The sequence below is a fragment of the Burkholderia sp. Ac-20349 genome, from assembly GCF_017104865.1.
Taxonomy (GTDB): Bacteria; Pseudomonadota; Gammaproteobacteria; order Burkholderiales; family Burkholderiaceae; genus Burkholderia; species Burkholderia aenigmatica.
Window position 1 is genome coordinate 1 of the sequence record NZ_JAAGPM010000019.1, and the last position, 56994, is coordinate 56994.

51 protein-coding genes and 2 tRNA genes (1 of these 53 only partly in view) are annotated in these 56994 nt (G+C 66.7%); 20 read left to right on the top strand and 33 right to left on the bottom strand.

Going from position 1 to position 56994, the window contains the following annotated elements:
* Positions 1-174: 174 nt before the first annotated feature.
* The 5 genes from G3N61_RS09650 to G3N61_RS09670 all read right to left on the bottom strand — a co-directional run bounded on the left by G3N61_RS09650 (position 175) and on the right by G3N61_RS09670 (position 6335).
* Positions 175-1185 carry an ABC transporter substrate-binding protein gene (locus tag G3N61_RS09650; RefSeq protein ID WP_205822278.1) on the bottom strand — a complete coding sequence of 337 codons (1011 nt, stop codon included), beginning with the start codon at positions 1183-1185 and terminating at the stop codon, positions 175-177.
* Positions 1182-1949 (bottom strand): ABC transporter ATP-binding protein, encoded by a 768-nt coding sequence (locus tag G3N61_RS09655; RefSeq protein ID WP_089450685.1) that lies wholly within the window; start codon positions 1947-1949, stop codon positions 1182-1184. The genes G3N61_RS09650 and G3N61_RS09655 overlap by 4 nt, the downstream gene beginning before the upstream one ends.
* 29 nt (positions 1950-1978) lie before the next feature.
* Positions 1979-4069, bottom strand: coding sequence for a TonB-dependent receptor (locus G3N61_RS09660; protein ID WP_205822310.1), 2091 nt, complete (start codon positions 4067-4069; stop codon positions 1979-1981).
* Positions 4070-4340: 271 nt separating this feature from the next.
* Complete coding sequence (locus G3N61_RS09665; protein WP_205822279.1) at positions 4341-5249, bottom strand: transporter; 909 nt, start codon at positions 5247-5249, stop codon at positions 4341-4343.
* Positions 5250-5411: 162 nt separating this feature from the next.
* Entirely contained in the window at positions 5412-6335 is a 924-nt protein-coding gene (locus G3N61_RS09670; RefSeq protein ID WP_205822280.1) for a LysR family transcriptional regulator, read from the bottom strand.
* A gap of 118 nt (positions 6336-6453) precedes the next feature.
* On the opposite strand from G3N61_RS09670, the gene G3N61_RS09675 reads away from it, so the two are divergent.
* Genes G3N61_RS09675 through G3N61_RS09695 form a run of 5 tightly spaced genes read left to right on the top strand, consistent with a single transcriptional unit; the run spans position 6454 to position 11517 of the window.
* Complete coding sequence (locus tag G3N61_RS09675) at positions 6454-7335, top strand: intradiol ring-cleavage dioxygenase (RefSeq protein WP_043182362.1); 882 nt, start codon at positions 6454-6456, stop codon at positions 7333-7335.
* A complete protein-coding gene (locus tag G3N61_RS09680; protein WP_205822281.1) occupies positions 7332-7634 on the top strand; it encodes a Dabb family protein in 303 nt (100 codons plus the stop codon). Before G3N61_RS09675 ends, G3N61_RS09680 begins: the two co-directional genes overlap by 4 nt.
* A 7-nt stretch (positions 7635-7641) precedes the next feature.
* A complete protein-coding gene (locus G3N61_RS09685) occupies positions 7642-8709 on the top strand; it encodes a maleylacetate reductase (protein WP_205822282.1) in 1068 nt (355 codons plus the stop codon).
* A gap of 50 nt (positions 8710-8759) precedes the next feature.
* Positions 8760-10427, top strand: coding sequence for a bifunctional 3-(3-hydroxy-phenyl)propionate/3-hydroxycinnamic acid hydroxylase (locus G3N61_RS09690; protein WP_205822283.1), 1668 nt, complete (start codon positions 8760-8762; stop codon positions 10425-10427).
* 13 nt (positions 10428-10440) lie between these two features.
* Positions 10441-11517, top strand: a complete 1077-nt coding sequence (locus G3N61_RS09695; protein ID WP_205822284.1) for an alpha/beta hydrolase — start codon at positions 10441-10443, stop codon at positions 11515-11517.
* Positions 11518-11565: 48 nt separating this feature from the next.
* On the opposite strand, the gene G3N61_RS09700 is transcribed toward G3N61_RS09695, so the two are convergent.
* Positions 11566-12297 carry a transporter substrate-binding domain-containing protein gene (locus G3N61_RS09700; protein WP_205822285.1) on the bottom strand — a complete coding sequence of 244 codons (732 nt, stop codon included), beginning with the start codon at positions 12295-12297 and terminating at the stop codon, positions 11566-11568.
* Positions 12298-12353: 56 nt separating this feature from the next.
* A complete protein-coding gene (locus tag G3N61_RS09705; RefSeq protein ID WP_205822286.1) occupies positions 12354-13514 on the bottom strand; it encodes a pyridoxal phosphate-dependent aminotransferase in 1161 nt (386 codons plus the stop codon).
* Between the two features lie 167 nt (positions 13515-13681).
* On the opposite strand from G3N61_RS09705, the gene G3N61_RS09710 reads away from it, so the two are divergent.
* Positions 13682-15115 carry a PLP-dependent aminotransferase family protein gene (locus tag G3N61_RS09710; RefSeq protein ID WP_205822287.1) on the top strand — a complete coding sequence of 478 codons (1434 nt, stop codon included), beginning with the start codon at positions 13682-13684 and terminating at the stop codon, positions 15113-15115.
* Positions 15116-15147: 32 nt separating this feature from the next.
* Here the strand turns inward: G3N61_RS09710 and G3N61_RS09715 are convergent, their stop codons facing one another.
* Positions 15148-15588, bottom strand: a complete 441-nt coding sequence (locus G3N61_RS09715; protein WP_043182348.1) for a nuclear transport factor 2 family protein — start codon at positions 15586-15588, stop codon at positions 15148-15150.
* 43 nt (positions 15589-15631) lie between these two features.
* Positions 15632-17656, bottom strand: a complete 2025-nt coding sequence (locus tag G3N61_RS09720; RefSeq protein ID WP_205822288.1) for an NADPH-dependent 2,4-dienoyl-CoA reductase — start codon at positions 17654-17656, stop codon at positions 15632-15634.
* A gap of 150 nt (positions 17657-17806) precedes the next feature.
* Between G3N61_RS09720 and G3N61_RS09725 the strand changes: the two genes are divergently transcribed.
* Positions 17807-18343 carry a PadR family transcriptional regulator gene (locus G3N61_RS09725; protein ID WP_205822289.1) on the top strand — a complete coding sequence of 179 codons (537 nt, stop codon included), beginning with the start codon at positions 17807-17809 and terminating at the stop codon, positions 18341-18343.
* Positions 18344-18365: 22 nt separating this feature from the next.
* Positions 18366-19010 carry an SGNH/GDSL hydrolase family protein gene (locus G3N61_RS09730; protein WP_205822290.1) on the top strand — a complete coding sequence of 215 codons (645 nt, stop codon included), beginning with the start codon at positions 18366-18368 and terminating at the stop codon, positions 19008-19010.
* A gap of 63 nt (positions 19011-19073) precedes the next feature.
* Here G3N61_RS09730 and G3N61_RS09735 read toward each other — a convergent pair whose 3' ends face one another.
* The 5 genes from G3N61_RS09735 to G3N61_RS09755 form a co-directional block, all read right to left on the bottom strand.
* Positions 19074-20054, bottom strand: coding sequence for an NADPH:quinone oxidoreductase family protein (locus tag G3N61_RS09735; protein WP_089450266.1), 981 nt, complete (start codon positions 20052-20054; stop codon positions 19074-19076).
* A 148-nt stretch (positions 20055-20202) separates the two neighbouring features.
* Positions 20203-22032, bottom strand: coding sequence for an acyl-CoA dehydrogenase (locus tag G3N61_RS09740; protein WP_089450265.1), 1830 nt, complete (start codon positions 22030-22032; stop codon positions 20203-20205).
* 107 nt (positions 22033-22139) lie between these two features.
* A complete protein-coding gene (locus G3N61_RS09745; protein ID WP_205822291.1) occupies positions 22140-22907 on the bottom strand; it encodes a class II aldolase/adducin family protein in 768 nt (255 codons plus the stop codon).
* 68 nt (positions 22908-22975) lie between these two features.
* Positions 22976-25300, bottom strand: coding sequence for a molybdopterin cofactor-binding domain-containing protein (locus G3N61_RS09750; RefSeq protein WP_205822292.1), 2325 nt, complete (start codon positions 25298-25300; stop codon positions 22976-22978).
* Entirely contained in the window at positions 25297-25758 is a 462-nt protein-coding gene (locus tag G3N61_RS09755) for a (2Fe-2S)-binding protein (RefSeq protein WP_089450262.1), read from the bottom strand. The genes G3N61_RS09750 and G3N61_RS09755 overlap by 4 nt, the downstream gene beginning before the upstream one ends.
* A 458-nt stretch (positions 25759-26216) precedes the next feature.
* Between G3N61_RS09755 and G3N61_RS09760 the strand changes: the two genes are divergently transcribed.
* A complete protein-coding gene (locus G3N61_RS09760) occupies positions 26217-26492 on the top strand; it encodes a hypothetical protein (RefSeq protein WP_143330983.1) in 276 nt (91 codons plus the stop codon).
* Between the two features lie 109 nt (positions 26493-26601).
* Here the strand turns inward: G3N61_RS09760 and wecB are convergent, their stop codons facing one another.
* The gene (gene wecB / locus G3N61_RS09765; protein ID WP_043182337.1) at positions 26602-27819 is read right to left on the bottom strand and encodes a UDP-N-acetylglucosamine 2-epimerase (non-hydrolyzing); all 1218 of its coding nucleotides are present in this window, start codon (positions 27817-27819) and stop codon (positions 26602-26604) included.
* 1331 nt (positions 27820-29150) lie between these two features.
* On the opposite strand from wecB, the gene G3N61_RS09770 reads away from it, so the two are divergent.
* Together G3N61_RS09770 and glmS are read left to right on the top strand one after the other, a co-directional pair.
* Complete coding sequence (locus tag G3N61_RS09770) at positions 29151-30239, top strand: hypothetical protein (protein ID WP_205822293.1); 1089 nt, start codon at positions 29151-29153, stop codon at positions 30237-30239.
* A gap of 49 nt (positions 30240-30288) precedes the next feature.
* Positions 30289-32106, top strand: a complete 1818-nt coding sequence (glmS, locus tag G3N61_RS09775) for a glutamine--fructose-6-phosphate transaminase (isomerizing) (RefSeq protein WP_205822294.1) — start codon at positions 30289-30291, stop codon at positions 32104-32106.
* A 45-nt stretch (positions 32107-32151) separates the two neighbouring features.
* Here glmS and G3N61_RS09780 read toward each other — a convergent pair.
* Both G3N61_RS09780 and G3N61_RS09785 read right to left on the bottom strand, forming a co-directional pair.
* Positions 32152-32228, bottom strand: a tRNA-Arg gene (locus G3N61_RS09780).
* A gap of 168 nt (positions 32229-32396) precedes the next feature.
* The gene (locus tag G3N61_RS09785; protein WP_043182315.1) at positions 32397-33227 is read right to left on the bottom strand and encodes an undecaprenyl-diphosphate phosphatase; all 831 of its coding nucleotides are present in this window, start codon (positions 33225-33227) and stop codon (positions 32397-32399) included.
* Positions 33228-33705: 478 nt separating this feature from the next.
* On the opposite strand from G3N61_RS09785, the gene G3N61_RS09790 reads away from it, so the two are divergent.
* Together G3N61_RS09790 and G3N61_RS09795 are read left to right on the top strand one after the other, a co-directional pair.
* Positions 33706-34617, top strand: a complete 912-nt coding sequence (locus tag G3N61_RS09790) for an aldose epimerase (RefSeq protein WP_089450254.1) — start codon at positions 33706-33708, stop codon at positions 34615-34617.
* Between the two features lie 152 nt (positions 34618-34769).
* Positions 34770-35471, top strand: coding sequence for a peptidoglycan DD-metalloendopeptidase family protein (locus G3N61_RS09795; RefSeq protein WP_043182311.1), 702 nt, complete (start codon positions 34770-34772; stop codon positions 35469-35471).
* 71 nt (positions 35472-35542) lie between these two features.
* Here the strand turns inward: G3N61_RS09795 and G3N61_RS09800 are convergent, their stop codons facing one another.
* Complete coding sequence (locus G3N61_RS09800; protein WP_155291875.1) at positions 35543-35698, bottom strand: hypothetical protein; 156 nt, start codon at positions 35696-35698, stop codon at positions 35543-35545.
* Between the two features lie 139 nt (positions 35699-35837).
* Between G3N61_RS09800 and G3N61_RS09805 the strand changes: the two genes are divergently transcribed.
* The 3 genes from G3N61_RS09805 to G3N61_RS09815 all read left to right on the top strand — a co-directional run bounded on the left by G3N61_RS09805 (position 35838) and on the right by G3N61_RS09815 (position 39242).
* Positions 35838-37457 (top strand): acyl-CoA synthetase, encoded by a 1620-nt coding sequence (locus G3N61_RS09805; protein ID WP_205822295.1) that lies wholly within the window; start codon positions 35838-35840, stop codon positions 37455-37457.
* A 77-nt stretch (positions 37458-37534) separates the two neighbouring features.
* Positions 37535-37858, top strand: a complete 324-nt coding sequence (locus G3N61_RS09810) for a DUF2288 domain-containing protein (protein ID WP_043182308.1) — start codon at positions 37535-37537, stop codon at positions 37856-37858.
* A gap of 10 nt (positions 37859-37868) precedes the next feature.
* On the top strand, positions 37869-39242 hold the full coding sequence (locus G3N61_RS09815) for an MATE family efflux transporter (protein ID WP_205822296.1): 1374 nt from the start codon (positions 37869-37871) through the stop codon (positions 39240-39242).
* 19 nt (positions 39243-39261) lie between these two features.
* On the opposite strand, the gene G3N61_RS09820 is transcribed toward G3N61_RS09815, so the two are convergent.
* Positions 39262-39438: a hypothetical protein gene (locus G3N61_RS09820; protein WP_205822297.1), complete on the bottom strand. Its 177-nt coding sequence runs from the start codon at positions 39436-39438 to the stop codon at positions 39262-39264.
* Between the two features lie 136 nt (positions 39439-39574).
* Here G3N61_RS09820 and G3N61_RS09825 point away from each other — a divergent pair, with 136 nt between their 5' ends.
* On the top strand, positions 39575-39745 hold the full coding sequence (locus G3N61_RS09825; protein ID WP_175023996.1) for a hypothetical protein: 171 nt from the start codon (positions 39575-39577) through the stop codon (positions 39743-39745).
* A gap of 200 nt (positions 39746-39945) precedes the next feature.
* On the opposite strand, the gene G3N61_RS09830 is transcribed toward G3N61_RS09825, so the two are convergent.
* Together G3N61_RS09830 and sixA are read right to left on the bottom strand one after the other, a co-directional pair.
* Positions 39946-40752 carry a GNAT family N-acyltransferase gene (locus G3N61_RS09830; protein ID WP_011351620.1) on the bottom strand — a complete coding sequence of 269 codons (807 nt, stop codon included), beginning with the start codon at positions 40750-40752 and terminating at the stop codon, positions 39946-39948.
* 170 nt (positions 40753-40922) lie between these two features.
* Positions 40923-41384: a phosphohistidine phosphatase SixA gene (gene sixA, locus G3N61_RS09835; RefSeq protein WP_043182305.1), complete on the bottom strand. Its 462-nt coding sequence runs from the start codon at positions 41382-41384 to the stop codon at positions 40923-40925.
* Between the two features lie 160 nt (positions 41385-41544).
* On the opposite strand from sixA, the gene G3N61_RS09840 reads away from it, so the two are divergent.
* Positions 41545-41621 (top strand) — tRNA-Pro (locus G3N61_RS09840).
* Positions 41622-41776: 155 nt separating this feature from the next.
* Here the strand turns inward: G3N61_RS09840 and G3N61_RS09845 are convergent.
* Complete coding sequence (locus tag G3N61_RS09845; RefSeq protein ID WP_205822298.1) at positions 41777-42199, bottom strand: hypothetical protein; 423 nt, start codon at positions 42197-42199, stop codon at positions 41777-41779.
* A 190-nt stretch (positions 42200-42389) separates the two neighbouring features.
* Here G3N61_RS09845 and G3N61_RS09850 point away from each other — a divergent pair, with 190 nt between their 5' ends.
* Complete coding sequence (locus G3N61_RS09850; RefSeq protein ID WP_205822299.1) at positions 42390-42824, top strand: hypothetical protein; 435 nt, start codon at positions 42390-42392, stop codon at positions 42822-42824.
* A gap of 87 nt (positions 42825-42911) precedes the next feature.
* On the opposite strand, the gene ppx is transcribed toward G3N61_RS09850, so the two are convergent.
* Positions 42912-44426, bottom strand: a complete 1515-nt coding sequence (gene ppx, locus G3N61_RS09855; RefSeq protein WP_043182302.1) for an exopolyphosphatase — start codon at positions 44424-44426, stop codon at positions 42912-42914.
* 279 nt (positions 44427-44705) lie between these two features.
* On the opposite strand from ppx, the gene ppk1 reads away from it, so the two are divergent.
* A complete protein-coding gene (gene ppk1, locus G3N61_RS09860; protein WP_205822300.1) occupies positions 44706-46769 on the top strand; it encodes a polyphosphate kinase 1 in 2064 nt (687 codons plus the stop codon).
* 133 nt (positions 46770-46902) lie between these two features.
* Here ppk1 and phoR read toward each other — a convergent pair whose 3' ends face one another.
* From phoR to ftsH, 10 genes are all read right to left on the bottom strand, one after another.
* Positions 46903-48222, bottom strand: a complete 1320-nt coding sequence (gene phoR, locus G3N61_RS09865; protein ID WP_043182298.1) for a phosphate regulon sensor histidine kinase PhoR — start codon at positions 48220-48222, stop codon at positions 46903-46905.
* A gap of 57 nt (positions 48223-48279) precedes the next feature.
* Positions 48280-48981 (bottom strand): phosphate regulon transcriptional regulator PhoB, encoded by a 702-nt coding sequence (gene phoB / locus G3N61_RS09870; protein ID WP_043182296.1) that lies wholly within the window; start codon positions 48979-48981, stop codon positions 48280-48282.
* A gap of 31 nt (positions 48982-49012) precedes the next feature.
* Positions 49013-49717 (bottom strand): phosphate signaling complex protein PhoU, encoded by a 705-nt coding sequence (gene phoU, locus G3N61_RS09875; RefSeq protein ID WP_205822301.1) that lies wholly within the window; start codon positions 49715-49717, stop codon positions 49013-49015.
* An 18-nt stretch (positions 49718-49735) separates the two neighbouring features.
* Positions 49736-50584, bottom strand: a complete 849-nt coding sequence (pstB, locus tag G3N61_RS09880; RefSeq protein ID WP_089450248.1) for a phosphate ABC transporter ATP-binding protein PstB — start codon at positions 50582-50584, stop codon at positions 49736-49738.
* A 15-nt stretch (positions 50585-50599) separates the two neighbouring features.
* Positions 50600-51493 carry a phosphate ABC transporter permease PstA gene (gene pstA, locus G3N61_RS09885; protein WP_043182290.1) on the bottom strand — a complete coding sequence of 298 codons (894 nt, stop codon included), beginning with the start codon at positions 51491-51493 and terminating at the stop codon, positions 50600-50602.
* Positions 51490-52476, bottom strand: coding sequence for a phosphate ABC transporter permease PstC (gene pstC / locus G3N61_RS09890; protein ID WP_205822302.1), 987 nt, complete (start codon positions 52474-52476; stop codon positions 51490-51492). The genes pstA and pstC overlap by 4 nt, the downstream gene beginning before the upstream one ends.
* A gap of 94 nt (positions 52477-52570) precedes the next feature.
* Positions 52571-53605 (bottom strand): phosphate ABC transporter substrate-binding protein PstS, encoded by a 1035-nt coding sequence (pstS, locus tag G3N61_RS09895; protein ID WP_043182286.1) that lies wholly within the window; start codon positions 53603-53605, stop codon positions 52571-52573.
* Positions 53606-54059: 454 nt separating this feature from the next.
* Complete coding sequence (glmM, locus tag G3N61_RS09900; RefSeq protein ID WP_043182285.1) at positions 54060-55415, bottom strand: phosphoglucosamine mutase; 1356 nt, start codon at positions 55413-55415, stop codon at positions 54060-54062.
* A gap of 27 nt (positions 55416-55442) precedes the next feature.
* Positions 55443-56384, bottom strand: a complete 942-nt coding sequence (folP, locus tag G3N61_RS09905) for a dihydropteroate synthase (protein WP_205822303.1) — start codon at positions 56382-56384, stop codon at positions 55443-55445.
* Between the two features lie 36 nt (positions 56385-56420).
* A protein-coding gene (gene ftsH / locus G3N61_RS09910) for an ATP-dependent zinc metalloprotease FtsH (RefSeq protein ID WP_043182282.1) crosses the window boundary here: on the bottom strand, positions 56421-56994 show its 3' end. It continues 1325 nt past the right edge of the window; only the last 574 of its 1899 coding nucleotides appear in the window; the start codon falls outside the window, past its right edge; the stop codon is at positions 56421-56423.

Genomic DNA, 56994 nt, shown 5'->3' on the forward strand with positions numbered 1-56994 from the left:
CCTCGCCGAACGCCGACACGATGTGCGTGGCGACGATCCGCACCGCGGCCGGCATCGCGATCGGCGCCGGCCCGAACGCGGCCGACGCGACGATCGACACGACCAGCAGCAGCGCCAGCACCGGCAGCACCATGCGCATGCGCATGCCGGGCCGCGACGCACGCACGGGCACGCTCATCGCGCCGGCCCTGCGAACGCGGCCGGATACAGCGCGCGCGCCAGCGTCTCGACGGCCGCGACGTTCTCGGGGCCCGGCGTCGCCGCATCGTACGGAATCACGATGAAGCGCCGGTCGCGGATCGCTGCCACCCGCGCGAGCGACGGCTGGCTCAGCAGGAACTGCTGCTTCTGCGCCGCCGTCACGGCCGAATAGTCGACGATCACGATCACCTGCGGATCGCGCGCGACCACGCTTTCCCAGCTCACCTGCGTCCAGCTGCGCGGCAGATCGGCCATCACGTTGCGTGCCCCGGCCGCCGCCAGCAGCGCGGTCGGCATCGCGAGCCCGCCGGTCGTCATCGGCTTGTCGGTGCCGCTGTCGTAGACGAACACGCGCAGCGGCTCCGGATGCCCGATCGCACGCGACACCGCCGCGAGACGCACGCGCATCGCGGCGACGACCTGCGCGGCGCGCGCGTCGACGCCGAAGATCCGGCCGAGATTGTTCAGGTCGCGGAACACGTCGTCGAACGACGCGGCCGACTGCTTCATCACGTGCGAGCACGATTCGGTCAACTCGTACGTGCGGATGCCGAACGGGGCAAGCGTCGCGGGCGTCACCGGGCCGCCGACATGCATCCCGTAGTTCCAGCCCGCGAGATAGAAGTCGGCACGCGCGGCCGCCAGCACCTCGAGCGACGGATACTGGCTCGCCAGTTCGGGCACGCCGCGCAGCGCGTCGCGCACGCGCGCGGTGCCCGTCTTCCAGCCGCCGATGCCGGTGTAGCCGACGAGCCGGTCCTTCAGGCCGAGCACGAGCATCATCTCGGTCAGGTTCACGTCGTTGCTCACCGCGCGCGTCGGCGCGCGCGCGAACGTCACGTCGCGATCGCAACTGCGCACGGTGACGGGATAGGCCCCCGCCTGAGCGGCCGCGCAACCGAGCATGGTCGCGGCAACCAGCCGGCGGGATACGGACGACAACGACAAGGCGGAGGACAAGACAGGAAACGGCATGGCGGTCATTCCGGATGAAGCGGCGTGATGCGCGGCCGGCCCGTAACGGGATGGCGATCGACGAGCGCGGCGACGCCGAACACGTCGCGCAGCAACGCTTCGGTCAGTACGTCGGCCGGCGTGCCCGATGCGACGATCCGGCCATGCGCGAGCACGTGGAGCCGGTCGCAATACGCGGCCGCGAGATTGAGGTCGTGAATCGTGGCGAGCGTCGCGATGCCGAGGCGCCGCACGCGCGCGAGCAGTTCGAGCTGATGGCGCAGGTCGAGGTGGTTGGTCGGCTCGTCGAGCAGCAGCAATTCAGGCTGCTGCGCGAGCGCGCGGGCCAGCAGCGCGCGCTGCTTCTCGCCGCCCGACAGCGACGCGAAGCGTTGCGCACGGCGCTCGACGAGGCCGACGTCGTGCAGTGCGGATTCGACGATCCGGCGATCGTCCGCCGACTCCGCATCGAACGGCCGCAGGTGCGGCGTGCGCCCCATGCCGACCAGTTCGTCGACCGTCAGCCCGAAATCGTCCGGCGTCTCCTGCTGCAGCACCGCGATGCGTTGCGCGACCGCGCGCGGCCGCATGCGCCACACGTCCTGCGCGTCGAGCGCGACACGGCCGGCATCGGGCCGTGCGTAACGGAACACGCAGCGCAGCAGGCTCGTCTTGCCGCTGCCGTTCGGGCCGACCAGCCCGACGAACTCGCCTTCGGCCACGCTCAGCGTCACCGAATCGAGCACGCTGATCGCGCCGCCGGGAGACCAGCTCACGCGTTCGATGTCGAGCATGTGCGCCACGGGAAGCTCGCCGCGTCGCACTAGAAGCGCATCGTCGCGACGAGCTCCGCCGAGCGCGACGGGCCGAGCAGCCATTGCTCGCCGCCGTTCGACGTCGTCACCGCATACGTGCGATTCGCGAGATTGCGCAAGTACAGCGCCAGCTCGGTACGCGACGTCGGCTGCCAGCGCAGCGACGCATCGAACACCGTGTACGACGGCACCTGCACGCGGTTCGCGTCGTCGCCATACGTCGCGCCGACGTAACGCACGCCCGCATTCGCCTGCCAGCGCTCGGCAAACGCCCAGCCGAGCCACAGGTTCGCCGTCTGCTGCGGCACGTTGGCCGGCGCATTGCCGGCGCGCGACACCGTCGTGCCGCCGACCTTCTGGTTGAACGCGTCGTAACGCGCGCGCAGCAGCGCGACGTTCGCATCGACCGTCCAGCCGTGCGGCAGCCGCGCACCGCCCGTCAGCTCGATGCCGCGCGACGACTGCCGGCCGACCTGCTGGCGCAGCGCGGGATTGAGCGGATCGGTGCTGAGCAGGTTGCGCTTCGTGATGTCGTACACCGCGAACGTCCAGTACGCGCGGCCGTCGAGCAACGTCTGCTTGACGCCGGCTTCCCACTGTTCGCCGGTCGCGAGCCGGTAGTTCGCCTGCGACGCGGACAGCGTCACGAGCGAGCCGAGCCCCTCCGCGCCCGTCGTGTACTGCGCATACGCGCTCAGTGTCGGCGCGACTTCGAACACGAAGCCCGTGCGCCAGCCGACGTTCGCGAAGCGCTTGTCGAAGCCCGCGCCGGTCGCCGCCTGCTCGCGGTTGAACGCGATGTGGTCGTAGCGCAGGCCGCTCACCCACGCGAGCCGCGGCAGCACTTCGAGCCGGTTCTCGGCGAACACCGCGACCTGCCGCGCCCGCGAGCTGAACTGCGGCACCGTCGGGTCCGGGCTCGTGAACACGCCGGGATCGAAGCCGTGCGCGGGCACCGTCGATTCGCCGCCGTACGGCGCATTGTTGGTGCCGCTGAACGTGATCTGGCTGAACTCGGTGCCGACGACGAAGCGGTTCGCACGGCCGAACAGCGTGCCGTCGAAGCGTGCGCTCAGCCGATCGCCGACCTGCCGCTGGTGGTGGCCGATGTCGAGATAGTCGCTGCGTGTGACGAGACCCGTCGCGGCATCGAGTGCATACGATTCCGCATTGCGCCAGTGCCGGTTCGACGTCAGGTAGTAGAGCTGATTGTCGATCGTCACGCCAGCCGTCGGCCGGTAGCTGGCCGACAGGCGGGTCCACTGGTCGTAGTAGGAAATCGTCGCGTCGCCGACGTTGTAGTTGAGCTTGCGCAGCGACGGATCGAGCACGCCGTTCGGCGCGGGCACGCCGTAGTAGGTCGCCGGCATCTGGCGGCCGTAGTCGAAGTCGAGCGTCAGCGTGAGCTTCGGGCTGACGTCGAATTTCAGCGCGCCGCCGACGGCCGTCGTATGCGTATCGGCCCGCTCGGCGAGGCCGTTCGCGCGTGCATCGCTCGCATAGAAGCGGTACGACAGCCGCGGGCCGAGCGCGCCCGTCGTGTCGAACGCGGCGCGCTTCGCACCGTCGAGGCCGACACCGACCTGCAGCGTCGTCTCGCGCGTGCGCTGCGGCCGCTTCGGCACCACGTTGACGACACCGCCGATCGCCCCTTCGCCGTACAGCACCGACGCCGGGCCGCGCAGCACTTCGATGCGCTCGACCGACCACGTATCGAACGGGAACGTGATCGTGTCGGCTGCCGGCATCAGCCGCACGCCGTCGAGCAGCGTCATTACCGATTCCTGCCCGCCGAAGCCGCGCACGCTCAATGCGGTACCGCCGGTGCCGGGCGCCATCGCGCTCGCGAACCCTGCAGTGCGCGTCACCGCGTCCAGCACCGTGCGATCGCCGCGCGCGTCGATCGTGTCGGCCGTGACCGTCTCGACGCTCGCGGGCGTGTCGAGGCTCGCGAGTCCGAGCCGCGAGCCCGTTTCGAGCGGTTGCGTCAGCGGGTCGGCCGGTGCCGACTGCGCGCTGACGTTGATCGCCGGCAGCGCATGCCGTTCGTCCGGTGCGGGTGCGGCGGCTTCGGCGGCCAACGCGCCGGAGGTCGCCATCGCGCAACCCAGCAAGGTCGTGCAGCCGCGTGCGCGCCACGCGCGGGTGGGCCGGCGCGGCGCGGCAGCGTGCCGCTCCCCGCGCGCCGGGTGGTATCTGGTGTTCGTCACGTCGTATCGATCTTCGTTTGGCGTCGTCGCACGCGGCCGCACCGGGTAGCCCGGACGGCCGGCGACGCAAAACGTCAGATGATACAAAATATCAACCCGATTCGTCAGGAATTTGTCAGGTTGTGCCGGCCGCCCTGCCGACGGGCGGCGCGCGCCGCGTCTACAACGGGAAACTGAACTGCACCCACAGCTTGTCGCCCTGCGGCCGGTTGCGCACCGCGAACTCGTGCTGGTACTTCACGACCACGCCCGACGCCGGCCCCCACATGAACCGCAGTTGCGGGCCGATCGCGACCGACTGCCCGCGAAAGCCATCCGACGCGACCTTGATGCCGTCCTGCGTATCGTCGGTGAACTGCTTCAGGAACGTGCCCTGCACGCCGAGCTGCACGCGCCGGTCGAGCGAATAGCCGACCAGGTAGTCGAGCACGGCGACCGCACCCGAGTGGTAGTGCGTCGCATGGTTCGGCGAATTCAGCTCCAGCAGCGTGGTCGTCGAGATCTCCCAGTCGCGGCCCGGAAACCAGGTCGTGCTGACGTACGGCAGGAACGCATACGTGTTCAGCCCCGTGTTCGCGATCCGGTTCGCCGCATACGCGCCGGTCGGCACCGCGAACGACGGCGAAAAGAACGCGAAGAACGTCTTCGATGCGTTCGCATAGTTGATCATGAACGGCTCGAGGATCACGTCGCCGAGCGATGTGCGGTTTCCGCTGCCGCCCGGCGTCGACAGATGCAGGTGCACGATCGGCACGATCGCGCTGCTCGACAGCGAAAACGGCCCGAAGGTCGCGCCCCAGGTGTGGACCACGCGCGGCGTTTCCGCGACGACGCTCAGGTGGAACCCCGGCACCGCGCTGCCGCCGTCCGGCCCGGCAAACCGGTTCGATGCCGAGTACAGCGCGTAGTTGAAGTACTGCGTGTTGCCGGGCGGCGGGAGCATCCCGTTCAGTACCGTGTTGACGCCGAACGGATAGCTGATCTGCCCGTTCTCCGTGGCCGACGCCGGGGCTTGAATGGCCCCGGCGATCAGGAGTGCCAACGGCACCCGTCGCAATGCGAATTTCATGTCGTCTCCAGACCGGATTGTTATCGTGTCATCGCAAGCCGGGCATCGCAGGCCCGGGGAGACGCAATGTAAAGCGCACGACAGCGGCGAAAAAGACGACGTTCGGGAGAACAGTTCTCCGTCACACGGAGAAATGCGCGACGGCGCAGCGCCGGCCTACGATCAGCGGCCGACTTCCTTCCACTTGCGCGCAAGCCCGAGACGTTCGAAACGCTCGATCAGGAACTCGGTGAAGACGCGGATCTTCGCCGGCTGGTGACGGCGGCTCTGGTACGCGATGTTGACGGTGAGTGCCGGCAGTTGCCAGTCGGTGAGCACCGGCACCAGCTTTCCCGCGACGATATCGTCGTGAATGATGTAGAGCGGCTGGATCAGGATGCCGAGGCCCGCAAGCGCCGCGGCGCGGATCACCTGCCCTTCGTTCGCATCGAGCACGCTCTTGATCGTGACCGACTGCTTCCGCGCGCCGTGACGGAAATGCAGGACGTACGGATCGTTCGCGAGGTTGTAGACCAGCAGCCGGTGGTCGCACAGCGCATCGGGCGTCGTCGGCGCACCGTGCTTCGCCAGATACCCGGGCGACGCGGCCAGCACGCGCCGCGTCTCGGCGAGCTTGCGCACCGTGATGCCCGAATCCGCTTCATGCTCACGCGTGCGAATCGCCACGTCGATACCGGCCTCGATGAAATCCGGGTAGCGGTTCGCCGCGACGATCTGCACGTTCAGGTTCGGGTAGCGCCGGTGAAACTCGGGCAATGCGGGTGCGATATAGATCGACGCGAACGAGACGGAAGCGGTCACGCGCAGCGTGCCGGCCGGATTGACGCTCGCTTCGTTGACCGCCGCATCGGCCTCCGACAGTTCCGTCAGGATCGCGACGCAACGCCGGTGGTACTCGTGCCCCGCGTCGGTCAGCCACAGGCGGCGCGTGGTGCGCTCGACCAGCCGCGCGCCCAGCCGCTCCTCCAGCGCGTTCAGGCAGCGGCTCGCCGCCGCGCTCGACATGCCGAGCCGCTCGGCGGCCTTCGACAGGCTGCCCAGCTCGGCGACCTGCACGAAAAATTCGATCTGCGTCCACTTGTCCATGCGTTCAATTCTTCCACCTGGCGGAGAACAAAACTCCTCCAAACCATCTTTTTTACGATCCAAGGAGGAATTAATGTTACGTCAACGCGCCATCCAACGACATCAGGAGACAACCCCAATGCGCAATCTCAACGAAGACACCATCACGCAGGCCGTGATCGCGTCGCTGGGCGGCTGTCGCGACGAGCGGTTGCGCACGGTCATGACCAGTCTTGTCCAGCACCTGCATTCGTTTGCGCGGGAGACGAAGCTCACCGAGGCCGAATGGCAAACCGCGGTCGGCTTCCTGACCGCCGTCGGCCACATCACCGACGACACGCGCCAGGAGTTCATCCTGCTGTCCGACGTGCTCGGGCTGTCGACCCTCGTCACCGCGCAGAACCATGCGAAGCCGGCCGGCTGCACGGAAGCCACCGTATTCGGTCCGTTCTACGTCGAAGGCAGCCGCGACTTCGGGATGTTCGACGACATCGCGAACGGCGCATGCGGCGAGCCCTGCTTCGTGTCGGGCCATGTGCGCAGCATCGACGGCATGCCGATCGCGCACGCCTCACTGGAAGTCTGGCAGGCCGACGAGGACGGGCACTACGACGTGCAACTTCCGGCCGACGACGGATCGGTCACGCACCGCGCGCGTGGCCGGCTGCGCACCGGCGCCGATGGTCGCTACGCATTCCGCTCGATCCTCGCCGAGCCGTATCCGATTCCGCACGACGGCCCCGTCGGCGCGATGCTCGATGCGCTCGGCCGTCATCCGTGGCGCCCCGCGCACCTGCATTTCATGATCGAGGCACGCGGCTACGAAACGCTGATCACGCACGTGTTCCGCGACGGCGACCGTTATCTCGACTCCGATGCGGTATTCGGCGTGCGCTCGACGCTCGTCGCCGACTGGGTCCGGCACGCGCCCGGCCTCGCGCCGGATGGATCGCGCATGGACACACCGTTCTACACGCTCGACTACGACTTCGTGCTCAATCCCGCGGAGCGCGCCGCATGATCCGCCACGTCGTGATGTGGAACGTCGCCGGCGCGACCGAGCCCGAGCGCGCGGTGGCACGCACCACCGTCAAGACCGCCTTCGAAAGCCTGCGTGGCCGGATTCCGGGCATGACGCACCTCGAGGTCGGCGCGGATTTCAGCGCGGCCGATTACGCGTGCGACCTGATTCTCGTCGCCGAATTCGAGTCGCGTGAAGCCCTCGACACTTACGCGACGCATCCTGAACACACACGCGTACGCGACGCACTGACGGGCCTGCGCATCGCGCGCCATCAGGTCGATTACGCAACGGAGTGACGACGACATGAACTTCATCTATCAGGCACGCCCCGCCCGCGTGATCTTCGGCGCGGGCAGCCTCGATCATCTCGAACGCGAAGTGCTGGAACTGGGCGCGCAACGCGCAATCGTGCTCTGCACGCCGGAACAGCGCGACCTCGCGCAACGCATCGTCGAGCGGCTCGGTGCGCGCGCGGCCGGGCTGTACGATCGCGCGACGATGCACGTGCCGATCGAAATCGCCCGCGATGCGCAGGCGTTTGCCAGGTCGTGCGACGCCGATTGCGCGATCGCGATCGGCGGCGGTTCGACGATCGGCCTCGGCAAGGCGATCGCGCTCGAAAGCAGCCTGCCGATCCTCGCGATCCCGACGACCTACGCCGGCAGCGAAATGACGCCGATCTACGGCCTGACCGAAGGCGGCCTCAAGCGCACGGGCTCCGACGCACGCGTGTTGCCGAAGACGGTGATCTACGATCCCGCGCTCACCGTCACGCTGCCCGTCGAGCTGTCCGTGACGAGCGGCCTCAATGCGATCGCGCATGCGGCGGAAGGCCTCTACGCGAACAACGCGAATCCGGTGATGAGCCTCGTCGCCGAAGAAGGCATTCGCGCACTGGCGCGCGGCCTGCCCGGCGTGCGGCGCGACCCCGCCGACCTCGGCGCACGCAGCGACGCGCTCTACGGTGCGTGGCTGTGCGGCATGGTGCTCGGCAACGTCGGCATGGCGCTGCACCACAAGCTCTGTCACACGCTCGGCGGCAGCTTCAACCTGCCGCACGCGCCGACCCACACGGTCGTGCTGCCGCATGCGCTCGCGTACAACGCCGCGCACGCGCCGGACGCGATGCAGCGGATCGCCCGCGCGATCGGCACGAACGACGCCGCGCGCGGCCTCTACGCACTGGCGCTCGACAACGGCGCGCCGGTCTCGTTGAAGGCGATCGGCATGCAGGAAGCCGACCTCGATCGCGCCGCCGATCTCGCGGCCGCCAATCCGTACTGGAACCCGCGCCCGATCGAACGCGACGGCCTGCGCGCGCTGCTGCAGGACGCGTTCGACGGCAACCTGCCCGGCTCGACCGCGCGCTGAGCCGAATACGCGACAAACCAACAAACGACCCCGTCATGGAGACACCCCGCATGAATACCGAATCGAGCGCGCACGGTGACAGCACCGTCGAATACTGTGACGTCGCCATCGTCGGCTACGGCCCGACCGGCCTCGTCGCCGCATCGATGCTGGGCCGCGCCGGCCATCGCGTGATCGTGCTAGAACGCTGGCCGACACCCTACGGCCTGCCGCGCCTCACGCACATCGACGGTGAAACCGCGCGCATCGTGCAGGCCAGCGCCGACGTCGATCACGCATTGCGCAACGCGAAGGCCGTCGACACGTACCACTACTGCGACGCAAACGGCGACCTGCTGCTCGAACTGAACTGGACCGGCCGTGCATGCGGCTATCCCGCACACATCTCGATCTACCAGCCCGACATCGAGGATGCGATCGACGCGCGCGCCAACACCTTCAAGAACGTGACGATCCTGCGCGGCTGGGAAGTCGATACGCTGCTGCAGGACGACGACGGCGTGACGCTGACCGCGCATCCGGCGCGCGGCAGCCAGGACGCGCAATGGACCGGCAAGCCGCGCGCGATTCGCGCCCGCTACGTGATCGGCGCCGACGGCGCGAACAGCTTCGTGCGCCGCACGCTCGGCATCGAGCGCTCGGATTTCGGCTACAACGAGCGCTGGCTCAATCTCGATTCGGAGAACAAGCGCGATCTCGGCGACGGCTGTGCCCGCACGACGATCTACTGCGATCCGGCGCGCGCCTACATGCACATGCCGATCGGCACGAAGCGCACGCGCTTCGAGCTGCGCGTGCTGCCGGACGAATCGACCGCCGAATGGGAAACGGAAGCAGCCGGCTGGAAGTGGCTCAACGACCACTACGGCTACGGCCCGGATGACCTGACGCTGCTGCGTCACGTCGTCTACACGTTCGAGACGCGCATGGCCGAACGCTGGCGCGCCGGCCGCGTGCTGCTCGCGGGCGATGCGGCGCACACGATGATGCCGTACATGGGACAAGGCGCGTGCTCCGGCATGCGCGACGGCATCAACCTCGCGTGGAAGCTCGACCTGGTGCTGACCGGGCGCGCCTCCGCCGACCTGCTCGACACCTTTGAAGCCGAGCGCCGCCCGCACGTGACCGCGATCACGCAGATGTCGCTGTTTCTCGGGCAGGTCGTCAACGAGGACGATCCGCGCAAGGTCGCCGAGCGCGACGCGGCGTTCCGCGCCGGCAACATGCCGCCGATGCCGCCGTTCCCGAAGATCGAGCACGGTATCGTGCACGACGAAGCCGACGGCACGCGCCTGCCGACGACCGGCGCGCCCGCACCGCAAGGGCGCGTTCGCCGCGGCGCAGCCGAAGGCCGTTTCGACGACGTGGTCGGCCGGGGATTCCAGCTCGTCGCGCGCGAACACCCTTCCCGCTACCTTGACGACGCACAGCGCGCGTTCCTCGCGCAGCTCGGCTGTCGCGTGGCCGTGCTGTCCAACGACGTGAGCGCACCGGATGCCGTGGTCGATCTCGACGGCGACCAGCACGCGTTCATGCAGGCGCACGGGATCGGCGCGTATATCGCGCGGCCGGATTTCATCGTGTTCGGTTCGGTAGCCGACCTGCGCAACCTCGGTGCGCTCGTCGATTCGCTCCGCGACAAGCTGCACGGGTCCGCCACGTCGAGCGAGCCGCCCGCCGCTTCGGCAGCCTCGGCGGCCGTCCCCCACGCATCGTAATGGAGACGTACGCATGACGATCGAACTGTCACCGTTCGCGCTGTCCCTGCAACGCGCGATGCCCGTCACGCGCTTGCTCGACTGCGGGATGGACTATGCCGACGCCATGGCGCTGCACGCGCGCACGTCGGCAGGCGAACCCTGGGATGTCGCGGCCGAAGCGCTGGCCGACGCGCAGCTCGCGCGCGCCACCCAGGCCGCCGATGCCGGCCACCTGGTCACGGCTGCCGACGCGCAAGCGATGGCCATCGCGAACCTGCTGTTTGCGCAGATGGCGTTCAATCACGACGTGCCGCGCAAGCGCGCGCTCTATGCGCGGCTCGTCGACGCGTCGCACGGTCTCGCGCGCTGGTCCGACAAGCGCATCGAACGTGTCGAAGTGCCGTTCGGCGATGCACACCTGATCGGCTGGCTGGTCCGGCCGCCGACCGAACGCGTACGCGGCACCGTCATCGTGTTCGGCGGCCAGAGCGGCTGGGGTTTCGCCTACTGGCCGATCGCGCGCGCGCTCGCGGCGCGCGGCCTCGCCACATTGCTCGCCGAGGGGCCGGGCCAGGGCGAGACGCGGCTCGAACAGCGGATCTTCGTCGACGTCGACATGAGCGCCGCATACCGGCGCTTCGTCGATCACGTTGCCGATCGCGTGCCCGGGCCGATCGGTATCTGGGGAAACAGCATCGGCGGATTGTGGGCCGCTTCGACCGCTGCGAGCGACCACCGGATCGCCGCCTGTTGCGTGAACGGCGCACTCGCGGCGCCGACACTGCTGCCGTTCCGCACGTTCGTCGAACAGGCCGCGGCGATGCTCGGCAACGACGATCCCGATGCGGTCGCGGCGAACTTCGCGCGGATGAGCTTCTCGTCCGAACGCGACCGCATCGTGTGTCCGCTGCTGGTGCTGCATGGCGGTGAAGATCCGCTGATCCGCCTCGACGATCAGCAGCCGTTTCTCGATGCGGCGACCTCCGGCGACGCGACGCTCAGGGTCTGGCCGGACGGCGAGCACACGATCTACAACCACGCGTCCGAGCGAACCGCGGTCGTGTGCGACTGGTTCGTCGAGCGGTTGACGCAGGCTGCGGCGGCGTGATCACGCAGGCGGTGCCGACCGTGCGGACGGTCGACACCGCGCGCGGCATTACGACTGCGCGCCGCCGTTCTCCACCACGCCGTCGATTTCCGTGCGCGTGAAGCCGTACTTCGCCGTCCGCTCGCGATGATCGGCCGAGCCGAGATACTCGCGCAGCTTCGCATTCACGGCCTGCACGAGCGCGTCGCTGTTCTTGCTGAACGAAAACCCGCCAACGGGCGCGGCTGCACCCGCACCAAGCTCGTGCGAGACGGCCGCCAGCCGCTCGTCCGTGTCGGCGACCGCGCGGGCCCCGATCGCGGTGCTCGCGAACGCGTCGACCTGCCCCGCCAGCAACGCGGCCACGGCGTCGGCCTGATCCTTGAAGATGACGATCTGGCCGTCGCTCACGCCGGCCGCCTTTGCCGAATCGATCTGCACCTGGTCGGTCACGCACCCCAGCCGCGCATCGCTGCGGGCCGCGACGGCCGCGTAGCTCGTCAGCCGCTTCGGGTTGCCGGCCTGCAGCACGAAGCCGTCGCCGATCGCCCACACCGGGACGCTGAACGCAACGTGCCGCGCCCGTTCGGCCGTCACGAAGATCGGCACGTTCATGTCCCAGCGCCCCGCCTGCACCCCCGGCAGCAGCGCATCGAACGACGTCGGGAGATATTCGATGTCCGTCACGCCGATCGCGCGCAGCACCACCTCGGCCAGCTCGATATCCGCGCCGGTCACGGTACCGTCTTCCGCCGTCCAGTAGAACGGCGGCTCCTCGATGTACGCAATCCTTACCTTCATGGTTTCACTCCTGACGTTCAATGATGTTCGCCGCGCCCGGACGCCGGGCACCCGGTTCATGCAACCGCTGCATCCATCGCCTGCGACAGCGCCGACAACGCCGGCTGGAATCGCTCTGGCGGAAGATAGCCGAACCCCAGCCTGAACACGCGGCTGCTTTCGCCAAACCACGTGCCTGATGCGAGCTGTACGTCGTGGTCAGGCAATACCTGCCAGAAGCGCGACACGGCCTGCTCGTCGAAAGCATCCTGACGCAACCGCACGCAGCACAGTGCGCCGGCGTCCGGCCGCACCCACTCGACACGTCGCCTTTCACGTTCGCACCAGCCCGACAGTGTATCGAGCGTGCCCGCAAGCAACCGGCGGCGAGGCGCGAGCACGTGCTCGCGGTTGCGCAGCACGGTTGCGGCCAGCGTCTCGTCGAGCACCGAACCCGAGATCACCGTATTCAGCTTCGCGACGAGCAGACGCGCCCGAAGCCCTGCGTCGGCCACCGTGAGCCACCCCGTCCGCAGACCAGGTGCGCCCAGCGCTTTCGACACCGACGAACCCGTGACGATGCGCGGATCGACACCCGCGAAACTGGCTGCGACAGCCGCATCGCCGTAAGTCGCTTCGCGATAGGTCTCGTCGATGAACAGTATCGCGTCCGGACAGCGTTGCGCCATCAACGCCAGCAATGCATCGATTTCGGCGCGCGACGCCTGCACGCCGCCCGGATTCTGCGGGGACGCGATGCTGACCAGCCGCGTCTTCGACGACAGGCGCGCGTCGAACTGCGCGAGGTCCAGCCGGTAGCCGTTCTCGAACGACAGCCGCACTTCACGCACCGTCGCGCCGGCGCCGACCAGGCAGTCGCGGCTCGGCGGAAAGCACGGCGTCGCGAGCACGGCCTCGTCGCCGGGCCGGCACACTTCGTAGGCCAGCAGAAACAAGCCGAGCGCGGTGCCTTGCGTCGTCACGATCTGCGCGGCCGGCACATGGCAGGCATCGGCAATCGCGTCGCGCAGCACGGCAGCCCCCGCCGACTGGCTGTAGCCGAGCTTCAGGTTACGGACCGCCTCGACACCGGCCAGATCCAGCAGCTCGCCGACCGTCAGGTCTTGCGACGTGCTCTCCGCCAGGTTGAAGGTCCGGTTCACGTCGAGCAGCGAGATGATTTCGTTGTGCGGAAATCGTCCGCGCCACTCACTGGAATACGCTTGGGTCGTCTGCATGGGCAAGCCTCGCAATGGCCGATCGATGGATCGAAACACCGCCATCGTAGCGTTCGCACAAAAACCATAACAGCCACAATTTTCTGTCGATTGGACCGACACAATTCTGCGTGGCGCGTTCCATTCGAACGGTCGATAATCGGACACTTCCCAGCCGCTGGTGTCCCATGGAAACGCAAACGTCATTCCGCTACAGGCAGCTGGCCGACCTCATCGTCGGCATGATCGAGAACGGTACGCTGGCACCCGGCACGCGGCTGCCGTCCGTGCGTGCCGTCAGCGAACAGCAGCGCATCAGCGTCTCCACCGCGCTGCAGGCATACCGCCTGCTCGAAGATCGCGGCATCCTCGTATCGCGGCCGCAGTCGGGGTTCTATGTCGCGGCCGCACGCGGCGGCACGCTGGCATTGCCGAGCGCATCGCGCTCGCGCGCAAAGGCATCGACGGTGTCGATCAGCGGCGCCGTCGCCGCGATGCTCGAACATGCGGCCAATTCGGCGCTCGTGCCGCTCGGATGCGCGGTGCCCGATCCGGCGCTGCTGCAATCGAAGCGGCTCGATCTCGCCCTCGCTCGCGCGGCGCGCCAGCATGGCACGCGCTACAACGTGTATTGCGCGCCTTACGGCGAACCGGCGCTGCGCCGCGAAATCGCGCGGCGTGCGATGCGCTTCGGGCACCCGCTGTCCGCCGACGACATCCTCGTCACGAATGGCTGCACCGAGGCGTTGACGCTCGCGCTGAATACCGTGGCAACGCGCGGCGATACGATCGCGGTGGAATCGCCGACCTACTTCGGCTTGCTTCACACGCTGGAGGCGCTGGGACTGAAGGCGCTGGAGTTGCCGACCGACCCGCTGCGCGGCGTCGACGTCGGCCAGCTCGCGCAGCGGCTCGAAGCGGAATCGATCGCCGCCTGCGTGCTGTCGTCGAGCTTCGGCAATCCGCTCGGCTCCGCGATGAGCGACGACGACAAACGGGCGCTGCTTGCGCTGCTCGCACGCCATCGGGTGCCGCTGATCGAAGACGACGTGTACGGCGACATCCACTTCGGGCGGGATCGGCCGAGGCCGTTCAGCGCACTCGACAGCGAGGCCGATACGATCTACTGCAGTTCGTTCTCGAAGAGCCTCGCGCCGGGTTACCGGATCGGCTGGATCGCGGCGGGTGCGCGCACTCAGCAGGTGATGGAACGCAAGCTGGCACTCAGCCTGTGCGGCCCGGTGTTGCTGCAGGTCGCGGTGGCCGACTTCCTCGCGAGCGGTGCATACGACGCGCATTTGCGCCGCATCCGGCGCGTGTTCGAGGACAACCTGGCGCGGATGACGCGCACGATCGAGGCCAGCTTTCCGGCCGACACGAAAGTGAGCCGGCCGGCCGGCGGTTTCGTGCTCTGGCTCGAACTGCCGAAGCGATTCGATTCACGCGCGCTGTTCGATGCCGCGCTCGAACAGGGCGTCTGCTTTGCGCCAGGCGACATCTTCTCCGCCAGCCGGCGCTTTCGTCATTGCCTGCGCCTGAGCGCGGGGCATGTGTGGAACGCACGCATCGAGGACGGCGTCCGGTGCCTGGGCCGGCTCGCGCGAGCACAGCTCGCGCGCTGAGCGCGGCGGCCGCCGCCCCGCGATCGCCCTGCTCAGCCGCCGATCTTGAACGCCGGCAACTGCTGCGCGAGCCGCGCGCCCATTTCCGCGCCAAGCGCCTGCAGCGCATTGAACGGCCGGATCATGACCTCGAATTCGACGATCCGTCCTTCGTCGTCGAAGCGGATCATGTCGATCCCCTTCAGCGCCTTGTCGCCGATGGCCGCGCTGAACTCCAGCACCACGCTCTTGCCGTCGTCGGTGACGAACTGGCGGTGATAGGTGAACTTCTCGAGGATCGTGATCACCGTGCGCAGCGCCAGCAATAGCGCGGGCGCCGGCCCGTAAGGCTTGAACGCCATCGGCGAACGGAACACGGCGTCCGGATGGACGATCGATTCCAGTGCGCCAAAATCCTTGTGTTCGATCATCGCATGCCACTTGTCGAGCGATTGCGCGACAGCGGGTTGAAGGTGCTGCGGTGCGTTCGTCATCGAAGTCTCCTGTATCGTCTGGCGGAAAAGAAGCGAATCAGTCTCAAAGCGTGGCGGCAAGCGTCGTGCCCTGGTGAATCGCGCGCTTCGCATCGAGCTCGGCGGCTTCGTGCGCGCCACCGATCACGTGAACCTTGCGCCCGGCGGCCTCCAGTTGCAGCGCCAGTTCGCGCAACGGCTCCTGCCCCGCGCAGATCACGACGTTGTCCACCGGCAGCGTCTGCTCGACGCCGTCGATCGTCACGTGGAAGCCTTCGTCGTCGATGCGCCGGTAGGTCACCGCCGACGACATCCCGACGCCGCGCGCCTTCAGTCCCGTGCGGTGGATCCATCCGGTGGTCTTGCCTAGCCCGTCGCCGACCTTCGACGCCTTGCGCTGCAGCAGATGGACTTGTCGTGCCGCCGGCTCGGGCCGCGCATGGCGCAAGCCGCCTGCGTTCGCATACGACCGGTCGACGCCCCACTCGGCAAGGAACCCGTCCACGTCGACCTGTTCGCTGCCTGCGCGATGGACGAGATATTCCGCGACGTCGAAGCCGATGCCGCCGGCGCCGACGATCGCGACGCTGCGGCCCACCGCCTTGTCGTCGCGCAACACGTCGAGGTAGCCGAGCGTCTTCGCGTGCGCAACACCGTCGATCGGCGGCGTGCGCGGCACGATGCCCGTCGCGATCACCACTTCGTCGAATTCGCCTTGCAACAGCATCTCGGCGGTCGCGCGCGTGTTGAGGTGCAGCGTCACGCCGCGCAGTTCGATCTGCCGGCGGAAATAACGCAGCGTCTCGTTGAATTCTTCCTTGCCGGGCACCTTCTTCGCAATATTGAACTGGCCGCCGATCTCGGCGCCGGCTTCGTACAGCGTCACCGCATGACCGCGCTCGGCCGCGGTGACCGCGAAGCCGAGGCCCGCCGGCCCGGCGCCGACCACGGCGATCCGCTTGCGCTGCAGCGCGGGGCGAATCACGAGCTCGGTTTCATGGCACGCGCGCGGATTCACCAGACACGACGTGATCCTGCCGCTGAACGTGTGATCGAGGCACGCCTGGTTGCAGCCGATGCACGTGTTGATTTCGTCCGCACGCCCTTCCCGCGCCTTGCGGACGAATTCGGCGTCGGCGAGGAACGGCCGCGCCATCGACACCATGTCGCAATAGCCATCGGCGAGCAGTTGCTCGGCGACTTCCGGCGTATTGATCCGGTTGGTCGCGACGAGCGGGATGCCGACCTTGCCCATCAGCTGCCGCGTGACCCACGCGTACGCGGCACGCGGCACCTTGGTCGCGATGGTCGGAATGCGCGCCTCGTGCCAGCCGATGCCCGTATTGATGATCGTCGCACCGGCCGCCTCGATCGCCTGCGCGAGCCGGATCACCTCGTCGAGTGTCGAGCCGCCTTCGACGAGATCGAGCATCGACAGCCGGTAGATCACGATGAAGTTCATGCCGACCCGCTCGCGCACGCGCCGCACGATCTCGACCGGGAACCGGATACGGTTCTCGTAGGCACCGCCCCATGCGTCGTCGCGATGATTCGTGCGCGCAGCGATGAATTCGTTGATCAGGTAGCCCTCCGACCCCATGATCTCGACGCCGTCGTAACCCGCCTGCTGCGCAAGCGCCGCGCATCGCACGAAATCGGCGATCGTCTCGTCGACTTCGTCGCTGCTCAGCGCATGCGGCGTGAACGGGTTGATCGGCGCCTTCAGCGCGCTCGGCGCGGCGAGCGCCGGGTGATACGCGTAGCGCCCGAAATGGAGGATCTGCAGCGCGATCTTGCCGCCCTCCGCGTGCACCGCGCGCGTCACGACACGATGACGCTCGGCTTCCGCTTCGGTCGTCAGCATCGCGCCGCCCGGCGCCGGACGGCCCCGCTCGTTCGGTGCGAATCCGCCCGTCACGATCAGGCCGGCCTCGCCCCGCGCACGCTCCGCGTAGAACGCCGCCATCCGCTCGAAGCCGTTCGGCGCTTCCTCGAGACCGACGTGCATCGACCCCATCAGCACTCGGTTCCTGAGCGACGTGAAGCCGAGTTCGAGCGGGGTCGTCAGATGGGAATAACGCGGTGTCATGGGGTGTCTCCATTTTTATGCAACAAGTTGCACAGATAGTAGTTCACCGCTTTCGTTTATGCAACCCGTTGCATAAACGCATCCGTCATCTTGTACTGTGGCCCCGATATGGCAAGATGCGATTCATTCCGCGGCCTCCTCCGATCCGACATGTCCCTGCCCCACGCACTCCTCACCGCTCTTGCCGAACGCCCGGGTTCAGGCTCCGAACTCGCCGACCGCTTCGATCGCTCGATCGGCTATTTCTGGCAGGCGACACACCAGCAGATCTATCGCGAGCTGGGGCGTCTCGAGGAAACGGGCTGGATCGAATCGCTGCCGGCCGAATCGGGGCGCGGCCGCAAGCGCGCATACCGGATCCTGCCGGCCGGCAAGAAGGAGCTGCGGCGCTGGATCGCCGAACCGGAAGATCCGACGCCGCTGCGCGAAGCGTTGATGGTGCGCCTGCGCGCGGAAGCGGTGCTCGGCCCGGCCGGCCTCGAGGACGAAATCAGGCGGCGCATCGCGCTGCACCAGGAGAAGCTCGACCTGTATCTGCGGATCGAGGCGCGCGATTTTGCGGAAGGCACCGATTCGCGCACGAAGCGCCTTCAGCATCTGGTACTGCAGGCCGGCATCGCGAACGAGCGGTTCTGGGTCGAATATTCGCAGCACGCACTCGACGCGCTGCGCTTGCCGAAAGACTGAACGACCAACGGAGGAAATGACGATGATGCAGAAAACCGTGCTCTGCTACGGCGATTCGAACACGCACGGCACGCGCCCGATGACGCGTGCCGGCGTACTGGAGCGGTTCGCACGCGAAGAACGCTGGACCGGCGTGCTGGCGCAGACGCTCGGCGCAGGATGGCGGGTCATTGAAGAAGGATTGCCCGCGCGTACGACCGTGCACGACGATCCGATCGAAGGCCGGCACAAGAACGGTTTGTCATATCTGCGCGCGTGCGTCGAAAGCCACTTGCCGGTCGACGTCGTCGTGCTGATGCTCGGGACGAACGATCTGAAGACACGCTTCTCGGTCACGCCCGCCGACATCGCGACGTCGGTCGGCGTGCTGCTTGCCGAGATCGCCGCGTGCCGTGCCGGCCCGTCCGGTGCGTCACCGAAGCTCGTGCTGATGGCGCCGGCCCCGATCACCGAGGTCGGTTTCCTCGGCGACATCTTCGCGGGCGGTGCCGCGAAGTCGCGGCAGCTCGCGAAGCGGTACGAACAGGTGGCAAGCGATGCCGGTGCTCACTTTCTCGATGCCGGCGCGATCATCGAGGTGAGCCCGATAGATGGCGTTCACTTCGCAGCCGATCAGCATCACGCGCTCGGGCAGCGGGTCGCGGCCCTTCTGCAGCAGATCGCGTAACGCACACGCGCGCTGAACCGCAGCCGCGCGGCCTCGACCGGCGCGCGGCGCGCGGAAGGCCGGTCAGGCGTCCGGCAGGATCACCACCTTGCCCTTCACCTGCCGGTTCGCCATCCGCGCGATCGCGTCGGCCGCGCCGGCCAGCGACACGCGCTCGGTGATCGCGGGTCGCACCTTGCCGGCCGCGAACCATTCGGCAAGCAGCCGCATGTTCGCGACATGCTGCTTCGGATCGCGGCGCACCGCATCGCCCCAGAACACGCCGAGAATGTCGCGCTCCTTGAGCAGCGCCAGGTTCAGCGCGATCTTCGGGATCTCGCCGGCCGCGAAGCCGACCACGAGGAACCGGCCGCGCCAGGCAGTCGCGCGCAACGCCGCCTCGCTGTACGCGCCGCCCACCGGATCGTAGACGACGTCCGCACCGCGCCCGCCGGTCAGTTCGTCGACACGGCGGCGCAGGTCTTCGGTCGCATAGTCGATCGTCTCGTCGGCGCCCGCTTCACGACACAGTGCCAGCTTGTCCGCACTCGACGCTGCCGCGATCACGCGCGCGCCGAGCGCCTTCGCAATCTCGATCGCCGCGAGGCCAACGCCGCCCGCCGCGCCCAGCACGAGCAACGTCTCGCCTTCTTGCAGCCGCGCACGCTGCTGCAATGCGTGCAGCGACGTGCCGTACGCGAGCACGAGCGCCGCGCCTTGCTCGAAAGTCATGCCCGGCGGCAGTGCGGCAATCTGGTGCACGTCGGCCACGCACTGTTGCGCGAACCCGCCGTGCCCGGTGAACGCGACCACCGAATCGCCGGGCTGCCACGCAGTCACGCCCTCGCCCACCGCGTCGATCACGCCGGCAAATTCCGCGCCCGGCGAAAACGGCAGCGCCGGCTTCACCTGATACAAGCCCTGGACGATCAGCGCATCGGGGAAATTGAGCGATGCGGCCTTCACCTGAACCCGGACCTGGCCCGCGGCCGGCTCGGGAATCGCGACGTCCTCGATGCGCAAGCTGTCGATCGGGCCGAATGCGGTACACAACAGGGCTTTCATGTTCGTCTCTCTCCTTGTGCTGCGTAGGCAGGCATCGGGTCGGCCTGCGGGGCACGCCCGCATGGCCGGTTCACGACGAGTACGCGACAGCCGGTGGAATCGGCATCCGCGACCTCGTCGGCATTCCGGACTGTCGGTGAAGCAATGATCAGAACCACGCGTCGCGCATCTCGAGCGTCGTCGTGTCGACACTCGCCAGCAGATCGAGCTGCGCATCCACTTTCGGCAATTCCCAGTTGAAGAAATAGCGGGCGGCCGCACGCTTGCCGTCGTGGAAATCGTCGGCTTTCCCGTGCGCGGCGAGCGTCACGTCGAGCCACAGCCACGCGACGACGAGATGGCCGAACGCTTCCAGATAGACACTCGCGTTCGCGAGCCGCGCCTGCGGATCGCCGATCGCGCTCAGCTGTCGCGTGACATCGCCGAGCCGTGCCCAGCGCCGCGCCAGTGCGTCGGCGTGCTCGCGCAGGCCGGCATCGAGCGTCCGCGCGCGTCCGACGGTCGCGTCGATCCGCGCATCGAGTGCACGCAGCGACGCGCCATCGTCCTGCGCGACCTTGCGGCCCAGCAGATCGAGCGCCTGGATCCCGTGCGTGCCTTCGTGAATCGGATTGAGCCGATTGTCGCGGTAGAGCCGCTCGACCGCGTAATCGCGCGTATAGCCATAGCCGCCGTGCACCTGGATCGCGAGGTCGTTCGCGGCGAGACACCACTGCGACGGCCAGCTTTTCGCGATCGGCGTCAGGATGTCGAGCAGGCGCGCGGCATCGGCGCGCACGTCCGCGTCGGCGTGCGCATGTGCTTCGTCCACCCGCTTCGCGCAGTACAGGATCAGCGCGAGACCGCCTTCGACATAGGCCTTCTGCGCGAGCAGCATGCGCCGCACGTCCGGATGCTCGACGATCGGCGCCTGCGGCGCGGCGGCATCCTTGCCGGCCGGCCCGAGCGGACGCCCCTGCGGCCGGTTGCGCGCGTAGTCGAGCGCGTGCAGGTAACCCGTGTAGCCGAGCGCCACCGCGCCCGCGCCGACACCGATGCGCGCTTCGTTCATCATGTGGAACATGTACGCGAGGCCATGGTTCGGCTGACCGACCAGATAGCCGATCGCGCCCGCACGCCCTTCCGGGCGGTAGCGCGTGCCTTCGCCGAAGTTCAGCAGGCAGTTGGTGGTGCCGCGATAACCCATCTTGTGGTTCAGCCCGGCGAGCACCACGTCGTTGTGCTCGCCCAGCGCGGCGCCGTCGGTGCCCGGCAGGTACTTGGGCACGATGAACAGCGAGATCCCGCGCGTGCCGGGCAGCAGCCGGCCGTGTTCGTCGGGAATCTTCGCGAGCACGAGGTGGACGATGTTCTCCGTCAGCTCGTGTTCACCGCCCGAGATCCACATCTTGTTGCCGGTCAGCCGGTAGCGCGGGCCAAGCGGCGAGTCGCCTTCGAAATCCGCACGCGTTGCGATGTCGGACAGCGACGAACCGGCTTGCGGCTCGGACAGGCACATGGTGCCGAAGTAGCGCCCTTCCAGTTCCGGGCGCGCGAACGCGTCGATCTGCGCGGGGCTGCCGTGCGCGACGAGCAGGTTCGCGTTGGCGACGGTCAGGAACGGATAGGCGGCCGTCGCGATGTTCGCGGCCTGGAAGAACAGGAACGACGCGGCTTCGACCAGCTTCGGCAAGCGCATGCCGCCGAGCGCTTCGTCATGGCCCGCGGCGATCAGCCCGGCGTCCGCGAAGGCGCGCACCGCCGGTTCGACGTCCGGGATCAGCGTCACGCGCTCGCCGTCGAACTGCGGCTCCTCGCGATCGCCACGCGCCGCATGCGGCGCGAACAGGTCTTCCGCAATCCGCTCGCTGGTATCGAGCACCGCGTCGAAGGTCTCGCGACTGTGCTCGGCGTAACGCGGCAGCGCGACGAGCGCTTCCGCGTCGAGCCAGTCATACAGCAGGAACGCGAGATCGCGTCGCGACATCAACAAGCTCATCGTGCTGCCTCCCGGGGCCGGCTTCGTCAGCCGAATGAAGGGTTCCGTGACTGCTAGGGCTGGCAGGAATTTAGCACGGTCGTTCTAAAACAACAACGGCGGATGCGCTAGTCCGCGTAACCGGGATTGCGTCGATCGAGCCGGCGCAGCAAACCGGGCCAGACGAGCGCCCCGGCGCCCATCCCGCGCGTCACGGCGGCGATCTGCTGCTTGATGCCGTCGAGAATCGGCTGCCCGATCGGCAACAACGCCGAGCCGCCGGCCTGCGCGCGGACCTGGATCATGCAGGCCGCTTCGAAGAAGTACATCGCGACGAACGCGTCTGCCGGCGTCGCACCGACGGTCAGCAGGCCGTGGTTGCGCAGCATCAGGTTCGTGTTGGCGCCTAGGTCGTGCACGAGGCGCGCTTTCTCGCCCTCGTTGAGCGCAATGCCCTCGTAGTCGTGATAGCCGAGCGATGCCAGCACGCCGAGCGACTGCTGCGACAGCGGCAGCAGCCCCGCTTCCTGCGCCGACACCGCGACGCCGTTGATCGAATGCGTATGCATCACGCACAGCGCGTCGTCGCGGGCCGCATGCACCGCACTGTGAATGGTGAAGCCGGCCGGGTTGATCTCGTAAGGTGATTCGGACACCTTGCGGCCGTCGAGATCCACCTTCACCAGCGACGATGCGGTGATCTCGTCGAACATCATCCCGTACGGGTTGATCAGGAAATGATGCTCCGGGCCGGGCACGCGCGCGGAAATATGGGTGAACACGAGATCGTCCCAGCCGAACAGCGCGGTGAGACGGTAAGCCGCCGCCAGGTTGACTCGCGCGTCCCATTCGGTGGAAGAAACTGCCTGCTTCACGCTGACATCGGATGAGGCCACGTCGACACTCCTTGTTCAAGGATGGATGCGTACCGGGCCGCACGATGCGGCCCGGCCTGGGGATTGTGTCACCCTGCCCGGGACTTCGCGAGCTGATCGGCAATCGGCAGGCTGCGGATGCGCGTGCCGGTCGCCGCGAAGATCGCATTGGTCAACGCCGGCGCGACGGGCGGCAGGCCCGGCTCGCCCACGCCGCCCAGCGGCGTCGCGAAATCGTCCGGCGCGACGAGATGCACGCGGATTTCGCGCGGCGCTTCGTTCATTCTCAGTACCTGGAAGCCGTTGAAGTTGCTCTGCTCCGGATGGCCGTCCTTGAACGTGATCTCGCCGTGCAGCGCGATGCCGAGCCCCATCACCACCGCGCCCTCGAGCTGCGAGCGTACACGCTCCGGATTGACCTGCGGCCCGCAGTCGATCGCGATGTCGACCCGCGGCACCGTGATCTTGCCGTCGGCATCGACCTGCACCTCGCACACCGCCGCCGTATACGACACGAAGCTGCGATGCGCGGCGATCCCTAGCCCGTGCCCCTTCGACAGCTTGCGCCCCCAGCCGGCTTCGCGCGCGACCGTCTCGACCACGCGCCGCAGCCGCCCGGTATCGACCGGATACAACGCCGGATCCTCGCCGTAGTTCACGTTCTTCACCGCGATGTGCGGCTCGAAACGCCGCGCGGGCCCGATCAGGTCGAGCAGGAAATCCTTCGGGTCGCGGCCGGCCGCGTGCGCCAGCTCCGACACGAAGCTCTGGATGCCGAACGCATGCGGGATGTTGTAGACCGAGCGGAACCAGCCGATCCGCGTGTGCGCTTCCGCGGCCGGATTCTCGATCCGAACGTTCGGAATCGCGAACGGCAGGTCCGCAATGCCCTGCGCGAGCTCGCCCGGCTGCTCGTGCACGACGCCGGCCCTGAACGTCGACTGGATCGACGGCGCGACCGTGCGATGCTGCCACGCGACCACTTTCCCCGACGCATCGATCCCGCCGTCGAACGCTTCGAGCGACACCGCATGGAAATAGTCGTGCGCGATGTCGTCCTCGCGCGTGAACGTCAGCTTGACGGGCGCGCCGACCGCCTTCGACAGCAGCGCCGCCTCCACCACGTAGTCGGGCTTCGACTTGCGGCCGAACCCGCCGCCGAGCAGCGTCACGTTGACCGTCACGCGCTCCGTCGGCAACCCGAGCGCCTTCGCGATCTCGTCGCGCGTGGTCTGCGGTGCCTGCGTGCAGGTCCACACTTCGCAGCGGCCGTCCGCCACGCGCGCGACAGCCGCGGGCGGCTCCATCGTCGCGTGCGCGAGGTGCGGAACGTAGTACGTCGCGCGCACGCGTTTCGCGGCGCCGGCCAGCGCCGCCGCCGCGTCGCCGTCGTTGCGGATCACGTCGCCCGGTTGCGCGGCCGCCGCTTCGAGGGTCTTGCGATACGCGGCCGAGTCGTAGGTCGCGTTGGGCCCGCGCTTCCAGTCGATCTTCAGTTGCGCGCGTGCCTGGATCGCTGTCCACGTATCGCGCGCGACGACGGCCACGCCGCCAAGCGGCTGGAATCCGGACGGCAGCGGCGTCGGCGCAAGCTGCACGACCTTGACGACACCCGGCAGCTTCTCCGCTGCCGATGCGTCGAACGACGCCACCGTGTCACCGTAGGCCGGCGGTCGCGCGACGACCGCATACAGCATCCCGTCGAGCCGCGTGTCGATGCCGTAATGCGCGCGGCCGCCGACGATGTCGCGCCCGTCGATCAGCGCCGTTTCGCCCTTGCCGATATAGCGGAATTCGGCCGGCGCCTTCAGCACCACCGTTGCCGGATCCGGTGCCGGCAGCGCGGCCGCCTTCGCTGCCAGTTCACCGAAGCCGAGCTTGCGCCCGCTCTTCGTGTCGACGACCTCGTGCACCGTCGCCTTGACCTGACGCGCATCGACGCCCCATGCGGCAGCGGCAGCCTGTTCGAGCATCGTGCGCGCGGCCGCGCCCGCACGACGCAGCGCGGCGAAGCTCTGGCGCAGGCTGCGCGACCCGTCGGTGTTCTGGTTGCCGTAGCGCGGCTCGTCGCCGACGGCCTGCGCGACCTTCACGCGCGCCCAGTCCGCGCCCAGTTCGTCCGCCACCACGAGCGCGACGCTCGTGCGTACGCCCTGCCCCATCTCGGAGCGGATGCAGGTCACGGTGACCGTGTCATCCGGCGCGATCGCGACGAACAGGTGCGGATCGTCGCGCAACCCGTGCGGCATCCCCGCGCCGCCGTACTGCGGATTCGCGCTGACGGGCGGCTGCACCGGCACGGCCGCGCGCACGAGCGACGGCACGCCGAACGCGAGCAGCAGCCCGCCGGACGCGAAGCCGAGCAGCAGCGCACGGCGGCTTTCGTTATGGACGGAGAGTTCGGGCGCGCTCATGCGGCACCTCCGCGGCGCACCGCCAGACGGATCGCCGCGCGAATGCGCGTGTAGGTGCCGCAGCGGCAGATATTGCCGGACATCGCATCGTCGATGTCGGCGTCGGTCGGATGGGGATTCGTCTTCAGCAGCGACGCGGCCTGCATGATCTGCCCGGACTGGCAGTAGCCGCACTGCGCGACGTTCAGTTCCTGCCAGGCCTGCTGCAGCGGATGGGTCAGATCGGTCGACAGGCCCTCGATCGTCGTCACGCGCTTGCCGGCAGCGGCCGCGACGGGCGTGATGCACGACCGGATCGCGACACCGTCGAGGTGGACGGTGCACGCGCCGCACAGTGCCATACCGCAGCCGAACTTGGTGCCGGTGTGGCCGAGGACATCGCGCAGATACCAGAGCAACGGCATGTCGGGATTGCCGTCGAAGTGCTGTTCGCTACCGTTGACGGTCAGCGTGATCATCGTTCACCTCCTGGTCGAGGCGCCCGCATCGCACCACGGGTGCCCGGTGGGGATTCGAACGGCGACGGGTGCGTTCTGCTGCGCCGGCCCGGTGCCGTCGTGTAGGCTGCTCCGCCGGCAGAACCGGCAGTCAATGCGTCGTTATCGGTACGGCTGGCCGAGGATGGCTATCGGACACGCGATCCGGATTGATAGCGGACACGCACCCGCCCGGATTCTGCCCCATGCCAACCGTCATTCAGGCAACGCGACCCTGTCGGGACTGCCAGAAACGGCGCCGCGTATCGCGGCACCTGCGTGCGATGTTCAGCTCCGGCGGCGTCTGCATCGCGCCGGGGAGCCGGAATCGTATGCGGAATGACCCGGGCTCCAACTCTAACTGATGTGCGGCAGTTTTGCGCAGACGGGACGTATCGGCACTGACGTGACGAACCGGGGGAAAGGCCGACGAGGAATCGATGACGCATGACGTGCATCATGCGGACGAGACCGACTGGCATGTCGGTCCCGGCGAGCGATGGGCGCGTGAGGTAGCCGCTCCACCCACGACGGATGTGGTGCGTGCCCAAGGGGGCGAACGCCATGACCGGGCGGGACATCCCGCGAATATGGACACGCCCGAATTGATGTCGCCGACTACCGCGACGACGCCGTCATCTACCAGCTTCTGCGCAACCGTCGCTCCGACACGCGAAAGCCGGATAGGCGCGATCGAAACGCACCGTCTCGATTGAGTCCGGCATCGTCCGTCCCGCGCCGCCGCGCCTGACGAATCATGAACGAAACACCGTCCGCTTCACATGGTGTCGAAGCCGAGCGCAGGCGCTTCATGCAACCGCACGTTCAGCGCGACCTCAGCGCCTGCAACCCCAGCGTGAGCGGATTGAGCGGCATCTCCGACGTCCCCATCGAAAAGCTCGTCGCCTTCGTGGGTGCCCCCGGATTACGCATCAGCGCGTGAACGATCCGCTCGCTCGCATGACCGTCGCCGTACGGATTGCTCGCGTGCGCCATGTCCCCGTACGCGCTCTCGCTGTCGAACAGACGCGAGGCCTCCCACACGATCCGCTCCTGATTGGTGCCGACGAGCCGTGCGGTACCGGCCTGGATCGCTTCCGGCCGCTCCGTCGTCTCGCGCGTGACCAGCACCGGCTTGCCCAGTGCCGGCCCTTCTTCCTGAATGCCGCCCGAATCGGTGATGATGAAATGCGCGCGCGACATCAGGAATACGAACGACAGATATTCCTGCGGCTCGATCAGGTAGATGTTCGCCACGTGGCCGAGCCGTGCGCGCGCCGGCTCCCGCACGTTCGGATTCATGTGCAACGGATAGACGAACTGCGCATCGGGATAGCGGTTCGCCAGCGTACACAGCGCATCGCAGAAATTCTGGAACGGCTCACCGAAACTTTCGCGACGATGGCCGGTGATCAGCACCACGCGCCGCGACGGTTCGAGAAACGGAAACTGTCCCGCGACCCGCTCCGTCAGCGCCGCAGTGCAATCGAGCATGCGCTTGACCTCGTGCAGCGCGTCGATCACGGTATTGCCGGTCAGCACGACCGCCCCGCCCGGTACGCCCTCGCTGAGCAGGTTGTCGCGTGCCTGCCCGGTCGGCGCGAAATGCCACGACGACACCGCATCGGTCACGCGGCGATTCAACTCTTCCGGCCACGGCGACCAGATGTCGCCGCTGCGCAAGCCGGCCTCCACGTGCCCGACCGGCAGATAGCGATAGAACGCCGCAAGACTGACCGCGAGCGTGGTCGTCGTATCGCCGTGCACCAGCACGACGTCCGGACGCAATTCGTCGAAGACGATGCCGATCGCCTGCAGAATGCCCGTCGTCACGTCGGTCAGGGTCTGACTTTGGCGCATCACGTTGAGATCGTAGTCGGGTTTGATGTCGAACAGCGTCAGCACCTGATCGAGCATTTCGCGGTGCTGCGCGGTCACGCATACCCTGGCGTCGACACCCGCTTGCGCTTTCAATGCACGCACCAGCGGTGCCATCTTGATGGCCTCCGGGCGAGTCCCGAACACAAGCAAAATCTTCTTCATCGTTATCCTCGTTGAGCCATTTCGCGCTGAATGACCCTGCCCGTGGCGCGAAGCATGTATTCAGGCGGCACCTCCCGTACTCGCACACGATCGACACGTTGCGATGTCGCGGAGCGAGCGCGCCGCCCGGTCCGCGTGGTCTACGCCACGCGAATCGTCGTACTACCGGCGTCCCGTTGCACTTGATCAGTCACGTCATGAGTCGTTCCTCGCTGAGCCTGGCGTCACGTCTGTTGTTCACTTCCCTTCCACACCACTACAGCAATATTCAAACCAGCCGCCCTGCAGCCGTGTGCGGTTCACACTGCGTGCACTGCGCACACGCGGCGCACGACGGAATGTTTCACAACTGCTACGCGTGTCGCAGCGCCGGATACACGCGATACAGGCACCTATCCGGGCAGTCGCGTGGTTCCCTCGGCGACGTCGTCCGACGAATCGCGACCCCATGTCGAGCGTTCATCGCGCATCGCATCTCACGCATCTGTCGAAGCGCGTTGCGCTTCCTTGATCCGCCACTTTTGTCTGTGCAGCGAGCGGTGCCATCGACCCCTCGGCCGCAGTCATGCACGAGGGATTTACCCGGCGTGCAACGTCGTTCACGTCGCACGAATCAAGAGGGTGGGAAATGTTGCGAATGTGTAACGCGGGTCCGGAACGGGGCGTGCGGCATCAGATTCCGGTCCATGAAACGCATGCGCCCTCATGGAACACAGCGACATTCCGGCCGATGCACACGCAACGAACGACGCGATGCACGTCACCGAGCGGAGTCGTGCTGCCGAGGTCGCACAGGTTCGGCAGACAATTCGCTCGACGCATGACGCTTACGGGCCGTAACGCCGATCGCGCTCGGGTATTCGGCCCGTGCACGCTGATTCTTCGATGAATCAAAATCCGCCGCCTCCGTCCGCGCCAAGCATCCGGACGCCACCCCCGCCCCTTGCTGCGCGCGGCATCTCGGCCGATGGCTCACGCCTTGCTTAATGACAGTCAGGTGTGCCCCGAAGCGCCCGCCCGACAGCGGACGAACGGGGACGCCCAAGCAACGAAGCAGGAACGAAACGCAACGCGTCCGCCTGGAGCGACAGACAAGCGCTCCTGCGTGCCGAACGTGCCGACGTGTCCTGTTGAAGTACGCGCGATCCGCGAGCCTGGTTCCGGCTCCGCTGTAAAGAACCGGCCCGTGAACGCAGCTATCGGTACCCGCCTCGGGTTCACCCGCGCCACGGTGAACCGAGCCACAACGTCGACGCGCTCGCCAGGTGCGACGCGGCCAACGCCGCGCCCGGCGACGATTGAACAGGACCGCCGCGCAGGCGCCCAAGACCATGAACCGGCCCGCGCTTTGCCCGACCTTACGCTCGCGCGTAGCGGCCACCGTCGCGCTGTGCCGCCTGTGGCACGTCGCCTGCTGTATCGCCGCGTGTGGCTTCGCGCTGCACGCGAGCGCCGCCGAACTCCGGCTCAACGGGATGTACCAGCGTACCGACGGCGCGATCACCGTGCGCCAGAACGGCGTCGGCATCGACCCGTATTTCGCGGCGAAAGCGCTGCTCGCCGCGTCCGACGCGCAGCTCGACGCCCGTCAGGCTGCACTCGCGTGGATCGCATGGTTGCTGCCGCGCCAGCGTCCGGATGGCGGGTTCGATCGCTACTGCGTGAAGAACAGCCGCTACCGCGCATGTGCCGACGCGGAAACCGACGACGCGATGATGGCGACCTGGATCGAACTGCTCGCCCGTTTCGCGCCACCTGACGGCTTGCCTGCCGCGTGGGAACTGAGCATGAACCGGGCCGGCCTGCATCTGGACACGCTGCTCGACAAACCCTCCGGCGTCTATCAGATCTCGTCGTCACTGCACGTCGCGTTGCTGATGGACAACGTCGAGATACACAGCGCGTTCCAGGCACTCTCGGCGTACTACGTCCGGCGCGCCGACTACACGCACGCGGGCCCTTGGAGCCAGCGCGCCGACCGGCTGGCATCCGCGATCCTGAAGGTGTTCTGGCGCGGCACGGAATTCGGCTTTCGCGCCAGCACGCAGCAGGTCAGCGACACGAGTTTCTATCCTGCGAAGATTGCGCAGATCCTTCCGCTTCTGTCAGATATTCAGGTTCCCGAACAATCCGGCGAGACGATCTACGCGCAGTGGATGAGGAAGTACGGCAAGAGCTGGCCGCAACTCGCCGACACCGATTATCCGTGGGGCTTGATCGCGCTGGTCGCGGTCAAGATGAACGATTGGGGCACGGTCGCCTGCTGGCAAGCGCGATCAGCGCCATACCGGCACGGCGCACACTGGAACGTACTGGAGGAGTCGCTTTATCTGGCATTCGAAAAACGGATGGCCGCCCCCGTCATCCCCGCTCGATGCGGATTCACGACGGCAGCGGCAACGGCGACCGCATCGCGCTGACGCAACGGTGCGCGCGGTCCATGATGGCTACAAGGGAAGGAGACGTGTCATGTGTGGCATCGTCGGCGCGGTCGCGCAACGGGACATCGTCCCGATTCTGATTGAAGGTTTGCGTCGTCTCGAATATCGCGGCTACGACTCATGCGGCGTGGCGACGGTCGTCGACGGCCAGGCGCGTCGCGAGCGCAGCGTGTCGCGCGTCGCCGACCTCGACGCGCACGTGCGCACCGCCGGCCTGACCGGCAGCACCGGCATCGCGCACACGCGCTGGGCAACGCACGGCGCGCCGGCAACCTGCAACGCGCATCCGATCTTCTCGCGCGATGAAATCGCACTCGTGCACAACGGCATCATCGAGAACCACGAAACGTTGCGCAAGCAACTTTCAGACGAGCATTACGAATTCGATGGCCAGACCGACACCGAAGTCGTCGCGCACCTGATCCACAGCCAGTATCGCGGCGACCTGCTCGCCGCCGTGCGCGCGGCAACGTCGCAGCTTCACGGCGCCTACGCGATCGCCGTATTCAGCAAGCACGAGCCACAACGGCTGATCGGTGCGCGCGTGGGCTCGCCGCTCGTCGTCGGCGTGAAGGACGGCGAATGCTTTCTTGCCTCCGACGCGCTCGCGCTCGCCGGCATCACCGACCGTTTCATCTTCCTCGAGGAAGGCGACATCGTCGAGTTGACGCCGGGCGGCGTGCGCGTGCTCGACCGCGGCGGCGCGCCGGTCGAGCGTGCGGTACAGACCATTTCCTCCGCGCAGGCCGCCGTCGAACTCGGGCCGTACCGGCATTTCATGCAGAAGGAGATTTTCGAGCAACCGCAGGCCGTGGCCGCGACCATCCCGGATGCGGGGCTGTTCGATCCGGCCGTATTCGGCCCCGACGCCGCGCGGGCGTTCGAGCAGATCGACAACGTGCTGATTCTCGCGTGCGGCACGAGTCACTACTCCGGCCTGACCGCGCGCCGCTGGCTCGAAACGATCGCGCGCGTGCCCGCACAGGTCGAGATCGCGAGCGAATACCGTTACAGCGACGCGCTCGCGATGCCGAATACGCTGGTGGTGAGCGTGTCGCAATCCGGCGAGACCGCCGACACGCTCGCCGCGCTCAAGTACGCGCAGGCGCTCGGCCATATCGACACGCTGGCGATCTGCAACGTGCCGACCAGCGCGATGATGCGGCAGACCGGCCTGCGCTTCCTGACGCGGGCCGGCCCGGAAATCGGCGTCGCGTCGACCAAGGCGTTTACGACGCAGCTCGTCGCGCTGTTCATACTCGCGGTCACGCTCGGGCGGCTGCGCGGCTACGTCGACGATGCGCAGCTTGCGCGCTATACGATGCAACTGCGGCGGCTGCCTGGCGCACTCGAGGATGTGCTCGGGCTCGAGCCGCAGATCGAGCGCTGGGCGGCGGAATTCTCGCAGCACGAGAACGCGCTGTTTCTCGGGCGCGGGCTGCACTACCCGATCGCGCTCGAAGGCGCGCTGAAGCTGAAGGAAATTTCGTATATCCACGCGGAGGCGTATCCCGCGGGCGAACTGAAGCATGGGCCGCTGGCGCTCGTGACCCACACGATGCCCGTTGCGACGATCGCGCCGAACGACGCGCTGCTGGAGAAGCTGAAGTCGAACATGCAGGAAGTACGTGCGCGCGGCGGGCAGCTTTACGTGTTCGCCGACGCGGATACGCGGATCGACAACGGCGAAGGTGTGTCGGTGCTGCGGATGCCGGATTACTACGGGCTGTTGTCGCCGATCCTGCATGTCGTGCCGTTGCAGCTGCTCGCGTATCACGCGGCGTGTTTGCGCGGCGCGGATATCGACAAGCCGAGGAATCTGGCGAAATCGGTGACGGTTGAGTGAGGGGGTAACCGGGGCGGACTGGTGAAGGACTTCGAGAAATCTAACTGGCCCGCCCTACACGATTCGAACGTGTGACCTACGGCTTAGAAGGCCGTTGCTCTATCCAACTGAGCTAAGGGCGGTCGGGGAGAAAAGACACGGCCGACACGGACCGCATTTGACGCAGGGCTTCGAGCGACGGCAGAACCGCCAAAACCAAAGCCCCGAAACAAAACGGGCCCGGCATGAAGCCGAGCCCGAAATTATACCCGATCATCGCGTCACATCACGCGAGATGGGCCACCGCGACATCAAACCGGCTGCGGATGCATCATGAACCAGCCGAGGCAGAACACGCCGGCGATCACGCAATACACGCCGAACGAAGCCAGCCGGCCGCGCCCTTCGAAATAGCGCATCAGGAACCGCACGCTCAGGTACGCGGCGATCGCCGTCAGCACGCCGCCGAGCAGCGCATCGGCAAGCTGGTCGCGTGCATGGAACAGCTTCGGCAGCTCGAGCACCCCCGCCGCGAAAATGATCGGCGTACCGAGCAGAAACGAGAATTCCGCGGCCTTCTCCGCCGTCAGCCCCGCGGCATTGCCGGCGATCATCGTCAGCCCGCTGCGCGAGAAACCCGGAATCAGCGCGCCGATCTGCGCGAGACCCACGAAGAACGCCTGCTTGAACGTCATCTTCTCGGGCGCCTGATGCGCGCGGCTGCGCTGGATGCGATCGCCGAGCCACAGCAGCACGCCGTTCACGATCAGCGCGATCGCGACGATCCGCAGGTCGTGGAACACGCGTTCGATGCGCTTCTCGAGGAGCAGCCCGACGATGCCGGTCGGAATCGTACCGATGATGAGCGCCCACATCAGGTGCCCGTCGTCGTTCTTGCGGCCGCCGAGCTGCGCGAAGAAGCCGCTGATCAGCGCGATCCAGCGCGCGCGGAAATACCACAGCAGCGCCAGCGCGGTACCAAGGTGCAGCGCAACGAGGAACGGCAGCAGTTGCGGCGCGTGCTTGTCGATATGCATGCCGAACAGTGCCGGCACGAGCAGCGTATGGCCAAGGCTGCTGACGGGAAAGAGTTCGGTGACGCCCTGCAGGACGCTCAGGAATACCAGAAACCAGAGACTCACGCGTCGGTCCTTTTAGTCGAGATTAAGCGGGAAGAAAGACGGACGACGCGATGCGCGTCCGAAAAAACGCGCCCCGATTATGCCGAGCCAGGATTACTGCGCCAAGGCATTTGGCAGGTTATTGCGGCCATGCACACAAACGCTTGCAATTTGTAAGCACACAGAAAGCAAAAAGCCCGCCATTTGCATGGCGGGCCTTTCGACTTCGGCAGGAATTGCCGTCAGCGGCCGAGCTGATAGAAAAATAATACCGTGCTGCCGGTGAACATGCCGAACAGTGCGATACCCATTGCCATTGCCAGATCCATGGCCCCCTCCACGAAGTGTCATGACCCGGCAACCTCACCGGTTTAGAGGCATTATCCCGACCGTTGACAGTCTTAAAAACTCGCGATTTCCCGAGAAGGGTTTTCCCCGAGCCGCCACGGCCCGATAATGGAGCGCGCCGTTCCCGTCCACCCGCCCAACCCGATTCGCCATGCCGACCTTCCAGCAACACGAGATTCACGAACTTCACGCCGGCCCGTCGCTCGTCCGGGTCGCTCCGCAATTCGGCGGCCGCCTGCTGTCCTGGCATGTCGACGGCGAACCGGTGATCTTCTGGCCCGAAACGGCCGACTGGAGCAATCTTGCGCGCGTGCGCGGCGGCAACCCGCTGCTGTTCCCGTTCCTCGGCCGTCACCGCGTCGACGGCGAACTCGGCCGCTGGCGCGACGCCGCCGGCGTGGTGCGCGACCTGCCGATGCACGGCTTTGCGCGCGACCTGCCGTTCGCCGCGCAACCGTCGGCCGATGGCGCCGCGTTGTCGATGACGCTCGACGCGACCGACGCGCTGCGGGCGAGTTACCCGTTCGACTTCCGGTTCGAAACGACCTACCGGCTGGCCGACGCGCACACGCTCGAAGTCGCCCTGACGACGACCAATCGCGGCGACACGCCGCTGCCCTACTACGCCGGCCATCATTTCTATTTCGCGCTGCCGCACGGCGAGCGCGCCGAAACCACGCTCGAACTGCCGCCGACGCATCGTTGCGCACAGCTCCCGGACGGTTCGATCAGTACGGCCGAACCGGGCGAAGCCCGCTATCGCCTCGACAACCCGGACATTCTCGACCGCTTCCACTGCCTCGACGGCGCGCCGGCCACGCCGGTGCGCATCGTGATGCCGGGCCGCCGCCGCACGATCGAGATCGCGCTCGACGTGCCGGACTCGATCCCGTGGTACGCGGTCACGACCTGGACCGAAAAGCCGGATTCGGACTTCTACTGTGTCGAACCGTGGCTCGGGCTGCCGGATGCGATCCACAACGGCCTCGGGCTGCGCATGCTCGCGCCGGGCGCGACCGAAACGGCCACGCTGAGGATTCGCGTCCTCCCGCTCGCCGGCTGATACGCCCGCCGAGACGTCAATACGCAGCGCGCCGAACCGGCGCGCGACGGCCCCGGCAACGGCCCAAACTGCGGTGCGCGGGTCGAACCCGTTAAAATCGGACGTTTTGTGTTGCCTGCCGCGTCACGAGCGGCAGGGTTTTGCGAGGTTCAATGTTCGGAACAACAACGAAGCGACTCTTCGCAGCCGCCTGCGCCGCCCTGCTCGTCGCGTGCGGCTCCGCGCCTGTCGGCCCCGGGTTCTATCGAGTCGAGCGCGGCGACACGCTCTACAAGATCGCGCGCGATAACCGCACGTCGGTATCGAACATCGTGCGCTGGAACCAGATGACGAACCCCGATGCGATCGAAGTCGGCCAGGTGCTGCGCGTCGCGCCGCCGCCCGGCACGACCACCGCATCGACGCCGTCGACCACCGGTACCGGCAGCGCCGGCCGGGCCCGCCCCGCGCCTTCCGCGCCGGTTGAGTCGGCCGTCAAGCCGGCCACGAGCATCGCGCTGATCTGGCCGGCAGCCGGCAACGTGGTTCGCACGTTCGACGGCTCGAAATCGAAGGGTATCGACATCGCGAACTCGCCGGGCACGCCGGTGGTCGCGGCGGCGCCGGGCGTGGTGGTCTATGCGGGTAACGGGCTGCGCGGCTACGGCAACCTGATCATCCTCAAGCACAACGCCGATTACCTGACCGCCTACGCGCACAACCGCGCGCTGCTGGTGAAGGAAGGCCAGTCGGTCACGCAGGGGCAGTCGATCGCCGAGATGGGCAACAGCGACAGCGATCGCGTCGCGCTGCATTTCGAGGTGCGCTACGGCGGCCGATCGATCGACCCGTCACGCTACCTGCCGGCGCGCTGAGCGCCCGACAGGCGACACGCGATGCCGGCGCGCATCGCGTGCCGTCGCGGCAAACATCGGGAAAGATGGTGTCAGCGCTTGCGCAGACGTCCGGTGAAACGGCCGGACAACGGATCGACGTGACGTGCAAACGCTACCAGCAGGCCGATCCCGATCAGGCTGAACCCCGCAGCTATCAGAAGCAAATCCATGGTCACACACTGTTTTTTCGTGATCTTATGCGTCATTGTGGAATCGTGCACTGAGCCGAGGCTTTCGGACGAGTACGAGGATTCCCTGCCCTCAGACGTCATTGTGGATTCGCCTGCGTGAAACCCTGATGTAAGCTGTCCGCCCGACACCACGCTCGCCCCAGGAGACAACGCGATGCTGCCCGCCACCGACCGCTACGACGACCTGCTCTCCCGCTTCGCGTGGGACGTTCCGGCGCGTTACAACATCGGTGTGGACGTCTGCGACAAATGGGCCGACGGCAGCGGACGCCTCGCGCTGATCCACGAAACGGCGCAAGGCGACGTTTCCCGCCTCACGTTCGACGACCTGAGGAATGCTTCTAACCGGCTCACGAACAGCTTCGTGCGCGCCGGCCTGCGGCGCGGCGACCGCATCGGCATCTTTCTCGCGCAGGGGCCCGAAACGGCGATCGCGCACCTCGCCGCCTACAAGCTCGGCGCGATCGCGGTGCCACTCTTCACGTTGTTCGGCGTCGATGCGCTCGAATACCGGCTCGCGAACAGCGAGGCGGCTGCGCTCGTCACCGACGCGGCCGGCTACGCGAAAATCGCGCCGCTGCGCGCACAGCTGCCGGCATTGCATACCGTCTACTGCATCGGCGACGATGCGCCCGATCAGCCGGGCGTGCTGCGTTACGACACGGCGCTCGCCGCCGAAACGCCCGACTTCGTGCCGGCCGATACGGCTGCCGACGATCCGGCCGTCATCATCTATACGTCCGGCACGACGGGCAAACCGAAAGGCGCGCTGCACGCGCATCGCGTGCTGCTGGGCCACCTGCCGGGCGTGGAGATGTCGCAGCAGTGCTTCCCGCGCGATGCACGCCTGTTCTGGACACCCGCCGACTGGGCATGGATCGGCGGCCTGCTCGACGTGCTGCTGCCGTCATGGCATCACGGCGTGCCCGTGCTCGCCCGCCGCTTCGAGAAATTCGACGGCGACGCGGCCTTCGCGCTGATGGCACGGCACGGCGTCACCCACGCGTTCCTGCCGCCCACTGCGCTGAAGCTGATGCGCACCGTCGAGGCACCGCGCGAACGCTACGCGCTGTCGCTGAAATCGGTCGCGAGCGGCGGCGAGTCGCTCGGCACCGAGCTGACGGCCTGGGGGCGCGACGCGCTCGGCGTGACGATCAACGAGTTCTACGGGCAAACCGAGTGCAACATGGTGCTGTCGTCGTGTGCGGCGCTGTTCGACGCGCAGCCCGGCGCAATCGGCAAGGCCGTGCCCGGCCATGCGGTCGCGATCGTCGACGCGGACGGCACGCCGCTGCCGCCCGGCGTCGAAGGGCACATCGCGGTGCGCCGCCCCGACCCGGTGATGTTCCTCGAATACTGGCGCAACGCCGACGCGACGCGCGACAAGTTCGCGGGCGACTACCTGCTCACCGGCGATACGGGCATGATCGACGCCGACGGTTTCGTACGCTTCGTCGGCCGCGACGACGACGTGATCACGAGTGCCGGCTACCGGATCGGCCCGGGCCCGATCGAGGATTGCCTGCTCACGCATCCGGCGGTGCGGATGGCGGCCGTCGTCGGCGTCCCCGACGCGACGCGTACCGAGATCGTCAAGGCATTCGTCGTGCTGAATCCCGGCCACACCGGCGACGATGCGCTCGTTCAGGCACTGCAGGCGCACGTGCGCACGCGCCTCGCCGCGCACGAGTATCCGCGCGCGATCGCGTTCGTCGACAGCCTGCCGATGACCGCAACCGGCAAGATCGTGCGCCGCGCGCTGCGCGACGCGTAAGCCGGCCGCCACCCGCGCCGCCCGCCCGGCCGGATGGTTTATAGTGGCGCCACCACGCAGTCTTTCCAAAAAAATCGATGTCCTCTGATCACCACTCCGACGCGGGTGCGTCGCACAGCCCGCTCTACGCCAAACTCCTCGGCGAAACCGCCAAGATCGACTGGTGCGATCTCGAACGCTTCTTCGCGCAGGGCAAGCTGCTGTCCGTTGCACGCGACCTCGATCTCGTCAGCGTCGCGGAAGCGGTTGCCGACGACGATGCCGAACAGGTCACGCGCTGGCTGTCGTCGGGCCTCGTCGCGCGCATGCCGGCCGAAACCGCCGCCGACTATGCGGCGCGCAATCCGGAGCTGTGGGCGGTCGTCGTCTCGCCGTGGGTCTGCGTGCAGGAACGCGCCTGACGCGTCCGCCATGTCCGAATCCGCGTTACCGCACGGCACCGGCTCGGCCGCCTCGGCCACCGTCACGCACCGGCGCGTCCTTGCACTCGCGTTCCCGATCGTCCTTGCGAACCTGACCCAGCCGATTCTCGGTGCCGTCGACACGGCCGTCGCCGGCCACCTCGACGGCGCGCAGTATCTCGGCGGCGTCGCGCTCGGCGGGCTGTTCTTCAATTTCGTGTTTTGGGGGTTCGGTTTCCTGCGGATGGGGACGACCGGCCTCGTCGCGCAGGCGCACGGTGCCGGCGATGCCGCCGGGATCCGCCTGAACCTGCTGCGCGCGTTGATCGTCGCGTTCGCGCTCGGCGCCGCGGTGCTGGCGCTGCAGGTGCCGCTGCTCTCATTTGCGCTGTCCGCGCTCGGCGGCAGCGATGCCGTCCGCGCGACGGCGCTTGCCTACAGTCACGCGCGGATCTGGAGCGCGCCGTTCGCGCTCGCGAACTACGTCGTGCTCGGCTACCTGCTCGGCATGCAGCGCGTGCGGCTCGCGCTCGTCGCGCAGGTGTTCATCAACGCAGTGAACATCGGCGCCGTGCTGCTCTACGTCTACGGCTTCGGCTGGGGCATCGCCGGCATCGGCGCGGCGACCGCCACCGCGGACGCATGCGGCTTCGCGCTCGGCGCATGGATCCTGTGGCGGTTGCGGCCGCGCGACCTCGCCCCGATCGTCGCGCGTGCGCTCGCCGACCGCGTCGCGCTCAAGCGGCTGATCGCGCTCAATCGCGACATCTTCCTGCGCACGCTGTGCCTGCTCGGCGCATTCGGCTGGTTCGCGCACCTCGGTGCAAAACAGGGCGATGCAACGCTCGCGGCAAACGCGCTGCTACTGAATTTCCAGACGTTCATGGCGTACGGCCTCGACGGCTTCGCGCATGCGGCCGAGGCGCTCGTCGGTGCGGCGGCCGGCGCGCGCGACCGCCGCGCCTTCCGGCAGGCGGTGCGCGTCACGCTGTTCTGGTCGGCGCTCGGCGCGCTGCTGTTCGCGCTCGTGTACTGGGCCGCCGGCGGCTGGATCATCGCGCGCCTGACCGACCAGGCCGAGATCCGCGACGTTGCGCTGCGCTACCTGCCGTGGGCCGCGATTTCGCCGATCGTGTCGGTCTGGGGCTTCCTGCTCGACGGCGTCTTCATCGGCGCCACGCAAACGCAATCGCTGATGCGCGCCATGGTCGCGTCATTCTCGATCTTCGTCGTGGCCACACTCGCGGCCGTCGGCACGTTCGGCAATCACGGCCTCTGGTTCGCGCTGCTGCTGTTCATGGCCGCACGCGGTGCGACGCTGGCGCGCTACCTGCCGGGGCTGTTGCGGCACATCGGCACCGACGCGCCCGCGGCCCGCGCCTGACGGCGGGCCGAACCGGCCGTTACTGCGCGGGTTTCGGCGGCGGCGCGTCGAGCATCGACGGCGGCGTCATGTCGGTCGGCACACCGTGATAGTCGGCCGGATCTTCCGGCGGATGGCCGCGACGGGCCTGATGCGGATCGCTGGTACAGGCGGCGAGGAAAGATGCGGCCAGCACGGCCAGCATGAAACGGGTCATCGGGTATGGCTCCGGAAAGCGGCGCGCCCATCGCACGCCGGGACCGCGCCGAGTCTAGCGGAAATCCTGCTTCGGAGTCGTGCCGCGCATGTCCTACTATGTACGCATGGCGCTGTGCCGTGGAAAGGAGGCTGCCATGTCGTCTGAAGAAATTGCCGGCCTGATCGGCCTGTTCGTCGGTCTGATGGTGCTTGTCGCCCTGTCGTTCTTCGAGTCGCGCGAATACAAGCGCAGCCATGACGGCGAAGGGATGATCCACCACTGGATGGCCGAACACCACCTGCTCGACTGGCGGCGCAAGCACTAAGCGCGCCGCTGCCGTCCGGCCCTACTCCGGGCCGTTCGCGAACGTGCCTTTCGCGGCACGCTGGTGATCGCGTATCGCCGAAATTAACAGGGTCCGACTTACACACATCGATCAGATGGACGAACGCCGCCGCGCGGCTCGTGCCACGCGACGGCGTTCGCTTGCGCGCGCCCGGACGGGCGCGATGCGGTTCAGACGGCTCAGCCCAGGAAGTGGCGGGCGTAGCGCGCGTTGATGTCGGAGAGTCGGAACAGCGTCAGGAAATCCGCGCAGTTGAAATCGGGATCCCAGGCCGGTGCACCGCAGATCTTCGCGCCGAGACGCAGGTAACCCTTGATCAGCGGCGGCGGCGCCACGACGGTGCCCGTCTGCAATTCGTCGACCGGCAGGGCCGTATGCGGGAACGCGCGATACTCGGGCGCCGTCAGCGAGCCTGCCGACAGCGACTGGTACAGGTTCGCCGCATAGTGGCCACCGTCGGCCATCGACACGCTCGCGCAGCCGAGCATCGTCTCGTAGCCGTTCTGCATCATGTATGCGCCGAGGCCACCCCACAGCGCCATGATGACGGCGCCGCTACGGTAGTCGCTGTGCACGCACGAGCGGCCGACCTCGACCATCTTGCCGCGCAGGTGCGTGAGACGCGACAGGTCGAATTCGCCTTCGGCGTACAGGCGGCCGACCCGCGCGGCCTGGTGCGGCGGCAGCACGCGGTACGTGCCGACGACTTTCAACGTGTCGAGATCGCGGACCAGCAGGTGGTCGCAGTACGCATCGAACGGATCGACGTCGAGACCGGAGGGGCCGCTGACCTGCGCGCCCATCTCTTCGGCGAACACGCTGTAACGCAGGCGCTGGGCTTCGCGCAATTCGTCTTCCGTACGCGCCCACGCGGCGCGCAGGCGATACTCCGATGTGACGGTTTCAGCAGCGCGCGGCAGGTGGCGCCGCGACGTGTCGAGGGGCAGCGAGGCAAAAGGGAGCGTAGGCGTCGGCAGTTCTCGCATTAGGCTTTCCTGGTCGTAAGGAATAGGACGACATGCCCGCCAATGTAGTAATCGGCCGTGACCGTTATGTGGCACGACCATGTCCTTTCAATGACGTGTCGCCGAATTGACTTTAGCAGAAAGCTTGCGAAACCGTATGACGAATCCCTACAAAGCGCTTCAGGCGGGCCTCACACCAGGTCGGGCGTCAATACCGCCCGCAGCACGGCCTGCCGGCTGCCGTCGCGCGTGCGGCTCGCGAGCCACACGATTCCGCCCTTCTTGACGCTCCAGCTGTCGTCGTCGCCGGCGATCAGCTGAGCGGCGACGCTGCCGAGCGTCGGCTGATGCCCGACGATCACGACCGTCGGCGCGATCCCTTCCGGCCAGCCGGCCGCCGCCAGCACGTCGTCGACACTGCCGCCCGGCGCGAGCGCGTCGACCGTCCGGTACTGGTCGGTCAGTGCCTCGACGGTCTGCACGGTGCGGGCCGCCGGGCTCGCGAGGATCACGGTATTCGTCTCGAGCCGGCCACGCAGCCATTTGGCCATCGCCTGCGCGTCCTTGCGGCCACGAACGGTCAACTGGCGCGCGAGATCGCTCGTCGCGTAGTCTTCGGCTTCGGCGTGGCGCCACAGGATCAGGTTCATCATGATGTTCTCCTTGCTTCGGCGAGCGGCCCCGCGCCCATGCGTCCGGGCCGGCCGATTACCGTGCGAATTGTCGCAAACTCGGCCGGTTCGCCGCCGCGGCATTTACCCGCATATCGCGATTGACCTGATCATTCATTCAACGCTATACTCTTTGGCTCGTCGGAGCGTAGCGCAGCCTGGTAGCGCATCTGATTTGGGATCAGAGGGTCGTAGGTTCGAATCCTATCGCTCCGACCAAAGGAATCAAGGGGTTACGGTTAACACCGTAGCCCCTTTTCCATTTCCGGGCCCTTGAAACGCCGATCGGGATTCCCGCCTCGCCTCAATCCATTGTAGGGATCCATTGGGGCGTCGATGCTACAACGCCCCCTCCGGCGGACACTTTTCGACGGTCAGCGCGAAGCAAACGGCTTGCGGCCTTTCGCTTTCAATGCAGCATTGATATCGGCCCGCGTATTCACGGTACGGCCGTCCACCACGCAATCCGATTGCACGGGCCTCGCGCCGGCAGCAAATCCGACACCGCCGAGACTGATCGCCACCCATTGCGGGTGACGGTTTTCCAGCGCGAACGTCATGATCCCGGCCTGGTCGTCCGTCAATATCAAGCCGCCGTCCTTTTCCGCCAGTGCAACGCACAAGAACGCGGCGTCACGGTCTTTCAGCAGATCGACGACGACATAGCGATAGTCCTTCAGGTTCGGATCGCGGTCGTTCAGCCGATGGACGGCTGCCAGGATCTGCGCGCGGTCGGGGTCACGCGTGTCGAGATCTCGCGCATGCGCCGCAGTCACCGAGGTCACGGCCAGGATCAATGCGCATGCGGCAAGTCGGGATAACTTCATCGTCGGTCAGGTTCGTGGAAAGACAGATTGGAAAGCATCGAGCGCCCGCCTGGTCGGCCCGTCGGTTTGCCGACGGCATACGGCCAACGAGCCACCCGCAGCTCGCACACGGCGCTCACCGGAACACGCGATAATGCGCGTGGACAACCTGCATCCGCGCATGAAAAACAACATTCTCAAGACCGCCCTCTGCGCATCGCTGCTCGCACTGGCAACCTGCGGCTCCGCGTCGGCCAAGGCACTCGACGACGCGCTCGACTGCCATTCGACCGGCCACAAGTTCGTCGCGCCGCTGCTCGCCGCCGGCGACATCCAGTCGGAGCCGATGCACGTCGAATCGAACTCGGTCAATGCATTCCGCACGAGCCACTCGCTGACCGCGTACGGCTTCGGCGTGTATGTCGTACTCGGTTACCAGGCGAACGACCCGATCTTCCGAACGGGCGATGGCACGCCGATCGGCGACTGGGCCTACGGTGTCGTCGTGCGCGGCACGAAGAGCGCGGTGGAGGACGCGGTGCGCAAGGCAGGCAGCGACGCGACCGTCAGGCAGGCGTTTCCGTTCCTGACTGCGATCGTCTGCTCGTCGGACTGAGCGGCCGTCAGGACGATCGAGCGGCTATCCCGAGGGGCAGCAAGCCATCCCTGCTGCCCGGCCCCTCCCGGCCTCGCTCTCGACCTTTTACGCGCCGGTATACACCACGCGATACGGGATACCGACCTTCTCCCACTCGGCCGCCTCCTGGCTGAGGCTGTAGTCGGTCAGCGGGTTCTGCTCGACCCACGCGCTCGGCAGGCGCACTTCATAGCCGCCCTTCTTCATCTGCGAAACGGAAATGTCCGGCAGCCCTGCATCGGTTCGGCGCCGGCACAGCAGCGCCGCGAGCCGCAGGCAGAACAGCAGCGGCCACTCGACCTCGCGCGCCTGCGACAGCTTGCCGAGCTTGCCTGCATGACCGAGCACGAGCGCGGCGAGGCGCGCCTGGTCGGTGCGCGAAAAACCCGGCATGTCCGCGTTGCTCGCGATATAGGACGAATGCTTGTGATACGCGCTGTGCGAGATCGACAGGCCGATCTCGTGCAACGCGGCCGACCAGCCGAGGAACATCCGCCCTTCCTCGCGTGCTTCGTCGTCGGCTTCCTCGAGCTCGTCGTAGAAACGCACCGCCAGCGCGCCGATCCGCTCGGCCTGCGCGCGATCGACACCGTAGCGGCGCGTAAAGCCCTCGACGGTCACCGCCCGCATGTCCTCGTGCTGCGTCCGGCCGAGCAGGTCGTACAGCACACCGAGGCGCAGCGCGCCGTCGGTCGTATCGACGTAATCGACACCGAGCTCTTCGAACACCGCGAGCATGATCGCGAGGCCGCCCGCGAGCACCGGCACGCGGTCGGGTTTCAGCGCGATCAGCTTCAGCCGGTTGACGTTCTCCGACTTGATCAGCGCACGCTTGAGGCGCTCGAGACCGCCGCGCGAAATGCCGTGCGTAATGCCCGGATCGTTGAAGCCGTTTGCCTCGACCAGCTCCGCGAGCGCGCGCGCGGTGCCGGACGAGCCGATCGCCTGATCCCACCCGGCCTTCTTGTACTCGCTCGAGATGATCTGGATCTCGCGCTTGGCCGCGAGTTCGGCCTGCCGCATCGTGTATTCGTCGACGTTGCCGGCCGGGAAGAAGGTGCGGCTGTGGCTCACGCAGCCGATATAGAGACTCTCCATCACGATCGGCGTGTAGTGCGAGCCGATGATGAATTCGGTCGAGCCGCCGCCGATGTCGACGACGAGCCGCTTGCCGGCGCTCGCCGGCACCGAGTGCGCGGCGCCCGCATAGATCAGGCGCGCTTCTTCGCGGCCCGCAATCACTTCGATCGGGAAACCGAGCGCCGCTTCGGCCTCGCCGAGAAATTCGCCCGCGTTCTTCGCGACGCGCAGCGTGTTGGTCGCCACCGCGCGCACATGGTCGGGATGGAAATCGCGCAGGCGCTCGCCGAACCGCTTGAGCGCCTCCCAGCCACGCTCCTGCGACGCCCGATCGAGCATCTTGTCGCTCGACAGGCCGGCGGCCAGCCGGACGGGCTCACGCAGCGCGTCGACGGGATAGATCTGGCTGCCCGCCGACGTTTCCTCGACGCGACCGACGATCAGCCGGAAGCTGTTCGAGCCGAGATCCACGGCAGCCAGCAAGTGGGGGGTTGTAACCATCTGAAGGGGGCTCCGTGCGCGTTCGCCCGCGGCGGCCGGTGCGACAGCCAGGGGCGATCAATCAAAGGCGACATTTTAAGCGTGGAACGCTTGCCATTGCCACGCTTCACGGGCATGCACACTGCTCGATTGCATATCGTCGAAACATTTATGAGACGAAACGGTTACAGCGTAGAATTTCCCGATATAAATACACCCTTGTCATCAGCACGTCATCGTACCGTGAGAGTTTCCGAGCGTCCTTTCGAATCATCGCCCGAATCACCCCCTACTCTGCCGATGTCCGTCCGTTATCCGCTTCTCAATCGTGAACTCGGCATCCTCGGTTTCAACGAGCGCGTGCTGGCCCAGGCAGCCGATCCTCAAGTCCCGCTGCTCGAGCGCCTCCGCTTCATCTGCATCACCAGCAGCAACCTCGACGAATTCTTCGAAGTCCGGATGGCCGGCCTGCAGGAGCAGATCCGCGACAACCCCGGCGCGCTGACGCCCGACGGCATGTCGTTACAACATGCTTACGATCTCGTCGTCGAACGCGCGCAGCGGCTCGTCCATCGACAGTACACGATGCTGCACGAAACCGTGCTGCCCGCGCTCGAACAGGAAGGCATCTACTTCCATGCGAGCGACACGTGGAACGACGAGCAGCTCGAATGGGCGCGTCGCTACTTCCTCGACGAGCTGCTGCCCGTGCTGACGCCGATCGGCCTCGATCCCGCTCACCCGTTCCCGCGCGTGCTGAACAAGAGCCTGAACTTCGTCGTCGAGCTCGAAGGCCGCGACGCATTCGGCCGCCAGGCCGTGATGGGCATCGTGCAAGCGCCGCGCGCGCTGCCGCGCGTCGTGCGCATGCCGCACGCGCTGTCGGGCTTCGAGCACGGCTTCGTGCTGCTCAGCTCGTTCATGCAGCGCTTCGTCGGCGAACTCTTCCCGCAACTCGTCGTGAAGAGCTGCAACCAGTTCCGCATCACGCGCAACAGCGAGCTGTTCGTCGACGAAGACGAAATCACGAACCTGCGCGTCGCGCTGCAGGGCGAACTGCCCGCGCGCCACCTCGGCAACGCCGTGCGCCTCGAGGTGTCGGCCGACACGCCGCCGCACATCGTGCGACGCCTGCTCGTGGAAAGCGAACTCGGCGAGAAGGACTGCTATCGCGTGGCCGGATCGGTGAACCTCGTGCGACTGATGCAGATTCCCGATCTCGTCGACCGCCCCGACCTGAAGTTCACGCCGTTCACCGCGTCGACCCCGTCTGCGATCACGAACGCGCCGACGATGTTCGACGCGATCGACAACGGCGACATCCTGCTGCACCACCCGTACGAGAGCTTCCAGCCGGTGCTCGAACTGCTGCAGCAGGCCGCGAAGGATCCGAGCGTCGTCGCGATCAAGCAGACGATCTACCGCACCGGCACCGATTCGCCGCTGATGGACGCGCTGATGGAAGCCGCGCGCAACGGCAAGGAAGTGACCGTCGTCGTCGAGTTGCTCGCGCGCTTCGACGAGGAAACCAACATCAACTGGGCGTCGCAGCTCGAAGCCGTCGGCGCGCATGTCGTGTACGGCGTGGTCGGCCACAAGTGCCACGCGAAGATGATGCTGATCGTGCGACGCGTCGTGCAGGCCGGCAAGGCGTCGCTGCGCCGCTACGTGCACCTCGGCACCGGCAACTATCACCCGCGCACGGCACGCCTCTACACCGACTTCGGGCTGATGACGGCCGACCAGAAGATCTGCGAGGACGTCCATCACGTGTTCCAGCAACTGACCGGCATCGGCGGCGAACTCACGCTGCACGAGCTGTGGCAGTCACCGTTCACGCTGCATCCGCGCATCATCGACGCGATCCGCGCGGAGATCGACAATGCACGCGCCGGCAAACGCGCGCGCGTCGTCGCAAAGATGAACGCGCTGCTGGAGCCGACGGTGATTGCCGCGCTGTACGAAGCGTCGCAGGCCGGCGTCAAGGTCGACCTGATCGTACGCGGTGTCTGCGCGCTGAAGCCCGGCGTACCGGGGCTGTCGGAAAACATCACCGTGCGCTCGATCGTCGGCCGCTTCCTCGAGCACCACCGGATCTACTATTTCCACGCGAACGGCACCGAGGACGTCTATCTGTCGAGCGCCGACTGGATGGACCGCAACCTGTTCCGCCGCGTCGAAGTCGCGTTCCCGGTTCGCGATCGCAAGCTCAAGCGGCGCGTGATCGCCGAAGGCCTGTCGGTTTGCCTCGGCGACAACCAGTCGGCGTGGCTGATGCACAGCGACGGCCACTACCGCCGGCGCCGCGCCGGCAAGACGATCCGCAACGCGCAACTCGGGTTGCTCGGGAAGTTCTGCTCCTGAACCCGCAGCGCGACGCGAGTCGCGCGCCGCATCGCCATAAAAAAACGCAGCCCGCAGGCTGCGTTTTTTTATGGTGGAGCCGACAGGCCCCCGCTCGCCGAACGAGCGACGGATACCGGATACCGTTACGCGCTCATGCCTCGTACGCGGCCGGCCGGATCGCGATGATGCGCGAGCCCGGGAACCGTGCGGTGAACGTGCTGCCGCGCCCTTCCTCGCTCTGCACGTACAGGTGCGCGTCGTGCCGCTGCAGCACGTGCTTGACGATCGCAAGCCCGAGCCCCGTGCCGCCCGTGTCGCGCGAACGGCTGCGGTCGACGCGGTAGAAACGTTCGGTGAGCCGCGGCAGATCGGCGGCCGGGATGCCGAAGCCGCTGTCCGTGACGGAAAACACGCCCTGCGCGCCTTCGCGCCGCCACGTCACGACGATCTTGCCGCCGTCCGGCGTATAGCGGATCGCGTTGGTGACGAGATTCGCGAACGCGCTGAACAGTTCCGTCTGCGCACCGGTGACACCGAGCGTCTCGTCGATCGAGAACGCGATGTCGTGATGCCCGTTCGACAGCGTCTGCGCGTCCTCCTTCAGATGGTCGAACACGGCGCGCATGTCGATCGCGCGATCGAGCGGCGGCTTGCTCTCGCCCTCCAGCTTCGCGAGCACCAGCAGGTCGGTGACGATGTGCCGCATCCGCGATGCCTGCTGCTCCATCATCTCGAGATAGCGCGCACGGTCTTCCTCGTTCAGCGGCAGCTCGCGCATCGTCTCGAGGAAACCCGACAGCACGGTGAGCGGCGTCTTCAACTCGTGCGACACGTTCGCGACGAAGTCGCGCCGCATTGCATCGGTACGCTCGAGTTCCGTGATGTCCTGCGTGAGCAGCAGCTTGCGATTCTCGCCGTACGGAAACACCTGCACGGCGAGCACGTTCTGCCGCGCGTCGCCCATGCCGTGCATCACGAGTGTCTCGTCGTAATGCTGCGCGTTCAGATAGCGGACGAAATCAGGATGGCGTACCAGGTTGGTGATGTGCTGGCGCAGGTCGCGCTTCGCGTCGAGGCCGAAATGAACCTCGGCGATCGCATTGCACCACTCGATCTGGTCGTGGTCGTCGAGCATCGCGACCCCGTTCGGCGACGCCTGGATCGCCTGGATGAAGCGCGAATGCTGCTGCTCGACCTGCCGCACCTGCGCATGCCACTGCTTCGCGAGCTTGTGCAGACGATAGTAGATCTCGCCCCAGATGCCCGGCGCGCTCGGCACTTCGCCATAGACCGGCGCGTCGAGCAGGCGCCACAGACGCTGCGTATGAAAGGTGCTGAAAAAGCCCTGCGCGACCAGCATCACGACGACGAACACGAGGCCCGCGGTCGGGCCGGCGAAAACGCCGACCAATACGCCGATCAGCACGAGCAGCACGAGCGACACCAGAAAGCGCGCCCAGATGATGTTCATGATTCAGCGCCCGAAAGAATGAACGGCATGCCGTGGCACACGGCATGCGTGGATACGTTACGCGTGCTTGGCGAGCCGGTAGCCGCTGCCGCGCACGGTCTCGATCATCGCATCGCAGCCGGCCGGTTTCAAGGCCGCGCGCAATCGTTTGATGTGCACGTCGACGGTGCGCTCCTCGACGAACACGTGGTCGCCCCACACCTGGTCGAGCAATTGCGTGCGGCTGTGCACGCGCTCCGGGTGCGTCATGAAGAAATGCAGCAGGCGGAACTCGGTCGGGCCGAGATCGAGCTTGATCTCGTTGCCTTCCCCGTGCGCGGCGACGCGATGCGTGGCCGGGTCGAGGCGCAGGCCGTTGATCGACACGACGTCCTCGGTCAGCTGCGGCGCGCGGCGGCGCAGCACGGCCTTGATCCGCGCCATCAGCTCCTTCGGCGAGAACGGCTTCGTCACGTAGTCGTCCGCGCCGATCTCGAGGCCGAGCACCTTGTCCTGCTCGTCGCCGCGTGCAGTCAGCATGATGATCGGGATGTGCTTGGTCCGTTCGTTGTTGCGCAGGTCACGCGCAAACGCGATACCGGACTTGCCCGGCAGCATCCAGTCGAGCAGCACGAGATCGGGCAGCACGTCGCTGATCAGGTTCTGCGCCTGTTCGGCGTTGTACGCCCGAATCGGGCAGTGACCGGCGTGCTGGAGATTCACCGAGATCAGTTCGGAAATCGCGGGCTCATCTTCAACGACGAGAATGTTGCTGGGCATCGGCACCTCTGTTCTTCCTATACGGAGTCGATTAACTGTTGGCTTCGCGATCGAGCGTGTCGCGCGGCTGGTGCCGCACGTCGGTGCCCTTCACGATGTAGATGATGAATTCGGCGATGTTCTTCGCGTGGTCGCCGATCCGCTCGATCGCCTTCGCGATGAACAGATACTCGAGGCCGACCGAGATCGTGCGCGGATCTTCCTGCATGTACGACACGAGCTTGCGCACGAACGCGCGGAATTCCAGGTCGATTTCCTTGTCGTCCTTGACGATCTGCGCGGCGGCCACGGTATCGAGACGTGCAAACGCGTCGAGCGCGCGGCGCAGGATCGTCACGGCCATTTCGCCCGACACCTTGATCTCGGCGATGTTGACCGTGCGTGCAGCCGGCTCGTCGACCAGGCGGCGCACGCGCTTCGCGATCTTCTCGGCCTCGTCGCCTGCGCGCTCGAGGTTCGTAATCGTTTTCGAAATCGACATCAAAAGACGCAGGTCACGCGCAGCAGGCTGCCTCCGCGCGATGATGTTGCCGCATTCCTGGTCGATGTCGACTTCCATCGCGTTCAGGACTTCTTCGTTCGCGATCACCTTCTCGGCCGCATCGCGATCGAAATCGTTCAGCGCGTGCATCGCGCCGACGATCTGCGACTCGACGAGCCCGCCCATTTCCAGCACCTTCGACGACACGGCATTCAGGTCCGCGTCGAACTGGCTCGACAGATGTTTATCCGACATGGCTGTTGTTCTCCGTCATCAGCCGAAGCGGCCGGTGATGTAGTCTTCCGTTTCCTTGCGCACCGGCTTGATGAAGATCTTTTCGGTCTCGCCGAATTCGATCAGCTCGCCCAGGTACATGTAGGCCGTGAAATCCGAGCAGCGTGCGGCCTGCTGCATGTTGTGCGTAACGATCACGACCGTATAGTCGCTCTTCAGCTCCGCGATCAGCTCCTCGATACGGCCGGTCGAGATCGGGTCGAGCGCCGAGCACGGTTCGTCGAGCAGCAGCACTTCCGGACGGATCGCGATGCCGCGCGCGATGCACAGACGCTGCTGCTGGCCGCCCGAGAGGCCGTAGCCGCTCTGGTTCAGCTTGTCCTTCACTTCGTTCCACAGCGCGGCCTTCGTGAGCGCCCACTCGACGCGGTCGTCCATTTCCGAGCGCGTGAGCTTTTCGAACATCTTCACGCCGAACGCGATGTTGTCGTAGATCGACATCGGGAACGGGGTCGGCTTCTGGAACACCATGCCGATTCGCGCGCGCAGCAGCGAGATGTCGCGCTTCGTCGTCAGCAGGTTCTCGCCGTCCATCAGGATTTCGCCTTCGGCGCGCTGCTCCGGATAGAGCGCGAACATCTTGTTGAACGTACGCAGCAGCGTCGACTTGCCGCAGCCCGACGGCCCGATGAACGCCGTCACCTTCCCTTCGGGAATGCTCAGGTTGATGTTCTTCAGCGCATGGAACTTGTTGTAGAAGAAGTTGAGGTTGTTGACCTCGATCTTCGCGTTCAGCGGCTCGAGCGGACGGCCGTGCGTCGCGTCGTGCGTGCCGGCGGGCGCAGCGGTGCGCTCGACGGGATTCAGGTGGCTTTCTGCCATATTCATCGGATTGCTCCGCCGTTACTTTTTCGAGAAGATCGAACGCGCCAGGACGTTGAGTCCGAGCACCCCGAGCGTAATCAGGAACACGCCCGCCCATGCGAGCGACTGCCATTCGGCGAACGGGCTCATCGCGAACTTGTAGATCGTGACGGGCAGGTTCGCCATCGGCTGGCTCATGTCCCACGAGAAGAACTGGTTCGACAGCGCGGTGAACAGCAGCGGCGCCGTTTCGCCGGCGATCCGCGCGATTGCGAGCAGCACGCCCGTGATGATCCCGCCGACCGACGCGCGCAGCGTGATCTTCAGCACCATGCGCCACTTCGGCGTACCGAGCGCGAAGGCCGCTTCGCGCAGCGCGTTCGGCACGAGCTTCAGCATGTTCTCGGTCGTGCGGATCACGATCGGAATCTGCAGCAGCGCGAGCGCGACCACGCCGGCCCAGCCCGAGAAGCGCCCCGACTTCGCGACGACGATCGCGTACACGAACAGGCCGATGACGATCGACGGCGCGGACAGCAGGATGTCGTTGATGAAGCGGATCGTGCTCGCCAGCAGGTTCTTCTGGCCGTATTCGGCGAGATAGACACCCGCGAGGATACCGATCGGCGTGCCGACCAGCGTGCCGAAGCCGCACAGCAGCAGGCTGCCGACGATTGCGTTCGCGAGACCGCCGCCTTCCGTGTTAGGGGCCGGCGTCGATTCGGTGAACAGCTGCAACGACAGGCCACCGATGCCGAGATGCACGGTCGTGTAGAGAATCCACACGAGCCACAGCAGGCCGAAGGCCATCGCGCCGAGCGACGCGGTCAGCGCGATTGCGTTGACGGCCTTGCGCTTGCGCTGCAGGCGGTTGCGCATCGCGTCGAGCACGGCGCCGTCCGGCCCCGGGAAATTCATGATGGGCTCGCTCATTTCTTGCCCTCTCCCTTCTCGAGACGAAGCAGCAGCAGTTTGGAGATGGTCAGCACGATGAACGTGATCACGAACAGGATCAGGCCCAGTTCCATCAGCGCGGACGTATGCAGGCCCGGCTGCGCTTCCGCGAATTCGTTCGCGAGCGCCGACGTGATGCTGTTGCCCGGCGCGAACAGCGACACGCTGTCGAGCAGGTTCGTGTTGCCGATCACGAAGGTCACGGCCATCGTCTCGCCGAGCGCGCGGCCGAGGCCGAGCATCACGCCGCCGATCACGCCGGTCTTCGTATAGGGCAGCACGACCTTCCACATCACTTCCCAGGTCGTGCAGCCGATGCCGTACGCCGATTCCTTCAGCAGCACGGGCGTGACTTCGAACACGTCACGCATCACCGACGCGATGTACGGGATGATCATGATCGCGAGGATCACGCCCGCGGCGAGGATGCCGATACCGATCGGCGGGCCGGCGGTCAGCGGGCCGAGAATCCACACGTCCTTGAACAGGCGGCCGATCGGCTTCTGGAAATATTCCGCGAAGATCGGCGCGAATACGAGCAGGCCCCACATACCGTAGACGATCGACGGAATCGCGGCGAGCAGCTCGATCGCGATGCCGAGCGGGCGGCGCAGCCACACGGGCGACAGCTCGGTGAGGAACAGTGCGATGCCGAAGCTGACCGGCACCGCGATGACGAGCGCGATGATCGACGTCACGATCGTGCCGTAGATCGGCACGAGCGCGCCGTAGATGTCCGAGTTGGGATCCCACTCGGATTGCCACAGGAAGCCGAGGCCGAACTTCTGGATGGTCGGCATCGACGCAATGATCAGGGAAACGATGATCCCGCCGAGCAGCAGCAGGGTCACGATGGCGGCCAGCCGTGCAAGACCGCCGAATACGACATCCCCGAGGCGGCTCGGCGCGCGTTGCTGGCCAACGTCGGCGGACCGTGAGGACGTATAGGAAATATCAGACATGGGTGCCTGCTTTTGATTGCCGGACGCCGTAACGCCCGGCTTTACCGCACACACTGCCCGACCGGCACGGCCGGGCAGCGAACCGCTGCAATGCTTACTCGGCGGCGACCGACTTGCCCGAAGCGTCCGTCACCTTGGCCTTCCACTGCTTGCGGATTTCCGTCTCGACCGCCGGCGGCAGCGAGATGTAGTCGAGGCTGTCAGCAGCCTTCTCGCCGTTCTTGAACGCCCAGCTGAAGAACTTCAGCGTTTCCGCGCCCTGCTCCGGCTTGTCCTGCTTTGCGTGCAGCAGCACGAACGTCGCGCCGACGACCGGCCATGCTTCCTTGCCCGGCTGGTTCGTCAGGATCTGGTAGAACGACTTCGACCAGTTCGCGCCTGCAGCAGCGGCCTTGAACGTTTCCGTCTTCGGCTCGACCACTGCGCCCGTCGAGTTCTTCAGGGCCGTGTAAACCATGTTGTTCTTCTTCGCGTACGCCCATTCGACGTAGCCGACTGCGCCCGGCAGACGTTGCACGAAAGCTGCGACGCCGTCGTTGCCCTTGCCGCCCGTACCCGTCGGCCAGTTGACCGTCGTGCCTTCGCCGACCTTCGACTTCCACTCGTCATTGACCTTCGACAGGTAGTTCGTCCAGATGAAGCTGGTGCCCGAACCGTCAGCGCGGCGAACCACGGCGATGTCCGTGTCCGGCAGCTTGACCTTCGGGTTCAGTGCGGCGATCGCCGGGTCGTTCCACTTCTTGATCTTGCCGAGGTAGATGTCGCCGAGCACCGGGCCCGACAGCGTCAGTTCACCGGCCTTCACGCCCGGCACGTTGACGACCGGCACCACGCCGCCGACCACCGTCGGGAACTGGAACAGGCCTTCCTTCGCGAGCTCGTCATCCTTCAGCGGAGCGTCCGAACCGGCAAAATCGACCGTCTTCGCGACGATCTGCTTCAGGCCGCCCGACGAACCGATACCTTGGTAGTTGACCTTCGCGCCGCCGGTCTGCTGGTAGTCAGCAGCCCATTTCGTATAGATCGGCATCGCGAACGTGCTGCCTGCGCCCGTGATGTCGGCAGCGTGAGCGGCGACGGCGAAAAGCGCGCCAGCCAGGCCGGCAATCGCGGTTTGCATCAATTTCATGAGACCTCCAGTGTGTGAGCGGATGACTACGGCACCGCGAAGGTTAGGGGCTCCTCATGACGGTAATGTGACAATCGATGAAACTGGCGTGACAGTAACATGACTGGTTGAAAGGGAGTAGCAGGTGCGGCGCGCGTGGCGCCCGGACGGCGCCGGAGCGGCGCTGGTGGCAAGAATTGCCGGCCTGGAAGGGACGGGATGACGACCCGTTTCGCATGGGTGCGAGCGGATGGTAGCGCAGCATCGGCGGGACGGAAAGCCTCCGCCCGTGGCTCGCCCGATACCAGGGGTCCGACGATTTTTCGACCGCGGCGTGCCGTGGTCGAGCCGCCCTTCTTATAGGTATCGCAAACCTTTGCGTCTGACGAAATCGCGGCGCCCCGAAGGCGCCGCATACTGGTTCGCGGTTTGCCGGCGCGCGGGCGCTTGACCGCCCTCGCGCCGGGCCGGTGCGTCAGGTTGTCGCAGCGCGCACCGCGTCGGCAATCGCCTCCGCATGACGAACCGCATCGGCCGCCTGCTGCGCTTCGACCATCACGCGCAACACGGGCTCCGTGCCCGATGCACGGATCAGCACGCGGCCGCTGCCGGCCAGCGCAGCTTCCGCTGCATCGATCGCGGCGCGAATCGACGTGCTGCCCTTCCAGTCAGCGCCCGGCTTCATCCGCACGTTGATCAGCTTCTGCGGGAACAGCGTGACGCCGTCGAGCATCTGCGCGAGCGTCTCGCCGCTACGCTTGAGCGCGGCCAGCACGAGCAGCGCCGACACGATGCCGTCGCCGGTCGAGTGCCGGTCGAGCGACAGGATGTGGCCCGAACCTTCCGCGCCGAGCTGCCAGCCATGCTCGCGCAACTGTTCGAGCACGTAGCGATCGCCGACCGCCGCACGGACGAACTTCACGCCCTCGCGCTGCAGCGCGACTTCGACGGCGAGGTTCGTCATCAGCGTGCCGACCGCGCCTTCGACCTTGCCGTCGGTCGCGATCCGGTCCTTCACCAGCACGTAGAGCAGTTCGTCGCCGTTGTACAGGCGACCGGTCGCGTCGACGACCTGCAGGCGATCCGCATCGCCGTCGAGCGCAATGCCGAGATCGGCGTGGTTCGCGCGCACCGCACGCACCAGCGCGTCCGGCGCGGTCGCACCGACACCGTCGTTGATGTTGAAACCGTTCGGCGCGACGCCGATCGGGATCACGTCCGCGCCGAGTTCGTGGAACACGTGCGGCGCGATCTGGTACGCGGCACCGTGCGCGCAGTCGATCACGAGCTTCAGCCCGCGCAGGTTGAACGCAGCCGGGAACGTGCTCTTGCAGAACTCGATGTAGCGGCCGGCCGCATCGTCAAGGCGGCGCGCCTTGCCCAGACCGTCGGACGACGCGCATTCGAGCGGCTTGTCGAGCCACGCTTCGATCGCGGCTTCGGTGTCGTCCGGCAGCTTGTTGCCGTCGGCGGAGAAAAACTTGATCCCGTTATCGTGATACGGATTGTGCGATGCGCTGATCACGACGCCCGCCGACAAGCGCAGCGCGCGCGTCAGGTACGCGACGCCCGGCGTCGGCATCGGGCCGGCCAGCATCACGTCGACGCCGGCCGCCGAGAACCCGGCCTCGAGCGCGGCTTCGAGCATGTAGCCCGACACGCGCGTGTCCTTGCCGATCAGCACGGTCGGGCGCGAGCCTGCCGCGACCTCGGCCGAGCTGGCCAGTACCTTGCCGGCCGCGTAGCCGAGACGCAACACGAAATCCGGTGTGATGGGTGCGTCGCCCACCGTGCCGCGAATGCCGTCCGTGCCGAAATATCGACGTCCCATGGGGTCCTTCCTCCTTCGTTTTCTGACTTATCGTTGCCGTGCGGCTTCGCGCACGGTATTCCAGATTTTCAGCGCATCGACCGTCGCCGCGACGTCGTGCACGCGCACGATCGCCGCCCCGCGCTCGACCGCGCACAATGCAGCCGCCACGCTCGCCGCGACGCGCTCCATCGGCGGCTTGCCGCCGATCACCGCGCCGAGCATCGACTTGCGCGACATGCCCGCGAGGATCGGATACGCGCGCCCGTCGGGCCGCGTGGGCGCCGTGTCCGGCAACGCGGCCAGCAGCGCATAGTTGTCGTCGACGACCGCCTTGCCGAACCCGAACCCGGGATCGACACAGATTCGCTCCGGCGCAATCCCCGCGTCGCGCAGCGCCTGCGCGCGCGCGGCGAGAAAATCGCGCACGTCGGTCACGACGTCGCCGTAATCGGGTTCACCGACCTGCATCGTCTGTGGCTCGCCGAGCATATGCATCGCACACAACCCGCAGTTGCCGTCGCGCACCGCGTCGATCGCACCCGGCTGGCGGAACCCCCAGATGTCGTTGATCAGGTCGGCGCCGGCAGCAAGCGCCGCGCGCATCACGGCCGGCTTGTAGGTATCGATCGACAGCGGCACGTTCAGCGGCCGCAGCGCTTCGACGAGCGGGATCACGCGCGCGAGTTCCTCGTCGAGCGGCACGGGCGGCGCGCCGGGGCGCGTCGATTCGCCGCCGATATCGAGGAGGTCGACGCCTTCGGCAATCATCCGCTCGGCCTGGCGCAGCGCATCGTCGCGCGCGAGGAAGCGGCCACCGTCGGAGAACGAATCAGGCGTGGCGTTGAGGATGCCCATCACGAGTGGGCGTTCGAACGTCAGTTCGAAGCGGCCGCACCGGAGTGGCGCGGGAGTGAGCGGGGAAACAGCGGAATCGGACACGAGCAACTGGCGTGATTGAATGCAAAACGGGCCGGTGTGAAGCCACACCAGCCCGTGAACGGCGCTAAAGCGCTAAAGCGGAGATTATGCCGCCGGCGAAGCAGGTGCCGGCGCGTTGCCGGGCTTCACCTCGGCGCTGCTGCCACCGCCCGACGAATCGCCGCCGACAGCCGGCGAGCTCTTCGGGGAGCGCGGCGGACGGCCCTCCATGATGTCGTTGATCTGATCGGCATCGATCGTCTCCCACTCCATCAGCGCAGCGGTCATCGCTTCGACCTTGTCGCGGTTCTCATCCAGCAGGCGGCGCGCAAGGCCGTACTGCTCGTCGAGCACGCGACGGATTTCCGAATCGACCTTCTGCTGCGTCGCTTCCGAGATCGTGCGCGTGAAACCACGGCCGAACGGCGATGCATCGTTCTCGTCGTCGACGTAGACCATCGGCCCGAGGGCGTCGGTCATGCCGAAACGGGCCACCATCGCGCGTGCCGTCTGCGTTGCCTTGTTGAAGTCGTCCGATGCGCCGGTGCTGACGAGGTTCATGAACAACTCTTCCGCCACCCGGCCACCGAACAGGATCGCGAGGCGGTCCATCAGGTAGTCCTTCGAGTACGTTTCGTTGTCATGCTCCGGCAGCTGCCACGTGACACCCAGCGCGCGA

Bases quoted from the DNA above. Each gene is read 5' to 3' on its own strand.
- G3N61_RS09650 (WP_205822278.1), bottom strand. From the start codon at position 1,185: ATGACCGCCATGCCGTTTCCTGTCTTGTCCTCCGCCTTGTCGTTGTCG.
- G3N61_RS09655 (WP_089450685.1), bottom strand. From the start codon at position 1,949: ATGCTCGACATCGAACGCGTGAGCTGGTCTCCCGGCGGCGCGATCAGC.
- G3N61_RS09660 (WP_205822310.1), bottom strand. From the start codon at position 4,069: ATGGCGACCTCCGGCGCGTTGGCCGCCGAAGCCGCCGCACCCGCACCG.
- G3N61_RS09665 (WP_205822279.1), bottom strand. From the start codon at position 5,249: ATGAAATTCGCATTGCGACGGGTGCCGTTGGCACTCCTGATCGCCGGG.
- G3N61_RS09670 (WP_205822280.1), bottom strand. From the start codon at position 6,335: ATGGACAAGTGGACGCAGATCGAATTTTTCGTGCAGGTCGCCGAGCTG.
- G3N61_RS09675 (WP_043182362.1), top strand. From the start codon at position 6,454: ATGCGCAATCTCAACGAAGACACCATCACGCAGGCCGTGATCGCGTCG.
- G3N61_RS09680 (WP_205822281.1), top strand. From the start codon at position 7,332: ATGATCCGCCACGTCGTGATGTGGAACGTCGCCGGCGCGACCGAGCCC.
- G3N61_RS09685 (WP_205822282.1), top strand. From the start codon at position 7,642: ATGAACTTCATCTATCAGGCACGCCCCGCCCGCGTGATCTTCGGCGCG.
- G3N61_RS09690 (WP_205822283.1), top strand. From the start codon at position 8,760: ATGAATACCGAATCGAGCGCGCACGGTGACAGCACCGTCGAATACTGT.
- G3N61_RS09695 (WP_205822284.1), top strand. From the start codon at position 10,441: ATGACGATCGAACTGTCACCGTTCGCGCTGTCCCTGCAACGCGCGATG.
- G3N61_RS09700 (WP_205822285.1), bottom strand. From the start codon at position 12,297: ATGAAGGTAAGGATTGCGTACATCGAGGAGCCGCCGTTCTACTGGACG.
- G3N61_RS09705 (WP_205822286.1), bottom strand. From the start codon at position 13,514: ATGCAGACGACCCAAGCGTATTCCAGTGAGTGGCGCGGACGATTTCCG.
- G3N61_RS09710 (WP_205822287.1), top strand. From the start codon at position 13,682: ATGGAAACGCAAACGTCATTCCGCTACAGGCAGCTGGCCGACCTCATC.
- G3N61_RS09715 (WP_043182348.1), bottom strand. From the start codon at position 15,588: ATGACGAACGCACCGCAGCACCTTCAACCCGCTGTCGCGCAATCGCTC.
- G3N61_RS09720 (WP_205822288.1), bottom strand. From the start codon at position 17,656: ATGACACCGCGTTATTCCCATCTGACGACCCCGCTCGAACTCGGCTTC.
- G3N61_RS09725 (WP_205822289.1), top strand. From the start codon at position 17,807: ATGTCCCTGCCCCACGCACTCCTCACCGCTCTTGCCGAACGCCCGGGT.
- G3N61_RS09730 (WP_205822290.1), top strand. From the start codon at position 18,366: ATGATGCAGAAAACCGTGCTCTGCTACGGCGATTCGAACACGCACGGC.
- G3N61_RS09735 (WP_089450266.1), bottom strand. From the start codon at position 20,054: ATGAAAGCCCTGTTGTGTACCGCATTCGGCCCGATCGACAGCTTGCGC.
- G3N61_RS09740 (WP_089450265.1), bottom strand. From the start codon at position 22,032: ATGAGCTTGTTGATGTCGCGACGCGATCTCGCGTTCCTGCTGTATGAC.
- G3N61_RS09750 (WP_205822292.1), bottom strand. From the start codon at position 25,300: ATGAGCGCGCCCGAACTCTCCGTCCATAACGAAAGCCGCCGTGCGCTG.
- G3N61_RS09755 (WP_089450262.1), bottom strand. From the start codon at position 25,758: ATGATCACGCTGACCGTCAACGGTAGCGAACAGCACTTCGACGGCAAT.
- G3N61_RS09760 (WP_143330983.1), top strand. From the start codon at position 26,217: ATGACGCATGACGTGCATCATGCGGACGAGACCGACTGGCATGTCGGT.
- wecB (WP_043182337.1), bottom strand. From the start codon at position 27,819: ATGAAGAAGATTTTGCTTGTGTTCGGGACTCGCCCGGAGGCCATCAAG.
- G3N61_RS09770 (WP_205822293.1), top strand. From the start codon at position 29,151: ATGAACCGGCCCGCGCTTTGCCCGACCTTACGCTCGCGCGTAGCGGCC.
- glmS (WP_205822294.1), top strand. From the start codon at position 30,289: ATGTGTGGCATCGTCGGCGCGGTCGCGCAACGGGACATCGTCCCGATT.
- G3N61_RS09790 (WP_089450254.1), top strand. From the start codon at position 33,706: ATGCCGACCTTCCAGCAACACGAGATTCACGAACTTCACGCCGGCCCG.
- G3N61_RS09795 (WP_043182311.1), top strand. From the start codon at position 34,770: ATGTTCGGAACAACAACGAAGCGACTCTTCGCAGCCGCCTGCGCCGCC.
- G3N61_RS09800 (WP_155291875.1), bottom strand. From the start codon at position 35,698: ATGACGCATAAGATCACGAAAAAACAGTGTGTGACCATGGATTTGCTT.
- G3N61_RS09805 (WP_205822295.1), top strand. From the start codon at position 35,838: ATGCTGCCCGCCACCGACCGCTACGACGACCTGCTCTCCCGCTTCGCG.
- G3N61_RS09810 (WP_043182308.1), top strand. From the start codon at position 37,535: ATGTCCTCTGATCACCACTCCGACGCGGGTGCGTCGCACAGCCCGCTC.
- G3N61_RS09815 (WP_205822296.1), top strand. From the start codon at position 37,869: ATGTCCGAATCCGCGTTACCGCACGGCACCGGCTCGGCCGCCTCGGCC.
- G3N61_RS09820 (WP_205822297.1), bottom strand. From the start codon at position 39,438: ATGACCCGTTTCATGCTGGCCGTGCTGGCCGCATCTTTCCTCGCCGCC.
- G3N61_RS09825 (WP_175023996.1), top strand. From the start codon at position 39,575: ATGTCGTCTGAAGAAATTGCCGGCCTGATCGGCCTGTTCGTCGGTCTG.
- G3N61_RS09830 (WP_011351620.1), bottom strand. From the start codon at position 40,752: ATGCGAGAACTGCCGACGCCTACGCTCCCTTTTGCCTCGCTGCCCCTC.
- sixA (WP_043182305.1), bottom strand. From the start codon at position 41,384: ATGATGAACCTGATCCTGTGGCGCCACGCCGAAGCCGAAGACTACGCG.
- G3N61_RS09850 (WP_205822299.1), top strand. From the start codon at position 42,390: ATGAAAAACAACATTCTCAAGACCGCCCTCTGCGCATCGCTGCTCGCA.
- ppx (WP_043182302.1), bottom strand. From the start codon at position 44,426: ATGGTTACAACCCCCCACTTGCTGGCTGCCGTGGATCTCGGCTCGAAC.
- ppk1 (WP_205822300.1), top strand. From the start codon at position 44,706: ATGTCCGTCCGTTATCCGCTTCTCAATCGTGAACTCGGCATCCTCGGT.
- phoR (WP_043182298.1), bottom strand. From the start codon at position 48,222: ATGAACATCATCTGGGCGCGCTTTCTGGTGTCGCTCGTGCTGCTCGTG.
- phoB (WP_043182296.1), bottom strand. From the start codon at position 48,981: ATGCCCAGCAACATTCTCGTCGTTGAAGATGAGCCCGCGATTTCCGAA.
- phoU (WP_205822301.1), bottom strand. From the start codon at position 49,717: ATGTCGGATAAACATCTGTCGAGCCAGTTCGACGCGGACCTGAATGCC.
- pstB (WP_089450248.1), bottom strand. From the start codon at position 50,584: ATGAATATGGCAGAAAGCCACCTGAATCCCGTCGAGCGCACCGCTGCG.
- pstA (WP_043182290.1), bottom strand. From the start codon at position 51,493: ATGAGCGAGCCCATCATGAATTTCCCGGGGCCGGACGGCGCCGTGCTC.
- pstC (WP_205822302.1), bottom strand. From the start codon at position 52,476: ATGTCTGATATTTCCTATACGTCCTCACGGTCCGCCGACGTTGGCCAG.
- pstS (WP_043182286.1), bottom strand. From the start codon at position 53,605: ATGAAATTGATGCAAACCGCGATTGCCGGCCTGGCTGGCGCGCTTTTC.
- glmM (WP_043182285.1), bottom strand. From the start codon at position 55,415: ATGGGACGTCGATATTTCGGCACGGACGGCATTCGCGGCACGGTGGGC.